Here is a 57,671-nt window from a genome sequence, read left to right on the forward strand (position 1 = left end):
CGGGGCGAATTATAGACCTCTGGAATCTGCCGTCAACCCCTAATTCCAACTTTATTCAGATTTCAGCGTGATACGCGCAAAAGCCTTCTTACCAGCCTGGCAAACATGATTCGCACCCACTACATATATAAAGGAGCGATCAACCACCTCACCATCAACACGCACCCCGCCCGCCGCCAGCAGATCGCGCGCAGCAGCCGAGTTCTTCACCAAGCCAGCCTTATTAAGCACAGCTGCGATCGGCATGTCCTCAGCCGAAGCCAGTTCGATCTCAGGCAAATCGTCCGGAAGCTCGCCATCCTTCATGCGGTTGCCAGCGCCACGATGAGCATTTGCCGCCGCCTCTTCACCATGGAAACGCGCAACGATCTCTTCAGCCAGTTTGATCTTGATGTCACGCGGGTTCGCGCCTGCTTCAACATCAGCCCGGAATGCGTTGATCTCGTCCATCGAGCGGAAACTGAGCAGTTCGAAGTAACGCCACATCAGCACATCCGGAATAGAAACCAGCTTGCTGTACATGACACCTGGTGCTTCCTGGATACCGACGTAGTTGCCCAGCGACTTGGACATCTTCTTCACGCCATCCAGACCTTCCAGCAATGGCATGGTCAGAATGCACTGAGCCTCCTGGCCATACCCACGCTGCAGCTCACGCCCCATCAGCAAATTGAATTTCTGATCGGTACCACCCAGTTCGACATCCGCGCGCAGTGCGACCGAGTCGTAGCCCTGCACCAGCGGATAGAGAAATTCGTGAATAGCGATTGGCTGATTGGTGGTGTAGCGCTTGTCGAAGTCATCGCGCTCGAGCATGCGGGCGACGGTGTATTGCGACGTCAGACGAATGAAATCCGCCGGACCCATCTTGTCCATCCAGGTGGAGTTGAACGCAACTTCGGTTTTCGCCGGATCAAGAATCTTGAAAACCTGAGTCTTGTAGGTCTCGGCATTCTCCAGCACCTGCTCACGCGTCAGCGGTGGACGCGTAGCGCTCTTGCCGCTCGGGTCACCGATCATCCCGGTGAAGTCACCTATAAGGAAGATCACCTGATGCCCCAGTTCCTGGAACTGGCGCAGCTTATTAATAAGCACGGTATGACCCAGATGCAGATCCGGAGCGGTCGGATCGAAACCAGCCTTGATACGCAGCGGTTGGCCGCGTTTGAGCTTCTCGACCAGCTCGGACTCGACCAATAGTTCTTCCGCACCACGTTTAATCAGCGCTAGCTGCTCTTCAACCGACTTCATAACAGACCCGCAAGGCTCAGATTCAAAGGGAACCAACCATACAAGAACGCGCACCAATTACAAGTTTTGCCCGGCGCACGGACACCAATCCACGGACCTTGGGTCCGTAGACTTGCTTAAGAGATGATTTGGTTATATTTTATACAGTTATTTCATCTTCATCATGTCATTCATCTTTTCCAATTCATCTATTTCAAAGTCAAAATTACCTATGACCACAGAACCGTCTAAAGCGCCCCCGCTTTACCCGAAGACCCACCTGCTCGCCGCAAGTGGAATCGCCGCCCTTCTCAGTCTGGCGCTGCTGGTATTTCCCTCCAGCGATGTCGAAGCCAAAAAGACGACTCTGAGTCTTGAACTGGAAAGTCCCGCTGAACAACTGACACAAGATCAAGACGCTGTCGACGCGGCTCAAGCCACAAACGAACCGACAGCTTCCCCGTTCGCGCAAATCGAAAACAGCGACGAAAACGCCGCGCAAACCGCTGAAACCGCGCCGGCGCCTGTTGCGCCTGCCGAGAAACCAAAAGAGCCTGGCCACCGTGAAGTCGTGGTTTCCAAAGGCGATACGCTGTCTACCCTGTTTGAAAAGGTCGGCCTGCCAGCAACCTCTGTGCACGAAGTACTGGCAAGCGACAAACAGGCCAAACAGTTCAGCCAGCTCAAGCGCGGCCAGAAACTCGAATTCGAACTGAATCCGGAAGGCCAGTTGACCAGCCTGCACAGCAAGGTCAGCGACGTTGAAACCATCACCCTGACCAGGAACGACAAGGGTTACTCGTTCAACCGGGTCACCGCCAAGCCAACCGTTCGCACTGCCTACGTCCACGGCGTCATCAACAGTTCGCTGTCGCAGTCCGCTGCGCGCGCCGGGCTTTCTCACAGCCTGACGATGGATATGGCCAGCGTCTTCGGCTACGACGTCGATTTCGCGCAGGATATTCGTCAGGGCGACGAATTCGATGTGATCTACGAGCAGAAAGTCATCAACGGCAAGGCTGTCGGCACCGGCCCGATCCTGTCCGCGCGCTTCACCAACCGCGGCAAGACCTACACCGCCGTGCGCTACACCAACAAACAAGGCAACAGCAGCTATTACACCGCCGATGGCAATAGCATGCGCAAGGCCTTCATCCGCACACCGGTTGACTTCGCCCGTATCAGCTCGAAGTTCTCCATGGGCCGCAAGCACCCGATTCTCAACAAGATCCGCGCCCATAAAGGCGTCGACTACGCAGCACCACGGGGTACGCCGATCAAGGCCGCCGGTGACGGCAAGGTATTGTTGGCCGGGCGTCGTGGTGGTTACGGCAATACCGTGATCATTCAGCATGGCAACACCTACCGCACGCTGTACGGCCACATGCAGGGTTTCGCCAAAGGCGTGAAAACCGGCGGCACCGTCAAGCAGGGTCAAGTGATTGGCTACATCGGCACCACAGGGCTCTCGACCGGTCCGCATTTGCATTACGAATTCCAGGTCAACGGCGTTCACGTCGATCCGCTGGGCCAGAAGTTGCCGATGGCCGATCCGATCGCCAAGTCCGAACGTGCGCGCTTCCTCGCGCAGAGCCAACCACTGATGGCGCGCATGGATCAAGAGAAGGCCACCATGCTGGCTTCGAGCAAGCGTTAAGCCATGGCCCTGTATATCGGTGTGATGTCCGGAACCAGTCTCGACGGGCTGGACATCGCCCTGATCGAGCAGACCTCGGCGATCAAACTGATCGCCACCCACTACCTGCCAATGCCTGATTCCCTGCGCGCCGAGCTGCTTGGCCTGTGCGCCAGCGGCCCCGACGAGATCGCCCGTTCGGCGATTGCCCAGCACCACTGGGTCGAGCTCGCAGCCTCAGGTATTCATGCCCTCCTCGCTCAACAACAGCTCAAATCCGATGCCATCCGCGCCATCGGCAGCCACGGCCAGACCATTCGCCATGAGCCGGCACGCGGCTTCACCGTGCAGATCGGTAACCCAGCCCTGCTGACTGAGTTGACCGGCATTACCGTCGTCAGTGATTTCCGCAGCCGCGATGTCGCTGCCGGCGGCCAGGGTGCGCCTCTGGTGCCAGCCTTTCACGAAGCTTTGTTTGAAGAGCGTAGCGGCAATGAGGCGGTCTTGAATGTAGGCGGATTCAGCAATCTCAGCCTGATTGAGCCGAACAAACCTGTAGCCGGTTTCGACTGCGGTCCGGGAAATGTTCTGATGGACGCCTGGATTCACCGGCAACGCGGCGAAAACTACGACCGGAACGGTCAATGGGCCGCGACCGGCAAGGTTGAGCCAACCCTGCTCAAAGCGCTGCTCAGTGACCCGTTTTTCGTCACCAGAGGCCCGAAAAGTACGGGACGTGAAGTCTTCAATCTGCCTTGGCTGGAACAGCATCTTTCACGCCTGCCGAGCTTCGCAGCCGAAGACGTTCAGGCCACGCTACTCGAACTGACGGCGCTGACCATCGTCGAGTCGCTACAAAGCGCTCAATCGGACACTCAGGAACTGCTGGTCTGTGGCGGCGGCGCGCACAACGCCACGCTGATGAAACGTCTGGCGGATCTGCTGCCAGACACCAGGGTGGCCAGTACTGCGTCTCACGGCGTTGATCCGGATTGGGTGGAAGCGATGGCCTTCGCCTGGCTTGCTCATTGCTGCCTCGAAGGCATCGCCGCCAACCGGCCAAGCGTCACTGGTGCTCGCGGCCTGCGCGTACTCGGCGCTATCTACCCGGCATAAGCTTCAGACACAAAAACGCCGCAGAACCGAAAGGCTCTGCGGCGTTTTGTTGTGTGCGGTGAAGTGCGATCAGATCGAGAACGAAGACCCGCAACCACAAGTAGTCGTGGCATTCGGGTTCTTGATCACGAAGCGCGAACCTTCCAGACCTTCCTGATAATCCACCTCGGCACCGGCCAGGTACTGGAAGCTCATCGGATCGACCACCAGACTCACGCCTTCGCGCTCGACGATGGTGTCGTCATCGGCCACGTCTTCATCGAAGGTGAAACCGTATTGAAACCCTGAACAACCGCCGCCCGTAACGAATACGCGCAGCTTCAAGCGATCATTCCCCTCTTCATCGACCAGGCTCTTCACCTTGTGCGCAGCACCTTGAGTGAATTGCAAAGCCGTGGGGGTGAAGGATTCGACGCTCATGCTGACTATCTCCCGGCGTTACGCCGCCATAATGCGTGATGACGCGCATTATCCGCTTGTCCTAGAAAATTGGTCAACTATTAGAAAGGCAGCTGCAAGCCTCAAGCGGTGAGCTTCAAGCTTGCGGCTTACAGGTTGTGGCTGACTTTAAGGCAGCATGCCGGCGTGTGACAGACCGAAGCGCTCGTCCAGTCCGAACAGGATGTTCATGTTCTGCACCGCCTGGCCCGAGGCGCCCTTGACCAGATTGTCGATCACCGAAAGTACCACCACAAGATCGCCATCCTGCGGACGATGCACAGCAATGCGGCAGACGTTGGCGCCGCGCACGCTGCGAGTTTCCGGGTGGCTACCGGCTGGCATTACATCGACGAACGGTTCGTTGGCGTAACGCTTTTCAAACAGCGCCTGCAGGTCCACCGAACGATCGACCACGGTCGCGTAGAGCGTGGAGTGAATACCGCGAATCATCGGCGTCAGGTGCGGTACGAAGGTCAGGCCGACATCTTTGCCCGCTGCCCGACGCAGGCCCTGGCGAATTTCCGGCAAATGGCGATGACCTTTTACCGCATAGGCCTTCATGCTTTCCGACGTCTCGGAGTACAAAGAACCTACCGCCGCGCCCCGCCCGGCGCCGCTGACGCCGGATTTGCAGTCGGCGATCAGGCGCGAAGCGTCGGCCAGACCCGCTTCAAGCAAGGGCAGGAAACCCAACTGCGTGGCGGTTGGATAGCAACCCGGCACAGCGATCAGGCGCGCATTCCTGATCTGCTCGCGATTGACTTCCGGCAGTCCATAAACAGCTTCGTCCAGCAGTTCTGGCGCGCCGTGCGGCTGGCCGTACCACTTGGCCCATTCATCAGCGTCTTGCAGACGGAAGTCAGCCGACAGATCAATGACCTTGGTCCCCGCTGCCAGCAGTTCGCCTGCGAGTGCGTGAGCCACACCGTGCGGCGTGGCGAAGAACACCACATCGCAAGCGCCGAGGGTTTTGGTGTCCGGCACGCTGAACGCCAGGCCGTCATAGTGGCCGCGCAGGTTCGGGTACATGTCAGCCACGGCCAGACCGGCCTCGGATCGGGAAGTGATGACGACCACTTCTGCCTGCGGATGCTGTGCCAACAGACGCAGCAGTTCGACACCGGTGTAACCCGTGCCGCCGACGATACCGACCTTGACCATAAACCTGCCCTCAACGAACCACTGGAAAGCCGTCGATAATAGGGGCCGCGCGCGCCTGCGACAACCGCCAAGGTGACGTGCGGACGCTCAAGCCTCTACTATCTGGCTACCGTGAATGAGGGAATAACCAAAAATGCTCTATCTATGGCTCAAAGCGTTTCACATTGTCAGCGTCGTCTGCTGGTTTGCCGGGCTGTTCTACTTGCCGCGCCTGTTCGTTTACCACGCGCAAAGCGCAGACACGATCAGTAAAGAACGCTTCAGCGTCATGGAGCGCAAGCTGTATCGCGGCATCATGGGCCCGGCGATGATCGCCACGCTGATCTTCGGTGGCTGGCTGATCTACCTTAATCCGTCAATCTTCAGCCAGGGCGGCTGGATTCACGCAAAACTGACTCTGGTCGTATTGCTGATCGGCTACCACCACATGTGCGGCGCGCAGGTAAAACGCTTTGCCCGTGGCGAAAACACCCGCAGCCATGTCTTTTATCGCTGGTTCAATGAAGTGCCGGTTCTGATATTGCTGGCTATCGTAATTCTGGTCGTGGTCAAGCCGTTCTAACTTCAATCAATACAGATCTTCGGGGTGTTCTCAATGTCGCTGCCCGCTCTGCTCGAACAACGCCTGCGTCTGCCCGTCGTGGCGGCGCCGATGTTTCTGATTTCCAATCCGGAGCTGGTACTCGCCTGCTGCCGCAATGGCGTGGTTGGCAGCTTTCCGGCGCTGAACCAGCGTGAGAGCAGCGGATTCAAAGCCTGGCTGGAACAGATCGAGGCGGGCCTGGCGACGCTGGATAATCCGGCCCCTTACGCAGTGAACCTGATTGTCCACCACAGCAACCCGCGCCTGCAGGCAGATCTGGACATCTGCGTCGAGCACAAGGTGCCGATCGTTATCACCAGCCTCGGCGCGGTGAAGGAACTGGTCGATGCTGTGCACAGCTATGGCGGTCTGGTATTCCACGACGTGACCACGCGGCGCCATGCCGAGAAAGCCGCCGAAGCCGGTGTCGACGGCCTGATTGCTGTCGCGGCCGGCGCTGGCGGGCATGCCGGCACCTGGAGTCCGTTTGCGCTGATCGCCGAGATTCGTCAGTTCTTCAATAAAACGCTGTTGCTTGCAGGATGTTTGAACCACGGCCATGAGATTCTCGCTGCACAGTTGCTCGGTGCGGATTTGGCCTACTTCGGTACGCGATTTATCGGCACCACCGAAAGTCATGCGCCTGACGCCTACAAAGACATGCTGCTGACAGCCAAGGCTGCGGACATCATTCATACTCCAGCGGTGTCGGGAGTGCCGGCCAGTTTCATGCGTCAGAGTCTGGAGGCGGCCGGTTTCGACATGGCTGCACTGCAAGGCAAGGGCGAAGTGAACTTCGGCGACAAACTCAAGCCGATCAACGACGAGGCCAAAGCCTGGAAGACCGTGTGGTCGGCGGGCCAGGGTGTTGGCCAGATTGACGATCTGCCAGGCGTGGACCAGTTGATTGCGCGGCTGGACGCGGAATATCGTCAAGCCCAAACGCGCGCTGCACAGCTGCCACAACGCTGGCCGCGCTGAACAATATATCTGGCCAGTCCCGATGAGACTGGCTGCCAAACGAATCGCGACAAGGATGCCTCGGCCATGAGCGACCCCCGTTACAAGATCGTCTTCGACGGCGCGCTGCAGCCCGGCGTCGACCTCACCACCGCCAAACTGAATCTGGCGGATCTGTTCAAAAGCGATGTGGCTGCCATCGAGCGTCTGTTCAGTGGCCGCGCCGTCGCACTCAAGCGTGACTTGTCCCACAGCGATGCCCAGACGTACCTGCAAGCGCTGAGCAAAACCGGGATCGATGCGCGGATCGAAGCGGAAACCGCCATCGAGCTGAATCTGGCGGACGTCCACGAAAACCCCGCAGCGGTGGCCGAACCGGACTCACCCTATGCCCCTCCGCGGGCGAACGTCGGCGAGAGCCTGCCAGCATTTGCCACGCTCAAGCCGTTCAGCGTCGAAGGCCGGATCGGCCGTCTGCGCTTTCTGGCGTGGACCATGGTCTTGAGTCTGGTGACCCTGCCCATCGTCGGCGTATTCGCCTTGATTGCACTGGGCCTGGTCAGCGGCGACTCGACCACCGGCCTGATCCTCGGCGGCATTCTGGCGGTCTTCCTGTTCATCGGCTTCATGATCGTCAGCATCCTGTTCAGCGTTCAGCGCCTGCACGATATCGGCTGGTCAGGCTGGCTGTGGTTGCTGAATCTGGTGCCGTTCGTGGGCAGCTTCTTCCCACTGGTGATCATGGTCGTCCCCGGCAATACCGGCGCCAACCGCTACGGCCCGCCGCCACCGCCCAACAGCACAGCAGTCAAAGTGCTGTGCTCATTGTGGATTGTGTTCTTCGCGCTGATTTTTGCCGGCGGTCTGCTCGGCGGGTTCTCGGCTGTGCAGGAGGAGTACGAAAGCAATCTGGAGAGCAGCTATGACAGTGGTTCGGTGACCACCGATGAGGTCGAGGTCGTCGAACCGCCAGCGATTTCCGCCGACGAGGCAGCCGAACCGGCGCAGGCCCCTGTAGACTCTGCGCAAGAATGAACAGCGCTCCTCGCCGTGACAACCGCGTCGCCGGCGCGGAGCTGTTGCGATGGAGAACTGCATGACCCGTTACGCTCTGATCACTGGCGCCTCGAGCGGCATCGGCCTAGCCATGGCCGAAGCGCTGGCCAGGCGCGGCCGCAGCCTGATTCTGGTGGCACGACAGCGTGATCAGCTGGAAAGCATTGCCATCGAGCTGACCCAGCGCTTCGATGTCGAAGTATTGTTTCGCGCCTGCGACCTCGGTGAACCGTTGCGTCTGTCCGGCTTTTTGCTGGAGCTTGAAGAAGGCGACCGGCAGATCGATTTGCTGGTCAATTGCGCCGGCATCGGCACGTGCGGGCCGTTTCTCGCGCAGGACTGGATGACCGAGCAGGACCTCATCGAGGTCAACATACTGGCCCTCACCCGCCTGTGTCATGCGGTGGGCAACAGCATGGCGCTACTGGGTGGCGGGCAGATTCTGAATGTCGCCTCGGTGGCCGCTTACAGCCCCGGCCCGTGGATGAGCACCTATTACGCCAGCAAAGCCTATGTGCTGCATTTTTCCGAAGCCTTGCGCGTTGAACTCAAACAGAGCGGCGTGAAAGTCTCGGTGCTGTGCCCTGGCCCGACACGCACACCGTTCTTCCGTACCGCACAGATGAGCAGCGAAAAGATCGAAAGCAACCATTCGCTGATGAGCCCGGAGGAAGTGGCGCTGCACGCCGTGCGAGCGCTGGATAAAAACCGCGCGATCATCATTCCGGGACGACGCAACCGCTGGCTGGCGTTCCTGCCGCGACTGGGTTCGCGCTGGCTTAACCGGACGATTGTCGGCATGGTCAACAAAGCTTACTGCCCCCGCTAGGAAGACGACTTCAAAGCGGTACACTCGATTCAGCCCAACTCAACGGAGAAACAGCAGTGGATACTCTGTTCACCAAGATCATCAACCGGGAAATCCCGGCAAAGATCATTTACGAGGACGACCAGGTTCTGGCCTTCCACGACATCGCCCCACAGGCTCCGGTGCACTTTCTGGTAATCCCGAAGAAACCGGTGCGCACGCTCAATGACCTGACCGAAGACGACAAGGCGCTGGCCGGGCACATCCTGATCACCGCACAGCGTCTGGCGCTGGAGCTGGGTTGCGAAGAAGGCTTTCGCGTGGTGATGAACTGCAATGAACTTGGCGGGCAGACTGTCTATCACATTCATATGCACGTGCTGGGTCAGCGCCAGATGAACTGGCCGCCGGGCTGATTGGCGGCATCCGACCGTGGGAGCGAGCCTGCTCGCGAAGGCGTCGATACATTCAACAGTTCAGTATCCGATAATCCGCTTTCGCGAGCAGGCTCGCTCCCACAAAAAAGCCTGACCGCCCCGCAAGTGACCCAGCGCAAACCCTCGCCGGCCGATTCGGTTAAACTGGCCGCCGAGATTCTTCCCGGAGGTCAGCATGACTACCCAACGTCACTACTCGCCCATAGACCGCCTGCTGCTGCAGGCCGATGCCGCGATGCGCACGCTGTTGCCCTTCAGTGGCCAGCCGTACCGTCCATCGCCAGCGATTCTGCAGCCGGATACGCAAATGAGCGATGAAGACACCCGCCACGTCGCCGGTCTGATGCGCATCAACCATACCGGCGAAGTCTGTGCTCAGGCGCTGTATCAGGGTCAGGCGCTGACCGCCAGGTTGCCGCAGGTGCGCGAGGCCATGGAGCACGCAGCTGAAGAAGAAATCGATCATCTGGTCTGGTGCGAGCAACGTATCCATCAACTGGGCAGCCACACCAGCGTGTTGAATCCACTCTTTTATGGTATGTCCTTCGGCATCGGCGCGGTCGCCGGCCTGATCAGCGACAAGGTCAGTCTGGGTTTCGTAGCAGCAACCGAGCATCAGGTGTGCAAACACCTGAATGAGCATCTGGAGCAATTGCCGGCCGAGGACGAGAAATCCCGGGCGATTCTTGAGCAGATGCGCATCGACGAAGAACATCACGCGGAAAGTGCGCTGGATGCGGGCGGGTTTCGTTTTCCGGCGCCGGTGAAGTTCGGCATGAGTTTGTTGGCGAAGGTGATGACCAAGAGTACTTATCGGATCTGAGATCTGGGTCGATGCTGATGACCTATTCGCGAGCAGGCTCGCTCCCACAGGGGGTTTGTGTGAGGCATGAAAAAGGCGACCACGAGGTCGCCTTTTTTTGTCCGGCAATCTTAGGTCGGCATGTTGCGCGCGTAGAAGATTTCCAGCATTTCGTGTTTCACACGGTCGGTCACCTGGGCACGTTGCTCAGGCGAGAGGTTGCTGGTGGCGTCGCCGAACAGGTAGTTGTCCAGTTCGAAGTTCTTCAGCAGCATTTTGGTGTGGAACAGGTTTTCCTGATACACGTTCACGTCGGTCATCTGGTACGCGTCGCGGGTGTCTTCGGACAGGTAGTTCTGGATCGAGTTGATCTCGTGGTCGATGAAGTGCTTGTTGCCTTCAACGTCACGGGTGAAGCCACGCACACGATAATCCACGGTCACGATGTCCGAATCGAACTGGTGAATGAGGAAGTTGAGCGCTTTGAGCGGTGAAATGACACCACAGGTCGACACGTCGATATCCACACGGAACGTTGCAATACCGTCGTCCGGATGGATTTCCGGATAGGTGTGCACCGTGATGTGGCTCTTGTCGAGGTGGGCCAGAATGATTTCGGGCAACGGGCCCGGCGATTCTTCGATCTGGCTGTCAGTCGGGGTCACCGGCTCTTCCGAAATCAGAATCGTGACGCTGGCGCCCTGGGGTTCATAGTCCTGACTGGCGATGTTCAGGATGTTGGCACCAATGATCTCGACAACTTCTGTGAGAATCTGCGTCAGGCGTTTCGCGTTGTACTCTTGATTGATGTACTCGACGTAAGCCTGCTGGTCTTGCGGGGTTTCCGCGTAGCAGATGTCATAGATGTTGAAGCTCAAGGTCTTTGTCAGGTTATTGAACCCGTGGAGCTTGAGTTTGCTTTTCACCGTTAAAAACTCTCTATGTATGCGGCGCGGCCGCGTGATCAAGCATGCCCGTCAAGTGCGAACGACGCACCTGCGTAGGACGGTTAACACCTCTTCGCGATGGCGATTTTGGTTATCTGTTCAGGCGGATGAGCTGTCGGCTGACCGATCACTGCCCTGAAAAAAGTGGCGCATTATGCAGACGTCAGCGGGGGATCGCCAGAGTCTGCACTGCTTTTATGATAGTTGAATGTCGGTTCAGCCGAGTTCAACGATTTCATAGTCGTGGGTAATCGCCACGCCAGCCGCGCCGAGCATGATCGACGCCGAGCAATACTTCTCGGCTGACAGCTCGATGGCGCGCTTGACCTGGGCTTCCTTCAGGCCCCGGCCCTTGACCACGAAATGCATGTGGATCCTGGTGAAAACCTTGGGATCTTCAGTCGCACGCTCGGCGTCGAGGAAGGCTTCGCAGCTTTCCACGGCCTGTCGCGACTTCTTCAGGATGCTGACCACGTCGAAGTTGCTGCAGCCGCCGACGCCCAGCAAAAGCATTTCCATCGGGCGAACCCCGAGGTTACGGCCGCCGGCGTCCGGCGGGCCGTCCATCACCACGACATGACCGCTACCGGATTCGCCGAGGAACATGGCTTCGCCAGCCCATTGGATGCGTGCCTTCATCGCCCAGACTCCACTGTAAAAAAAGGGTCGCCAGCTTAGCACAGCGCTTTGCCCCGACAGGAACGACGTCCTAGGACGGATGCTTTCTGGCTGTAGGTAATTTCTCGAATTTTCGACGAAGTGTCTGGTAAGCTGGCGCCAATTCGCTGGCGCCAATTCGTCAGCCCTGTAGCGACCGCCTTCAGCGCCTCATAAAAACTCAAACATCACCGTGCAGTCTTTTCGGGATACAACCATGGTTGCTATTACCCCCACACCCAAAATCAAGAACATCGACAAACTACTGATGCATTGCCAGCGCCGTCGTCATGCGGCCAAGAGCAATATCATCTGCGCCGGCGATCGCTCGGACACGCTGTACTTCATCATCAAGGGCTCGGTCACCATCCTCATCGAAGACGACGATGGTCGCGAGATGATCATCGCCTATCTGAACGCCGGGGATTTTTTCGGCGAACTGGGTCTGTTCGAACAAGCGGGCCACGAACAGGAGCGCAGCGCCTGGGTGCGGGCCAAGGTCGAATGCGAAACCGCGGAAATCAGTTACGCCAAGTTCCGCGAACTGTCGCAGCAGGACCCAGACATTCTCTACGCGCTCAGCGGACAAATCGCACAACGCCTGCGCAACACCACGCGCAAAGTCGGCGACCTGGCGTTTTTCGACGTCACCGGTCGAGTCGCTCGGTGCCTGCTGGAACTGTGCAAACAGCCGGACGCCATGACGCACCCGGATGGCATGCAGATCAAAGTCACCCGTCAGGAGATCGGCCGGATTGTCGGTTGTTCGCGAGAGATGGTCGGCCGCGTGCTCAAGGATCTGGAAGAACGCAATCTGGTCGATGTAAAGGGCAAGACCATGGTGGTTTTCGGCACACGCTAAGCCTGTCAATCAGGCGCTGTAGATCTGCGCCAGCATCAAACGAAACAGCTCATCGAGACGCGCCAACGCTTGTGGCGCGTTGAATTTCTCATGCAAGGCGATGTGGCTTTGCGCCCTCACCCGCTGCTCCAGGCCGCAGGCTTCATTGAAGCGATTGACCGCAGCGACCATTGACTCGCGTTCGTCATCCATCAGCATCGCCCCGTGCACCAGACCCACCGGACGTTGTCCGCCCTGACTCTGCCGCCAGCGCTGGGCGGTGCCGACCATCTTGCGACCATCGAGATTGACGTTGAAGCGGCCATCGCAGAATGCACCGTCGATTTCCCCCACAGACGATGTGCCACCCAATTCATCCAGCAACTGACAGATCGGATCGCACAGGCGGCGGTAGCCGGTTTCAATGCGGTTCAAGTCGCCCTCGCTGCGAGGCGGCGCATAGACCAGAGCAATGTTGATGGTTGCAGCAGATTGCGGCACCGGCTCGCCGCCGGTTTCTCGCAGCAGCACCGGCCAGCCGGCGGCAGCGGAGACTGCGCAGGCGTGGTCGAATTGCGGGAGACGGTTGAGGCGGCGCGGCATGACCAGCGCGCGGTCGGTGGGTTGCCAGAACAGCAGGCCGAATTCGGCGTCGCCGGCGCAGACCGAGGCCAACAAGTCCTGTTCGGCTTGCAGGCCGGATTCGATGGTCAAGGGAGTTGGCAGCGACATGGGGGCTCCGGCAGATTGAATCTCTTTAGCGGAATTCAGGGCCTCTTCGCGAGCAGGCTCGCTCCCACACTGGAATGCATTTACCTGTGGGAGCGAGCCTGCTCGCGAATGAGGTCGACTCGGTCAGTCGAGGGTCGAACCGCTTACTACTGGACCGCCGCGCTCCGGGAAGAACAAGCGCTGCAATTCAATGCCGGGATTTTCCGCACGCATGAACGCTTCGCCGACCAGGAACGAGTACACGTCGCTGATTTCCATCAGCTCGACGTCGGCCCGATTGAGGATGCCGCTTTCGGTGATCACCAGGCGATCGCGCGGGATGCGCGGCAACAGGTCGAGGGTGGTTTCCAGGCTGACATCAAAAGTATGCAGGTTGCGGTTGTTGACCCCGACCAACGGCGTGTCGAGGGATTTCAACGCGCGCTCCAGTTCGTCACCGTCGTGCACTTCCACCAATACGTCGAGACCGACGCCTTTGGCTACGGCGGCCAGCTCGGCCATTTTCACGTCATCGAGTGCGGAAACGATCAACAACACGCAATCGGCGCCAAGCGCGCGGGCTTCAACGATCTGGTACGGATCGATCATGAAGTCCTTGCGGATCACCGGCAGCTTGCACGCAGCGCGCGCCTGTTGCAGGTACGCATCGGCGCCCTGGAAGTAGTCGATATCGGTCAGCACCGACAGACAGGTCGCCCCGCCCTTCTCGTAGCTCTTGGCGATGTCCGCCGGTACGAAGTCTTCGCGGATCACGCCTTTGCTTGGCGAAGCCTTCTTGATTTCGGCAATCACGGCCGGTTGTTTCTTCTTCGCTTGCGCCAGCAATGCCTGGGCGAAACCACGGGGTGCATCGGCCGCCTTGGCCAGACCTTCCAGCTCGCTCAGGCTGACCCGAGCGCGGCGCTCGGCGACTTCCTCAACCTTGCGCGCCAGAATGTTTTCCAGAACCGTCGGTACACTCATCCCTCATTCTCCACTTTGAATACCGCGGTAAAGGCACCCAGCTCCTCGAGTTTTTCCCGAGCGAGGCCGGTGTGCAGCGCGTCATGCGCCAGCTCCACACCTTGTTTCAGACTGCTTGCCAGGTCGGCGGCGTACAGCGCCGCACCGGCATTGAGCACAATCATCTCGGCCGCTTTCTGGCCGTTTTCGGTTTTTCGCTTGCCGAGGGCATCGCGGATCAGCGCCAGCGACGCTTCCGGGCCTTCGACCGACAGGCCGTGCAGGCTCTGGCTCTTCATGCCGAGGTCTTCCGGTTCGACCCAATATTCAGTGATTTCGTTGTTCTTAAGTTCGGCGACGAAGGTCGGCGCGGCGAGGCTGAATTCATCCAGACCGTCCTTCGAATGCACCACCAGCACGTGTTTGCTGCCGAGGCGCTGCAAGACTTCGGCCAATGGCCGGCACAGCGCTTGGGTGAATACGCCAACTACCTGATGTTTCACACCGGCCGGATTCGTAAGCGGGCCGAGCATGTTGAACAGCGTGCGCAGGCCGAGTTCGCGGCGCGGGCCGGCGGCGTACTTCATCGCTTTGTGATGGGTCTGGGCGAACATGAAACCGATGCCGACGTTGTCGATGCAGCGCGCAACTTGCACTGGAGTCAGGTTCAGGTAGATGCCGGCCGCTTCCAGCAGGTCGGCGCTGCCGCTCTTGCCGGAGACTGCGCGGTTGCCGTGCTTGGCCACGGTGCAACCGGCTGCGGCGACAACAAAGGAAGAGGCGGTCGAGACGTTGAAGATGTTCGCACCGTCACCGCCGGTGCCGACCACATCGACCACGCCGTCGAGGGTTTTCAGCTCGACCTGATCGGCCAGCTCACGCATCACCGACACGGCGCCGACAATTTCGTCGATGCTCTCGCTCTTCATGCGCATGGCCATCATGAACGCGCCGATCTGCGCTTCGCTGCACTGGCCGGTCATGATTTCGCGCATCACATCGCGCATTTCATCGGTGCTGAGGTCGAGGTGATCGACGATACGGCTCAGGGCTGTCTTGATATTCATGGGAAGTCCTTAGCGCGTGCCGCCGGTTTGTTTGAGGAAATTGGCAAACAGTTCATGACCCTGCTCGGTGAGGATCGACTCGGGGTGGAACTGTACACCCTCGATGTTCAGGGTCTTGTGACGCAGGCCCATGATCTCGTCGACCGAGCCGTCGTCGTGCTGGGTCCACGCGGTCAGCTCCAGGCAATCGGGCAGGCTCTCGTGCTTGACGATCAGCGAGTGATAGCGGGTAACGGTCAGCGGGTGATTGAGGCCGGCAAACACGCCCTTGTCCTCGTGGAATACCGGGCTAGTCTTACCGTGCATGACCTGGCGGGCACGCACCACATCACCGCCGAAGGCCTGGCCGATGGACTGGTGGCCTAGGCAGACGCCAAGGATCGGCAGTTTGCCGGCGAAGTGCTTGATCGCGTCGATGGAAACGCCCGCTTCAGTGGGCGTGCACGGCCCGGGGGAAACCACGATGCGCTCGGGATTCAGCGCTTCGATTTCGGCGATGGTCAGTTCGTCGTTGCGCACCACTTTGACCTCGGCACCGAGCTCGCCGAGGTATTGCACAACGTTGTAGGTAAAGGAGTCGTAGTTGTCGATCATCAGCAACATGGCGTTTCGAACCTCTTGAATTCTGACTTGATGACAGCCTTCAGATGACTTGCCCGCAGGGCGCTGCGCGATGTCGGACGCGCAGAGGGCGCCAGCACAGCGGCATTTCAAACAGACAAGGAAGGCAAAGCGATACAGATCCGGCGGAGCCGGCAGAGAAGATTCAGGCGCGCCAACGCCAGCGGGCGTGTGCCTTGATGACTTGATCCAGAAGTTTGCTGGTGATCAACACGGGGAAGGTCTCGTTCATACGTTCCGGCACAGTAACTTAGCTGGGCGGAGCGTGCAATATGGCGGGGCCTGCGGCTTATAAAACGGCAGAAGGATTCGCGACCGATGGCAAAACGCCGAACGTTTTTGGTACTGTCGTTTCGTTCACCTACAACAATAAATAAACGGACTTGCCCATGATCAGACAGACGTTGTTTGTACCGCTGGCCAGCTGCTTGCTCGCAATGGCCTGCGCTCAGGCCAATGCAGCGCCCAATCCTTATTCGAGTTTCATCGTCTTCGGCGACAGCCTCAACGACGCCGGCACCTTCGCCGACTCGGGCGGCCCGGCGGGCTCCACCGAGCGTTATACCAACCGTACCGGGCCGGTATATCGGGATGGCAGCGGCGAAGTTTATTCATTGAATTCCACACAGTTGCTTGGCGGTCGCCTGGGCTTTTCCCCCGACCAGACTGCCTCGTCCAGCTCCGCGGTGCGCGCGGAAAACGGCCAGCCCGACGGCAACAACTGGGCGGTCGGCGGCTATCGCACTGACCAGATTCTCGATTCGATCACCACCCAATCGGCCACCGGCGAACGCACCCGCGCCGGTTACCTGCCGTCGAACGGCTTTCGCGCCGACCCGAATGCGCTGTATTACATTTCCGGTGGCGGCAACGATTTCCTCCAGGGCCGCATTCTCAGTCTGCCCCAGGCCAACGCCGCAGCCGATCGACTGGCCGACAGCGTGCAGACCCTGCAGACCGCCGGCGCCAAATACGTGATGGTCTGGCTGCTGCCCGACGTGGGCCTGACCCCGGCGCTCAATGGCACGCCGCTGCAAGCGTTCAGCAGCACCCTCGCCAATCAGTTCAACAGTCAGTTGGTGACGCGCCTGCAGGGCATCAACGCCGAAGTCATTCCGCTGAACATTCCGGTGCTGCTCTCGGAAGTCTTCGCCGACCCGGGACGCTTCGGTCTGGCCACCGATCAGAACCTCACCGCGACCTGCTTCAGTGGCAGCGGCTGCCCGGAAAACGCCCGCTATGGCATCAACAGCGCCACGCCGGACCCGACCAAACTGATCTACAACGATGGCGTACACCCGACCGAATCCGGGCAGAAACTGATCGCCGATTACGCTTACTCCCTCCTGGCAGCACCGTGGGAATTGAGCCTGCTGCCGGAAATGGCCCACGGCACCGTCCGTGCTCATCAGGATGAATTGCGTAACCAGTGGCAGGCGGATTGGGAAAACTGGCAAGCGGTCGGCCAATGGCGCGCCATCGTCTCGGCCGGCGGACAGCATCTGGATGTCGACAGCCAAAGCAGCGCCGCCAGCGCCGATGGCAGCGGTTACAACCTCAACCTCGGCGGCAGCTATCGCTTGAACGAAGCCTGGCGCGTGGGGGTGGCGGCCGGTTTGTATCGGCAGAATCTCGAGGCCGGGCACAACGATTCCGACTACAAACTCAACAGCTACATGGCCACCGCGTTCGCCCAGTTCCAGCAGAACCGCTGGTGGGCCGACGCCGCGCTGACCGGTGGCAAACTCGACTACGACAACCTCAAGCGCAAGTTCGACCTCGGCGCCAGCGAGGGTGCGGAGAAAGGCGATACCGATGGCAGCCTGTGGGCGTTCAGCACCCGCCTTGGCTATGACATTGCCCAACCGGGCAGCCAATGGCATCTGTCGCCGTTTGTCAGCGCCGATTACGCCAGTGTCGATGTCGATGGTTACTCGGAGAAGAGCAACCGCGCCACGGCGCTGACCTTCGATGACCAGAGTCGCGATTCGAAACGCCTGGGCCTGGGCATTCAGGGCAAGTACAACTTCACCGCGCAAACCCAGGTGTACGGCGAATACGCCCACGAGCGTGAGTACGAAGATGACGTGCAGAAGGTCAACATCGCCCTTAACACCCTGCCGGCGAATGACTTCACCCTTGAAGGCTATACACCGGCAAGTCACCTGAACCGCTTGAGCCTGGGGGTCAGTCACAAGCTGACGGCGGATCTGGCGCTGCGTGGCGGTTATACCTTCCGCAAGGATGATGACTTCAAACAGCAGGGACTGAATGTCGGGGTTGTGCTGGATTTCTGAGTGACGGATGCAAAAAAAGCGGCGCCCTGACAGGCGCCGCTTTTTTATGCCTCAACACAAAACCCAATGTGGGAGCGAGCCTGCTCGCGAAAGCGCTGGGTCAGTCAATATCAACGGTGACTGACACACCTCTTCGCGAGCAGGCTCGCTCCCACATGGGAAATTGCGTGGCTCAAATTTCCGGGGTCTGCTCGGCCAGGGCCACGGCGCGGAACATCGCGCGGCGTTTGTTCAGGGTTTCTTCCCATTCCAGCGCCGGTACCGAGTCGGCGACGATGCCGCCGCCGGCCTGCACGTGCAGTTCGCCGTTCTTGATCACCGCCGTACGGATGGCAATGGCGGTGTCCATGTTGCCGTTCCAGGCAAAGTAACCGACCGCGCCGCCATATACGCCACGCTTGACCGGCTCGAGTTCGTCGATGATTTCCATCGCGCGAATCTTCGGCGCGCCGGACAAAGTCCCCGCCGGCAGAATCGCCCGCAGCGCGTCCATCGCGGTCAGGCCCGACTTCAACTGGCCGGTGACGTTGGAGACGATGTGCATGACGTTGGAATAACGCTCGATGACCATTTTCTCGGTGAGCTTCACCGAACCGATTTCCGAGACGCGCCCGGTATCGTTGCGGCCCAGATCGATCAGCATGAGATGCTCGGCGATCTCCTTGTCATCCGAGAGCAGATCCTGCTCCAGCGCCACATCGGCCTCTTCGGTCGCGCCGCGTGGGCGCGTGCCGGCGATCGGGCGCACGGTGATCAGGTTGTCTTCAACGCGCACCAACACTTCCGGTGAACTGCCGACGACGTGGAAATCGCCGAAGTTGAAGAAGTACATATACGGCGTCGGGTTGAAGCAACGCAGCGCGCGGTACAGATCGATCGGCGCAGCCTTGAAGTCGATCGACATGCGCTGCGACGGCACCACCTGCATGCAGTCGCCGGCAAGGATGTATTCCTTGATGGTGTCGACGGCTTTTTCGTAATCGTCCTGAGTGAAGCTCGAACGGAACACCGGATCAGCGGATTGCTGTTTGCTGAAATCCAGGCCACGACGCGGGGTGATCGGCTGGCGCAGTTGCTCGAGCAGTTCCTGCAACCGCGCTTGGCCTTGCTCGAAGGCATCAGCCTGGGCCGGGTCGGCAAGGACAATCGCGTGCATTTTGCCGGCCAGGTTGTCGAACACCACGACGGCGTCGGAAACCATCAGCAGAATGTCCGGCACGCCCAGCGGATCAGGGTTCGAGCACTTGCCCAGACGCTTCTCCACATAGCGCACGCAGTCGTAACCGAAGTAACCGACCAGGCCACCGTTGAAACGTGGCAGACCGGCGATGGTCGGCACGTTGTAGCGCGCCTTGAAGGTTTCGACGAAGGCCAGCGGATCTTCGACGTCGTGGCTTTCAGTCTCGACGCCATCAACGCTGATGCTGACGTGATGGTCGTGCACCCGCAGCACGGTGCGGCACGGCAGGCCGATGATCGAATAACGGCCCCACTTCTCGCCGCCCTGCACCGATTCGAGCAGGTAGGAGTTGGGCTGGTCGGCCAGTTTCAGGTAGATCGACAGCGGCGTGTCGAAGTCGGCCAGGGTTTCGCAGGCCAGCGGGATGCGGTTATAGCCGTCAGCGGCCAGACGCAGGAATTCTTCGCGATTCATAAGGTGCCTCGTGGTGTGAGGTGCAATCAGTCAGGTATGCAAACGCGCCGGCAGGGCCGGCCAGAATCAGTCAGGCGCGCCAACGCCAACGGGCCAGGGCCTTGATGACTTTCATCCAGAGTTTGCGGGTGACCACCACGATGGCGTTTCCAGAAGGGGGTTGGACAGCGTCGGGCAACGTTATCCCACCGGCCAGATCCAGGCAACCGGGAATTAGTTTGCGCAAATCGTCGATCACCAGAGCCGGGGATTCCTCGGCAATCGGCCGGCCATGGTTGTAGCCGTAGCTCAGCGCCACGCACTTGACCCCAGCCGCTTTCGCCGCCTGCACATCGCTGCGCGAGTCGCCGACGAACAACGATTGCGAGGCCGGAATGTTGGCCATTTTCATCACGAAAAACAGCGCCGCCGGGTCAGGTTTCTTCTGCGGCAGGGTATCGCCGCCGATGATCCACTTGAAGTAGCGGCCGATCTTCATCTGATCGAGCAGCGGCGCGACGAAGCGCTCGGGCTTGTTGGTGATCAGCGCCATGGCCACGCCTTGCTTGTGCAGCCACTTGAGCGTGTCGCGCACACCGGGATAGACCACGGTCAGCTCATGGCTGGCGCCGTACGCCTCCATGAAAATCTCCAGTGCGCGATCGGCTTCAGCGTCGTCCACTGCCGAGTGATCGATGCCACCCGCCAAGGCCCGACGCACCAGCACTGGCGCGCCATTGCCGACCCATTCGCGTACCGCTTCGATACCCGCCGGCGGACGGCCGAGGGAGAGCAGCATGGTGTCCACCGCCGCTGCCAGATCGGGAACCGAATCGATCAGCGTGCCATCCAGATCGAACATCACCAACCGTGGCAGTTGCCCCGGGAACAACTGCTCAAAACCGCTCATGGGCGCGCCAGTGCCAGTTCGGAACGCATCTTGTCGATGACTTCCTGATAGTTCGGCGCGTTGAAAATGGCCGAGCCGGCGACAAAGGTGTCAGCGCCAGCGGCGGCGATTTCGCGGATGTTGTTGACGTTGACGCCGCCGTCGATCTCCAGGCGGATATCGCGCCCCGAAGCGTCGATGATCGCCCGCGCCTCTCGCAGTTTGTCGAGGGTGCCGGGAATGAACTTCTGCCCGCCGAAGCCCGGGTTGACGCTCATCAGCAGGACCATGTCGACCTTGTCGATCACGTACTTGAGCACGTCCAGCGGAGTCGCGGGGTTGAACACCAGGCCGGATTTGCAACCGCCTTCACGGATCAGCTGCAGCGAGCGATCGACGTGCAAAGTGGCTTCCGGATGGAAGGTGATGTAGGTCGCGCCGGCTTCGATGAAGTCGCCGACGATGCGGTCCACCGGGCTGACCATCAGGTGCGCGTCGATCGGCGCGGTGACGCCGTACTTGCGCAGCGCCGCGCAGACCATCGGGCCGATCGTCAGGTTCGGCACGTAGTGGTTGTCCATGACGTCGAAATGGACGAAGTCGGCGCCGGCGGCGAGGACGTTGTCCACTTCCTCGCCGAGGCGGGCGAAGTCGGCGGAGAGGATCGACGGAGCAATTACGAAGGGCTGCATGACGCACCTGTGCTGAGCTAAATCACGATGGCGCGCATTGTATACCTCAAGTTTCCACGCGCGCACCGGGACCGCGATGATTGGGTTGTGCCATGAGCCCTCGGCATCTCCGCCTCAGTAGGCCGCGCGGTAGATTTTCTCGATGTCGGCGGCGCTGAGTTTGCGTGGGTTGTTGCGCATCAGGCGCTCGATGCCGGCGGCCTCCACGGCCATGGCCGGGATCGCTTCTTCCGGCACACCGAAACTGCGCAGCCCGGCTGGAATTTCCACCGCCGCGCACAAGTCGCTCATGGCCTGCACGGCTTTGTCCGCCGCTTCGCTGGCACTCAGATGAGCGGTCTTCACGCCCATGGCTTCGGCAATATCCTGCATGCGTTCGATGCAGGCCATCTTGTTCCAGGTCATCACATAGGGCAGCAGCAAGGCGTTGCTGACACCGTGGGCAATGTTGAAACGCCCGCCCAGCGGATACGCCAGCGCATGCACCGCGCCGACCCCGGCGTTACCGAACGCCATGCCGGCCATCAGGCTGGCGGTGGCCATGTCTTCGCGCGCTTGCAGGTTGGCGCCGTTGGCGTAGGCCTTGGGCAGAGCCTTGGCGATCAGCTTGATTGCGCCGATGGCGAGGGAGTCGGTGATCGGCGAGGCGTTCACTGACAGGTAGGATTCGATGGCGTGCACCAGCGCATCGACACCACTGGCGGCGGTGACGCTGCGCGGACAGGTCAGGGTCATTTGCGGACTGACCAGCGCCACGTCCGGCAACAGATAGTCGCTGACGATGCCTTTCTTCAACTGCGCAACCTTGTCCGAAAGGATCGCCACGTTGGTGACTTCCGAGCCGGTGCCGGCGGTGGTCGGGATGGCGATCAGCGGCGGGCCCTTGCGCGGCACCTGATCGACGCCGAACAGGTCTTCCAGCGCGCCGTGATAACCGGCGTAGGCGGCGACGCTCTTGGCGATGTCGATGGCGCTGCCACCGCCGAGGCCGATCAAACCGTCATGCCCGCCCTCACGGTAGGCGCGCATGCAGTCTTCGACGATGGCGATTTCCGGGTCGGGCAGCACCCGATCGAAAATCTCGTATTCGCGCCCGCCCAGTTGCACCAGTGCCAGCTCGACAGTGCCGGATTTGACCAGCGCCGCGTCAGTGACGATCAGCGGGTTGTCGACATCAAGACGCGTGAGCTCCGCCGCCAGTTGCTCGATGGCTGCGGCGCCAGTGATCAGTTTGTGAGCGATTTTGAACTGGGACAGACTCATGGTGCGCAGCCTCTTATAGATGTGGGAGCTGGGCACAAGATTAGCTTGAGATTTGGGGTTGTCTGCTATTCAGGTGGTGAATGACGCATTGAGGGTAAGAGCAAGAGCCCCTCACCCTAGCCCTCTCCCAGAGGGAGAGGGGACTGACCGAGGTGTACTCTCGCAATACACCGACCTGAATTACCGAGTCGAACTCAGGCCTTGAAAACCACAACGATCTGCTCCCTTTCCCCCTCGCCCCCCTGGGGGAGAGGGCTGGGGTGAGGGGGTAAGCTTTTGATCTGGCCTTTAAACGTGAGCCGTACGCAGTTTCTCGCTACGCCCCCGCAGCCATTCCAGCGTCAGCAACAGAACGACGGAGAAGGCAATCAGCAACGTCGCCGCCGCCGCAATCGTCGGGCTGAGGTTCTCGCGAATCCCGCTGAACATCTGCCGAGGCAATGTCGCCTGCTCGGGCCCAGCGAGAAACAGCGTCACCACCACCTCGTCAAACGACGTCGCAAAGGCAAACAGCGCTCCGGAAATCACTCCGGGCGCGATCAGCGGCAAGGTCACCCGGCGGAACGCCGTCAGCGGTGAAGCGCCCAGGCTGGCCGCTGCGCGTACCAGATTGTGATTGAAGCCCTGCAACGTCGCCGACACGGTGATGATCACAAACGGCACACCCAGCACCGCATGCACCACGATCAGTGAGAAGAAGCTGTTGCCCAGCCCCAGCGGTGCGAAGAACAGATAACTCGCCACGCCGATAATCACCACCGGCACCACCATCGGCGAAATCACCAGCGCCATCACCAGCGACTTGCCGGGGAAGTCGCCGCGGGTCAGGCCGATCGCCGCCAGGGTGCCGAAGATCATCGCCAGCACGGTCGCGGCCGGGGCGACGATGATGCTGTTCTTCAGCGCACGCATCCATTCCGCCGAAGCAAAGAAGTCGTGGTACCACTGCAGCGAGAAACCCTGCAGCGGATAGACCAGGAAACTTCCCGAGTTGAACGACAGCGGCACGATCACCAGCACCGGCAGGATCAGGAACAACAGGATCAGGCCGCAGAGGATCCGCAGGCTGTAGAACCACACCCGTTCGATGGGCGACATGTAAGGACTCAGCATCGCAAATTCCCCTTAGCTCAGGCGCAGGCGACTGGCGCCGACCAGCCAGCTGTAGATCAGATAAAGCACCACGGTCGCCAGCAACAGCAGGCCGCCGAGCGCAGTGGCCATGCCCCAGTTGATGCTGGTGTTGGTGTAGAAAGCGACGAAGTAGCTGACCATTTGGTCGTTCGGGCTGCCGAGCAGCGCCGGGGTGATGTAGTAGCCGATGGCGAGGATGAACACCAACAGGCAGCCGGCGCCGACACCGGCATAGGTCTGCGGGAAGTACACGCGCCAGAAACTGGCGAACGGATGACAGCCGAGGGAAATCGCCGCACGCATGTAGGTTGGCGAGATGCCTTTCATCACGCTGTAGATCGGCAGAATCATGAACGGCAGGAGGATGTGCACCATCGAGATGTACACGCCGGTGCGGTTGAACACCAGTTCCAGCGGTTTATCGATGATGCCCATGGCCAGCAGCGCGCTGTTGATCAGGCCGCCGGATTGCAGCAGCACGATCCACGCCGCGACCCGCACCAGAATCGAGGTCCAGAACGGCAGCAGCACCAGAATCATCAGCAGGTTGCTCTGCCGCGAAGGCAGGTTCGCCAGCAGGTAGGCCAGTGGGTAGGCGAGCAACAGGCAGATCACGGTGATGACCAGGCCCATCCAGAAGGTACGGGCGAAGATGTCGAGGTAGATCGCCTGATCCGGGGTGGCCGGGGCCAGTTCGCCGAGGTCGTCGATGCGGTGATCGACTGCCGCCAGCAGGTAATAAGGAGTGATACTGCTGGTGTTGCGTTTCACCGCTTGCCAGTAGGCCGGGTCGCCCCAACGCTCGTCGAGCGCTTCCAGGGCTTCTTTATAGGAGGCCGGTTCGCTGGCAAACGGCAGCGCCCGGGCGGTTTTGGTCAGCAGGCTGCGATAGCCGGCCAACTCCATGTTCAAGCGCTTGGACAGATCGCCCAGCGTCTGGTTTTTGCGGGCTTCGGCGAGGTCTTCGCTGGCCGCCTTGTACACCGGCTCGGCGGGCAGACCACGGCCGTCCCAACCCGCGATGGCAGTGACAGTGCGCGGCATGCCGCCAACCACTTCCGGGTTGCCGACGCTTTTATAGAGCAGCGCCACGATCGGCACCAGAAACACCAGCAGCAGAAACAGCACCAGCGGCGCAATCAGCGCCTGGGCCTTCCAGCGGTTGACCCGCTCGGCGTGCTTGAGCTTCTGCTTCAAGGTGGGGCTGGCGCCCTCGTTCAGGGGAACGGCGATGGCCATGACGTACTCCGCAAATCTTTGATCGTTACAGAGGTGGCGAACCACCGCTGTTGTGTTGAACCACAGCAACCTGTGGGAGCGAGCCTGCTCGCGAAGAGGCCAGCACATTCAACATTTATGCTGGCTGATCTACCGCTTTCGCGAGCAGGCTCGCTCCCACAGGAGGGCGAGCCCTCGGTTATTTCGCCGCCCAGGAATTGAAGCGCTGCTCCAGTTGTTCGCCGTTGTCAGCCCAGAAGCTGACGTCGATCTGCACCTGGTTGGCGATGTTTTCCGGGGTGGTCGGCATGTCTTTCAGAACATCCTTGGCCAGCAGCGGTACGGCTTGGGTATTGGCCGGGCCGTAAGCGATGTTTTCCGAGTAGGTCTTCTGCTGCTGCGGCTGCACCGAGAAAGCGATGAATTTTTTTGCCGCTTCCGCGCGCTTGGCGTCCAGACCTTTCGGGATGGCCCAGGCGTCGAAGTCGTAGATGCCGCCGTTCCACACCACTTTCAGGTTGGACTCTTTCTGCACCGCCGCGATGCGACCGTTGTAGGCCGAGCTCATGACCACGTCACCGGAAGCGAGGTACTGCGGCGGTTGTGCGCCGGCTTCCCACCACTGAATGCTTGGTTTCAGCTCATCAAGCTTTTTGAAGGCGCGATCCTGACCGCCCTTGCTCGCCAGTTCCTTGTAGACGTCTTTCGGCGCCACACCATCGGCCATCAGGGCGAATTCGAGGGTGTACTTGGCACCTTTGCGCAGGCCACGCTTGCCGGGGAATTTCTTCGTGTCCCAGAAATCCGCCCAGCTGGTCGGTGCAGTTTTCAGCTTGTCAGCGTTGTAAGCCAATACGGTCGACCAAACGAAAAAGCCCACGCCACACGGCTGAATGGCGCCCTTGACGTAGTCTTCGCTCTTGCCGAACAGCGCCGGGTCGAGTTGCTCGAACATGTCTTCGTCGCAACCACGGGACAGCTCTGGCGATTCAACCTCAACCAGGTCCCACGACACGCTCTTGGTGTCGACCATGGCTTTGACCTTGGCCATTTCGCCGTTGTATTCGCCGGCAACGATCTTGCCGTTGCCCGCCGCTTCCCACGGTGCATAGAAGGCTTTGACTTGCGCCGCCTTGTTCGCCCCGCCAAACGACACCACGGTCAAGTCCGGGCCGGCAGCCATCGCGCCGGTCGCACCCATCAGGCCCAGAGTCAGGGCGGTGAACTTCAGGGATCTCAACATTTATTGTTCTCTCCACGTGCAGGGTTGGTGTTGGTATTGCCGGGGCGCTTAGTGCGCCTCTGAAAGCGGATCGAGCGCACGAACGTGCTCGACCTGCCAGCCAAGCGGTACCACGTCACCGACAGCGAGCGCGGGATCAAGCTCGGCAATCGGCTGTTTCACGAAGAAGTCGGTCTTGCCGCAGACTTCCAGGCGCACCCGGACGTGGTCGCCCAGATAGATGAATTCCGCCACCCTCCCTGAGAAGCGGTTGACACATTGATCGCTCGAACCATTGAGGCTGACGCGCTCCGGACGGATCGACAGGGTCACCGGCTCGCCGGTCTGGCCGACGTTGACTGCCAGCGCCTCGACCTTTTCGCCACGGCCCAACTCGACCACACAACGCTCGCCGCTGTGGCTGAGCAGGCGTCCGTTGAGGCGGTTGTTCTCGCCGATGAAGTTGGCGACAAAAGTGTTCTTCGGCTCTTCATAGAGCGTGCGTGGCGGCGCGATCTGCTGGATCTCGCCTTGATGGAACACGGCAACGCGGTCGGACATGGTCAGCGCTTCGCCCTGATCGTGGGTCACGTAGACCACGGTCACGCCGAGCCGCTGGTGCAGGTGCTTGATCTCCATTTGCATATGTTCACGCAACTGCTTGTCGAGGGCGCCCAGCGGTTCGTCCATCAACACCAGTTGCGGTTCGAACACCAAGGCGCGGGCCAACGCCACACGCTGCTGCTGACCACCGGACAACTGTGCCGGGTAGCGCGAAGCGAAGGCATCGAGCTGGACCATGCTGAGGACTTTCTTCACCCGCTCGCTGACGTCGCTTTTGTTCAGGCCACGCACGGTCAACGGGAAGGCGAGGTTTTCGGCGACGGTCATGTGCGGGAACAGCGCGTAGTTCTGAAACACCATGCCGATGTCACGCTTGTGCGGCGGTACGTTGTTGATCGAACGCCCGGCCAGCAGAATCTCGCCGGCGGTCGGCGTTTCGAATCCGGCGAGCATCATCAGGCTGGTGGTCTTGCCGGAACCGGACGGCCCGAGCAGGGTGAGAAATTCGCCTTTGCGAATGTCCAGATTGAGGTCTTTGACGATCAGGTTCTCGCCGTCGTAGCTCTTCTGCACACCACGAAAGCTGACCAGCACATCACTGGCCCCTGCGCTTGTATCGACCTGGCTCATACCCGCACCTTTGTTGTTGATGACTGCTTGTTCATCAAGCCTAGTGGCTGGCGCCAGCCACGCAAATCGGGGCGCAGGAGAGAATCGCTTAAGCGCAATGGAAGGTTGGGGGTAGGGATTGCCCTACAAGGATGGCGCTATTGGATAAAGCAGTGGCGAGCGGTGAGCTGCAAGCCGCAAGCAAAGGCAAAAGCGCTTGTCGCTAATGGATATGCCAACTCGGAACTTGTGGGAGCGAGCCTGCTCGCGAATGCGGTGGGTCATCAAACTGAATGGCTGACTGTTACGCCGCTTTCGCGAGCAGGCTCGCTCCCACATGAGGGCGGTGACGGTCAGAGGAGTTTGTGTTCCATAGCGTATTTCACCAGTTCAGCCAGCGAGGTGATGTTGAGCTTTTGCATCAGCCGCGCCTTGTGGGTGCTGATGGTCTTGCTGCTCAAGGCCAGTTGCTGGGCGATGTCGTTGACATTGGCGCCCTGGGCCAGGCGCTCGAACACCGAGAATTCGCGTTCGGACAGCAGCGAATGCAGCGGCCGGGTATCGGTCAGGCCGACTTCGAAGACCATGCGGTCGGCCAGTTCCGGATCAATGTAGCGCCCACCCGCCGCGACCTTGCGGATCGCCGTGAGCAGCAGCGCCGGATCGCTGTCCTTGGTCGCATACCCGGCCGCGCCGACCTTCAATGCGCGAGCGGCCATTTGCGCCTCGTCGTGCATCGACAGCACCAGGATCGCCGGCGGATTGTTCAGCGCACGGATGCGCGGGATCGCTTCCAGACCGTTGACACCGGGCATGGAGATGTCCAGCAACACCACTTCGCAAGGCACGTTGCGCAGGGTTTCGAGCAGTTGCTCACCATTGCTCGCCTCCCCCACCACTTGCAGATCCTTGGCCAGGCCGATCAATTGCTTGATGCCCTCGCGGACGATGGTGTGGTCTTCGGCTACCAGTACACGGATCACATTCTTCTCCTTAGCCAAAATATTTCGCGAGCGGGCTCGCTCCCACCCTGGAATGCATTCTCCCCGGTGGGAGCGAGCCTGCTCGCGAAGGCGTCAGCACTCACAACACAAACCTTCAGACCTCACTCACCGGCACCCATACTTGAAGACTGGTGCCCTCCCCCGGCTCACTCACCAGCTCCAGCCGGCCGCCCATGATCAGCACCCGCTCACGCATGCCGACCAGACCAAACGAAGTCGGCCGACCTTCAGCGGCGACAAATCCTACGCCGTCATCGCTGACGGTCAGACACAATTCATCGTCATCCAATGCCAGGGTCAATTCCACCGTATGCGCCTGGGCATGGCGCATCACGTTGGTCAGCGCCTCCTGCAAAATCCGGAACAGCCCTACCGCTTTGGCATCGCTGAGCGCCGGCAGGTTGTCCGGCACCTGCACCAGACACGGAATCTGCGTGCGCGCCTCGAAGCGTCGCGCCTGCCACTCGATCGCCGAGGCAATCCCGGCATCGAGGATCGGCGGGCGCAACGCCGTCGCCACATCGCGCACCAGCTGAAATAGTTGTGCGATCAGGCGCTTCATGCTGTTGAGCCGCTCGTTCAGACCCGGATCAAGTTGCGCGTAGGCCAGTTCGCACATCGATGTCTCCAGTTTCAGTACGGTGAGCATCTGCCCCAGCTCATCATGAACTTCCCGGGCGATGCGCGCCTTCTCTTCTTCGCGCACGCTCTCCAGGTGCGCCGACAGTTCACGCAACTGCTCGCGGGAGGCCGCCAGTTCCAGCTCGATACGTTTGCTTTCGCTGATGTCCCAGACGATGCCGTCCCAGACGTAGGCGCCGTCCTCCAGTTGCCGGGTGATCGCCTTGATCTCGGCCCAGCGCTGCTCGCCCTGGCGTGTGACGATGCGGCCCTGCCACGACCAGTCGCTGTCGGTGTCCAGCGCCTGATCCTGAGTGCGGTGATAACTGGCCTTGTCGTCGGGGTGCACCAGACTGCGCAGGCCCATGTCGCGATGCGCGATGGCCGCCGGCGCATAACCCACCAGCGTTTCGCTGCCCTCGCTGATGTAGGCAAAGTCGATCTGCCCGGTGACCGGCGCCCGTTCCAGACGAAACACCAGACCCGGCACGTTCGCGGCGATGCCTTGCAGGCGCGCTTCACTCTCCTGCAAAGCGGCCAGTGCGCGGCGGCGGTCGGTGACATCGGTGAGGTAGACCACCAGATATTCACTGTCGCGAAAACGCACGAAGCTCAGGGAGACGTCCGCCGGCAGGACAGTGCCGTCGGCGCGCAGACAACTGGTCTCGAAGCTCAGCGGCCCTTCTTCACTGGCCCGCGCGCGCTTCCACAGATTGAGCCAGCGATCCATGTGCAGGCCGGGCTCGAAGTCGATCAGCGGCCGCTCGATCAGCCCGCCCGAGGGATAACCGAGCATGTTTTCCGCCGCGCGATTGGCGTAGCGCACATGGCTGTCCCAATTGACCCAGAGAATGCCGACGGTGCTTTGGTCGATGGAAAACTGCGTCAGCCGCAGTGCTTCTTCACTGGCCGCGCGCAGGGCGATATCCTCGCGCGCGCTGAGCAGGCGCTGTTCGAGACTGTGCTGCTGGCGCCGCTGCCAGACCACGATCGCCACGCAACTGAGCAGCAGCACCGCGAACAACAGGCTGAGGTTCTGCCAGAACCCCGGCGATTCAGCCAGCCGTGGATATTTCGGTTGCAGCCATTGGTTGTGCAGTTGTTCCAGATCCTTGGCCGGAATCGCACGCAAGGCGCTCTGGACGATGCCGGCCAGCTCCGGCCAATCGCGCCGCGAGGCCACACGCAGCAACTGCGGCAGGCCGATATCGCCGACCACCACCAATTCGGCGAACTCCGGTTCCACCGACAGCCGCCCCAACTGCGCTTCGTCGACCACCGCGTAGGAGGCTTGCTGACTCAACAGCAACTGCAACGCCTGACGTTCCAGCGGCACGCCTTGCAGATTCAGGTGCGGATAGTTGCTGCGCAGGTAATCAGCGGTGCTGCTCGGCATGCGTACGGCGACCCGAGTCTGGCTGTCGAGTTTTTCCAGATCGACTGCGCTGCTGCTTTTCCGGTCGCTGACCACCAGTTGCGGCACACGCATGTACGGGTCGGAAAACTGCCAGAGGCGCAGCGCGCCTGGTGTCTGGCTCAGGCCCGGGGCGATGTCGATTTCACCCTCGCGCAGAGCGCTTTCCAATGCCCCGAGATCCTGGAAGTTGCGCCAGCTCAATTCCACTCCGAGGGTTTTGCCGAGCAGTTTCATCAACTCGACATTGGCCCCGGACAATCGCTGCAAGCGCCGATCGTAAGTCGCGTAGGGCGCCTGCAGGACCAGGCCGACGCGCAATTCAGTGTGCTGCGCCAGCCAGTGCTGCTGGCTCGACGTCAGTTGTGCGGCATGGGCCGATGGCGCAGGCGCCGCCCAGCCCATCAAGGGAAACCACAACCAGCCGATAACCCACAGGCAGCAAAATCGCTTCATTGAAGTCTCATACACTGACAAATTCTGACCAACCCATTAGGCTGCCGGGATACTTTCTGGCCTGGAATAACCGATGCCCTTTGTCTACCGCCTGGCACTGCCAGCATTGTGCCTGTCGCTGATCCTGCCTTGTGCGTTTTCCGTCGAAGCCGCCGACCCGGCGCCCGCCGCCACGGACAAGCCCGCCGAAGAAAAACCGGCCGAGCGCCAGCCACTGCTTGAGCGTAGCCAGGAAGAGGCCGCCGCACTGCAACGTAAACTGCCGGCGCAAGAGCAGCAACAACTGCAGGCCGGCAGCGACACTTTCCTCGCCTTGTGGAAACCGGCCAACAACCCCGAACCCAAAGGTGCAGTGATCATTGTTCCGGGTGCCGGCGAAACCGCTGACTGGCCGCAGGCAGTCGGCCCGTTGCGGCGCAAGTTGCCTGACGCCGAGTGGAGCAGCCTGAGTATCACCCTGCCCGATCTGCAAGGCGACGCTATCGCCCCACGCGTGATCGAACCGGCCGCCGCGCCGAAAGCCCCGGAAACCGCGAGCAAGGACGCCACCACCGCGCAGCCGATCGAACAAGCCGCTGGCGGTGAAGCGGAAGTCGCTGAACAGGTGGTGGCCGAGACCAGCGAAGAACAAGCCAAGGCCGACGCTGATCGCATCTTCGGACGGATCGACGCGGCGATTGCCTACGCCGAACAACAGAGCGCACGCAGCATTGTCGTGCTCGGCCACGGCACCGGCGCCTATTGGGCGGCACGCTTTCTCAGCGAGCGGCAGACACCGCAGGTGGAAAAACTGGTGATGGTTGATGCGCAGGCACCGGTCAAGGCCCTGCCTCCACTCGCCGAACTGACCCCGACGCTGAAGCTGCCGACGGTGGACATTTTCTACATGGACAGAGCGCTGGATCGCAACGCGGCGCTGGAGCGCATGCAGGCGAGCAAACGCCTGAAGACCTCGGCGTTCAGCCAGGTGGCGCTGAAGGTGTTGCCGGACAAAAAGGCCGAGCAGGAACAATTGTTTCGGCGGGTGCGGGGTTGGTTGAATCCTCAGGCTGTTGACTGACTGTCACATCGAGTCGCCCCTCTTCGCGAGCAGGCTCGCTCCCACATTGGATCTATGCAAAATTCATTGTGGGAGCGAGCCTGCTCGCGAAGAGGCCCGCGCAAACAACACCTCTCTAACGCCTAGCGAAAATCCCGCCGCTCGCGAATCAACGTATAGGCGTTATGCAGTTCCCGCGTACGCTCGGTTGCTTCGCGCACCTGTGCCGGGGTCGCGCCACTGCCGGCGATCTTGTCCGGGTGATGGCGACTGAGCAAACGTCGGTAAGCGCGCTTGATCTGCGCCGGCTCGCTGCTCGCCGACACCCCGAGCAACTTCATCGCCTCCTGATAACTCACCGCCGCGCTGACGATCGGCCGCTTGCCCGGCTCGTAATCGCCGGCCAGCGCCTGGACCTGCTGCGACGTCCAGCCCAGCCACTTGCCCCACTGCGCCAGCAACTCGCGTTCGCTGACCCCGGCCCGACCGTCAGCCCAGACCATTCGCCAACAGGCGCGCAACACGCCTTCGGCTGCATGCGGTTGCGTACTCAAACGGCGCAGATAGCCGCGCAGATTGTCGCCGCCGGACTTGCCGCGATTGAACGCGGCAATGGCCCGTCGTGTCGCCGGCTCGCTCATTTCCAGCGCGCGCATTTCATTGCGCGCCTGCTGGATATGCCCGTCAGTGACGCGCCCGTCGCTCTTGGCCAGACGCCCGAGCAAGACGAACAGCAGTTCGTCGTTGCGTAGCATCGGCCGGCCGCCGAGCTTCTCGCGTAAGTGTCCCCAGCTCTGCAAGTGCAAGCGCCGATCCAGCGCCTGCCCCAACAACGCCCCAAGCATGGCCCCCGGAATGCTGGCAATCGCGTACCCCACTCCGGCTCCAATCAGAGTCCCTGGCCACAGCATCTCAGCGACTCGCTTCTATCAAGGCTTCGGCTTCGGCCAGACGCTCGTGGGTACCGACATCCACCCAATGCCCCTTCAAGCGTTCGCCCGTCACTTCGCCGGCGGCCATGGCCTGGCGCAGCAGCGGCGCGAGCTTGAACGCGCCATCGCTGCAACCGTCGAACAGCTGCGGATGCAGCACGGCGATACCGCTGTAGGTCAGCGTCTGCGCACCAGGTTCGCCGTCCCTGACTTTGCCATCGACCAGACTGAAATCGCCGTTCGGGTGATGCGCCGGATTGTCCGCCAGCACCAGATGCGCCAGGCCATTGATCGGCTGGTGCAGCACACTGAAGTCATAATCGGTCCAGATGTCGCCATTGACCACCACAAACGCATCGTCACCGAGCAACGGCAGCGCACGGAAAATCCCGCCGCCGGTTTCCAGCGGCTCGCCCTCCGGCGAGTACTGAATGCTCAGACCGAAACGCGAACCGTCGCCCAGATGATCTTCGATCTGCTGACCGAGCCAGGCGTGGTTGATGACGATTTCATCGAAGCCTGCGGCCGCGAGGGCGTGCAGGTGATACTCGATCAACGGTACACCGCCGGCACGCACCAGCGGTTTCGGCGTGGTCAGGGTCAGCGGACGCATGCGCTCGCCTTTGCCCGCGGCCAGAATCATTGCCTTCATGCCGTCGCTCCAGCACGCAAGCTGCTGAACAGCGCTTGCAGTTCCGCCAGTTCAGGACGGCGGGCGATTACCGCGTCTATATAAGAGAAGAAGCGCGGCACATCGGCCAGATAACGTGGCTTGCCGTCGCGATGGCAGATACGCGCGAAGATGCCGATGACTTTCAGGTGACGCTGCACGCCCATCAGGTCGCTGGCGCGCAGGAAGTCTTCGAAATCCGCCTGCACCGGAATGTCCAGCGCCGAGGCCTGCTGCCAATAACTTTCCAGCCAGCCGCGCACGCGTTCTTCCGGCCAGCTGAGGAAGGCGTCCTTGAACAGGCAGGTGACGTCGTAGGTCACCGGGCCGTACACCGCGTCCTGGAAATCCAGCACGCCGGGGTTGGGCTCGCTGAGCATCAGGTTGCGCGGCATGTAGTCGCGGTGCACCAGCACTTTCGGCTGGGCCAGGGCGCTGTCGATCAGCAGCTCACTGATGTGCTGCCACTGTTGCTGCTGGGCTGCATCGAACTCGACGCCCAGCTCGCGCTTGACGTACCACTCGGGGAAGAGTTCCAACTCACGACGCAACAGGGCGACGTCGTAACTGGGCAACGGCGCAACCATCGGCAACTGCTGAAAAGCCAACAGCGCTTGCAGGGCATCGTGGAATAACGCGTCGGCATTTTCGCCATCGATCACGTCGAGATAGGTCTTGTTGCCCAGGTCATTGAGCAGAAGAAAGCCGCGCTCGAGGTCTTCGGCGTAAATTTTCGGCACATTAATTCCGGATTTCGCCAGCAAAAAGGCGATATCCACGAACGGTTTGCAGTTTTCCTGCGGTGGCGGCGCGTCCATCACGACGAAGCTGCGACCATCACCCTCCCAGCGGAAGTAGCGGCGGAAACTCGCGTCGCTGCTGGCCGCAGTCAACGTGGCCGGGGGCACGGTGCCCCAGCCCTGCTCGGCAAACAACTTTGCCAACTGCTCATCGAGCCAAACTTTCAGGTGTTGCAAGCGTACATCTTGGTCAGGCATTGCAAGGGTCTCCGACGGCGCTAGCCGTCAAGCGGGTCATGCTTTATTATCCAGCATCTTTTTCAGACCATCGAGAGGCGTGCGGCCCACACCGCGGGCAGATGGCACGCAGGAAGCCCGGACTAATAAGATGGCATTGAAATCCCCCGCGTTTCGTAAAAAATTTCCGTTGTTGGTAACCGGCAGTCTGCTGGCTATGCAACCTCTGGCCAGTCAATTCGTTGTTGCCGCCGAGCAGTATGACTGCTCCGTCTCGGCTACGGGTGGCTGGGACTGTGCGCCCAAGTCGCCCGCCGCGGCATTGCCGCCGCGTCCGGTGCATGACGGCAGTGCCGTCAGCTCTGTTGGCGAGGCCCCGGCCGACAACGGTTCCGGCACAGAGACCGGTGCGAAAACCGCACTGGTCACCGAAGCCAAGGGCCGTGGCCTGAAATCCCGTAGCGAAGACTACAGTCACCTCGACTGGGTTCCGCGCGAGAAGCTCACTGCCGCGCAGCTGGCCGAGACCGGTCCTTACTGCTCTGGTTCCTATATCGAACCGATTCGTCCTGGCATGAATGACAAGACGAATAAAAGTGACGCGCCGACCTTCATCGGTGCCAAAGCGTCGCGTTACGAACAGGACACACAGGTCGCCAGCCTTGCCGGTGACGTGGTCATGCGTCAGGGCAGCATGCAGGTTGAGGCCGACGAGGCGAACCTGTATCAGGCCGAAAGCCGTGGCGAACTGGCCGGCAACGTGCGCATCCGCGACAACGGCGCGCTGATCGTCGGCGACCACGCCGATGTGCAGCTCGACACCGGTGAAGCCAAGGTCGACAACGCCGAATACGTGATGCACAAATCGCGCATCCGCGGTAACGCGCTGTACGCCAAGCGTGCCGAAAACGCGATCATCCGCTTGAAGGACGGCACGTACACCACGTGCGAACCGAACAGCAACGCCTGGCAGCTCAAGGGCAACAACATCACCTTGAATCCGGCCACCGGTTTCGGTACCGCGACCAACGTGACCTTGCGCGTCAAAGACATTCCGATCCTGTACACGCCGTACATCTACTTCCCGATCGACGACCGTCGCCAATCGGGCTTCCTGCCGCCGACCATCGGCTCGGGTAGCGACACCGGCTTCATGCTGGTCACGCCGTACTACTTCAACCTGGCGCCGAACTACGACGCCACGTTGTACCCGCGCTATATGAGCAAGCGCGGCATGCTGGTCGAGGGTGAGTTCCGCTACCTGACCAAGTCGAGTGAAGGTCAGTTTGGTGCCTCGTACCTCAACGACGAGAATGATGATCGCAAGCGTCAGTCCGACTACAACGAGACTCGCTACATGTACAACTGGCAGCACAAGGGCGGTCTCGACTCCCGCGTGCTGACCCAGGTTGACTACACCAAGATCAGCGACCCTTATTACTTCCAGGACCTGCAAACCGACCAGATCGGCGTCAAGAGCGACGACTTCGTCAACCAGCAGGGCTCGGTCACCTATCGTGGCGACAGCTACACCGCACGCCTCAACGCACAGCAGTATCAACTGGCAACCGTTTCGAACATCACACCGTATGGCCGTCTGCCGCAGATCACTTTCAATGGTCAGCTGCCGTACCATCCGGAAGGCCTGAATTTCGATTACGAGACCGAGCTGGTGCGTTTTGACCGCGACCTGCGCAGCGGCACGTTTGTTCAGGAAGACGGCATCACTACCGAGTCGCGCCTGGATAACAACATCACCGGCCTCGACCGCGCCAATGGCGATCGTCTGAACCTGAAACCAGGTGTCAGCCTGCCGATGAACTGGACGTATGGTTTCCTGAAGCCATCGCTCAAGTACCAATACACTCAGTACCAACTCGATCTGGACAGTACTGGCAAACAGGACATCATTGCTCAAAAAGCTGCTGCCGCAAGCGCTGGCACCAAATACATCGGTGGCAATTTCGACAGCAACCAGAACCGCGGTGTGCCAATCGCCAGCATTGATGGCGGCCTGTACTTCGACCGCAACACCTCGTATTTCGGCAAGAACTATCGTCAGACCTTGGAACCACGCCTCTTCTACCTCTACGTGCCGGAGAAGGATCAGGAAGACATTCCAGTCTTCGACACCAGTGAATACACCTTCAGCTACGCCTCGCTGTTCCGCGACAACCGCTTCTCCGGCGCCGACCGTGTCGGTGACGAGAACAAGCTGTCGCTGGGCGTGACCAGTCGCTGGATTGAAGACAACGGTTTCGAGCGTCAGCGCATCAGCGTCGGCCAGGCTCTGTACTTCAAGGATCGCAAGGTTCAACTGCCGGGTATCGCCTTCAACGATCGTGACGACGCAAAATCCGACGTTTCGCCGTACGCGCTGGAATACGAATACCGCTGGAACCGCGATTGGCGCACCACCGCCGATTACAACTGGGACCCGGACAGCCGCAGCCCACGCTCCGGCAGTGCGATGTTCCACTATCAGCCGGAAGACAACCCGAACAAGGTGGTCAACGTCGGTTATCGCTATCGTAACGACCAGGTTCGTTATGACCAGAACACCGGTAAATGGCAGGTGGGCGGCGGCGACTACGGCACCCCGGGTCAGCCTGGCTACGTGAAGGACTACTACAAGATCCAGCAGCATGACTTCTCGGTCATCTGGCCGATCGTTCCGCAGTGGAACGCCATCAGCCGCTGGCAGTACGACTACAACCGCAATCGCACGCTGGAAGCTTTCGGTGGTTTCGAATACGACAACTGCTGCTGGAAACTGCGCCTGATCAACCGTTACTGGGTTTCCTATGACGAGTTCAGCCAGGAAGCTCCGCAAAACGAAAAAGGCGACCATGGCGTCTTCCTCCAAATTGTTCTGAAGGGACTCGGCGGCCTGACTGGCGCCAAGGTAGAGAGCTTCCTCGACAAAGGCATTCAAGGTTATCGTGAACGTGAAGACCAAGCTTTCTGATTGTCTGCGCCCGCTGCTGCTGGGCGCGCTGTTCCTGGGTACGGCGGCCAACGCCGCCGTACAGTCCATCGATAAAGTGGTGGCGATCGTCGACAACGACGTAGTCATGCAGAGCCAACTGGACCAGCGCGTTCACGAAGTTCAGCAGACCATCGCCAAGCGCGGCGGTGGCCTGCCGCCTCCGGGCGTGCTGGACCAACAGGTGCTTGAGCGCCTGATCGTCGAAAACCTGCAACTGCAGATCGGCGAACGTTCCGGTATCCGCATCACTGACGAAGAACTCAACCAGGCTGTTGGCACCATCGCCCAGCGCAACAACATGACGGTCGATCAGTTTCGTGCTGCGCTGGCTCGTGATGGCCTGAACTATGACGATGCCCGTGATCAGATCAAGCGCGAGATGATCATCAGTCGAGTGCGTCAGCGTCGCGTGGCCGAGCGTATTCAGGTGTCCGAACAGGAAGTGAAGAACTTCCTCGCCTCGGACCTCGGCAAAATGCAGCTGTCTGAAGAATTGCACTTGGCCAACATCCTGATTCCGACCCCGGAAAGCGCCAACTCTGAAGCCATTCAGAGCGCCGCGCGTCAGGCCATGGAGGTTTACCAGCAGCTCAAGCAAGGCGCTGACTTCGGTCAGATGGCCGTGGCCAAATCCGGCAGCGACAACGCCCTGGAAGGCGGCGATATGGGCTGGCGTAAAGCCGCACAACTGCCACCTCCGTTCGATCGCGAACTGAGCAGCATGGCCGTCGGCGACATTACTCAGCCTGCACGTACGCCGGGCGGCTTCATCATTCTGAAGCTGCTGGGCAAACGTGGCGGCGAAACGCAGATGCGCGACGAAGTTCATGTGCGCCACATCCTGGTCAAGCCAAGCCCGATCCGCGACGAGGCCAAGACCAAGGCACTGGTGCAATCGTTGTATGACCGCATCACTGCCGGCGAAGACTTTGCCGAGTTAGCGAAGAATTATTCGGAAGACCCGGGTTCCGCCCTCAACGGCGGCGACCTGAACTGGATCGACCCGAACGCACTGGTTCCGGAATTCCGCGAAGTGATGGCCAAGACCCCACAAGGTCAGCTGTCCAAGCCATTCCAGACCCAATACGGCTGGCACGTGCTGGAAGTCCTTGGCCGCCGCGCCACTGACAGCACCGAACAGGCCCGTGAGCAGCAAGCCATGACCGTACTGCGTAACCGCAAATACGACGAAGAGCTGCAAACCTGGCTGCGTCAGATCCGTGACGAAGCATACGTAGAGATCAAACTCCCTGGTGCAGACCAGGCAGCGCAGTGAAACCCAAGCGTTTCGCGCTGACACCCGGCGAACCGGCCGGCATCGGTCCTGACCTGTGCCTGCTGCTCGCCTCGCAAGCCCAGCCACACCCCCTAATTGCCATCACCAGCCGCGACCTGCTCCTTGAGCGGGCCGCGCAGCTGGGGCTGGCTGTCACGTTGCTGGATGTCGCGCCTGATCACTGGCCGGACGCTCCGGCGCCGGCCGGCAGCCTGTATGTCTGGGATACGCCGCTCAGCGCCCCCGTGGTTGCCGGGCAACTGGACAAGGCCAACGCCGCGTTTGTCCTCGAAACCCTGACCCGTGCCGGCAACGGCTGCCTCAACGGCGACTTCGCCGGGATGATCACTGCACCGGTGCATAAAGGCGTGATCAACGAATCGGGCATCGCCTTCTCCGGACACACTGAATTTCTCGCCGACCTGACGCACACCGCGCAAGTGGTAATGATGCTTGCGACTCGCGGATTGCGCGTGGCTCTGGTCACTACGCATCTGCCTCTGCGCGAGATTGCCGACGCAATCACCCCGGAACGGCTGGAGCGAGTGACGCGGATTCTGCATAGCGACCTGCAAGAAAAATTCGGCATCGCCCAGCCACGCATCCTGGTCTGCGGGCTCAACCCGCACGCCGGTGAAGGCGGACATCTGGGCCATGAAGAAATCGACATCATCGAACCAACATTAGAGCGCCTGCGCGGCGAGGGCATGGACCTTCGTGGCCCGCTGCCCGCCGACACTCTGTTTACCCCAAAATATCTGGAGCACTGCGACGCAGTGCTGGCGATGTACCACGACCAGGGCCTGCCCGTGCTCAAGTACAAAGGCTTCGGCGCTGCGGTCAACGTGACGCTGGGCCTGCCGATCATTCGCACCTCGGTCGACCATGGCACCGCCCTGGATCTGGCCGGCAGCGGCAGGATCGACACCGGTAGCCTGCAAGTCGCCCTGGAAACCGCCTACCAGATGGCCGAGACCCGTTTATGAACGAGCAATACCAACACAAGGCGCGCAAGCGCTTTGGCCAGAACTTCCTGCACGATGCCGGCGTTATCGACCGCATCCTGCGCTCTATCCACGCCAGACCCGACGATCGCCTGCTGGAAATCGGCCCGGGCCAGGGTGCCCTGACCCAAGGCCTGCTTGGCTCTGGCGCGCAACTCGACGTGGTGGAACTGGACAAGGATCTGATCCCGATCCTCAACCAGCAGTTTGCCGGCATGAGCAATTTCAACCTGCATCAGGGTGATGCGCTGAAATTCGACTTCAACACGCTGAATGCCGCGCCGAACAGCCTGCGGGTAGTCGGCAACCTGCCGTACAACATCTCCACGCCACTGATTTTTCACTTGCTGAACAACGCCGGCATCATTCGTGACATGCACTTCATGCTGCAGAAGGAAGTGGTCGAGCGTCTGGCGGCGGGTCCGGGTGGTGGTGACTGGGGCCGTTTGTCGATCATGGTTCAATACCATTGCCGCGTGGAACATCTGTTCAACGTCGGCCCGGGCGCATTCAATCCGCCGCCGAAAGTCGACTCGGCGATCGTTCGTCTGGTGCCGCACGCGGTACTGCCGCACCCGGCCAAGGATCACAAGTTGCTGGAGCGCGTTGTCCGCGAAGCTTTCAATCAGCGCCGCAAAACCCTGCGCAATACCCTCAAGCAATTGCTCAGCAACGCTGAAATCGAAGCCGCTGGCGTCGATGGCAGCCTGCGTCCCGAGCAACTGGATCTGGCCGCGTTCGTGCGCCTGGCTGACCAGCTCGCGATACAGGTCCCGGCAGCTCCCGCCGCCGACTGACTGGCGATGAACGCTATCGGGCAGCACACCACTCTGGTTTACTGCCCGATACTTGCCTAGACTGATTCCCCATCAGCTACGCCCCGCGTTCCGCTTCATAAGGCCTTCTTGCATGTCCGATTCCCGTTATCAGGTCGATGTCAGCGTCGTCACCCACTATCTGGCAGACCAATCGCAACCCGAGCACGACCGTTTCGCCTTCGCCTACACCATTACCGTGAACAACAACGGCGATCTTCCGGCCAAGCTTCTGTCCCGGCACTGGGTTATTACCGATGGCAACGGCCATGTCGAAGAAGTACGCGGCGAAGGTGTTGTCGGGCAAAAGCCGTTGATCGCCCCTGGTGATAGCCACACATACACCAGCGGCACCGTGATGACGACCAAGGTCGGCACCATGCAGGGCACTTATCAAATGCTCGCCGACGACGGCGAACGTTTCGATGCGATCATCAAACCGTTTCGCCTCGCCGTGCCCGGAGCCCTGCACTGATGACGACGTACGCCGTCGGTGACCTGCAAGGCTGCCTCGAACCGCTCAAGTGCCTGCTCAAACAAGTTGCCTTCGACCCGGCGCTTGACCGACTGTGGCTGGTCGGCGATCTGGTCAACCGTGGTCCGCAGTCGCTGGAAACCCTGCGCTTTCTCTACGAGATGCGGGAATCACTGGTCTGTGTGCTCGGCAATCACGATCTGCATCTGCTGGCCGCCGCGAAGAAGATCGAGCGCTTGAAGAAAAGCGACACACTGCGCGAAATCATCGAGGCGCCGGATGGCCCGCAACTGATGGAATGGCTGCGCCAGCAGAAGCTGATGCATTACGACGAAATGCGCGATGTTGCCATGGTCCACGCTGGCATCCCGCCGCAATGGTCGCTGCGCCGCGCCTTGAAGTGCGCCGCCGAGGTCGAGACCGCACTGCGCGACGACAACGTGTTCCCCGCCTACCTCGACGGCATGTACGGCAACGAGCCGGCGAAATGGGACAGCGACCTCAAAGGCATCGATCGCCTGCGGGTGATCACCAATTACTTCACGCGCATGCGCTTTTGCACCGCCGAAGGCAAGCTTGACCTCAAGAGCAAGGAAGGCCTCGACAGCGCCCCGCCCGGCTACAAGCCGTGGTTTCAGCACAAGGAGCGCAAAACCAAAGGCCTGCGTATCATTTTTGGCCACTGGGCGGCGCTCGAAGGCAATATCCACGAGCCGGGGATTTCGGCGCTGGATACCGGATGTGTATGGGGCGGCAGCCTGACGCTGATGAACGTCGACAGCGGCGAACGCCTGTCATGCAAATGCGATGAACACGGCGGGCTTGCGTCCTCGGTCGTGCCGCTTATCCCCGAACCTTCGCCAGTCGGCGCACCGCGTTAGACTGCATTTTCAGTTGAGCTACAGGAACCCGCCATGAGCGAATTCAAACGAATCCCCCCGGAACAGGCCCAGGCCCTGCGTGAACAAGGCGCCATTGTGGTCGACGTGCGCGATCCGGCGACCTTCGCCGCGCTGCACATCAGCGGTTCGAAGCATCTCGATAACCATTCACTGCACGCTTTCATTCAAGGCGCCGACCTTGATGCACCGACCGTCGTGGTCTGCTACCACGGCAATTCCAGTCAGGGCGCAGCCGCCTATCTGGTCAGTCAGGGCTTCTCCGACGTTTACAGCATGGACGGCGGCTTCGAGTTGTGGCGTACGACTTATCCGTCGGAAACCGCGCAAGGCAGCGCCGAATAATTTTTTTGCACGGCGCAGGCCCCGGCAGCCGTGGGCCTGCGCACGGCAGACGAACGGTCTGCCACAACTAATTACGTATCTCGCCTTTACCTCTCGAATTCCCAACTATCCTTAAGCGCAGGCCATCCAAATCAGGGGAGAGCCGGTACACCGGCGCGCGGGTCATCGGGAGTAGCTTTCGCGGTTTGTCGACCGTGGAAGAATTCTGGGGGGTAAACAGCAGCTGCCACAGCGACTGCTGCCAGCATCGACTGAGTGATCCGGCGTCGGCTCCACGTATCGAGCGAGGTGACGTCATGAGTATCTTTAGCCACTTCCAACAACGCTTCGAGTCCACACGCCAGGAAGAACTCTCGCTGCAAGAGTACCTGGAGCTGTGCAAGAAAGACCGTAGCGCCTACGTTTCCGCCGCCGAGCGTCTATTGATGGCCATCGGCGAACCGGAACTGCTCGACACTTCGACCAATTCGAGGCTGTCGCGCATCTTCTCCAACAAGGTGATCCGCCGCTATCCGGCCTTTGAAGACTTTCACGGGATGGAAGAATGCATCGACCAGATCGTCTCGTATTTCCGCCACGCCGCCCAAGGCCTGGAAGAGAAGAAACAGATCCTCTATCTGCTCGGCCCCGTTGGCGGCGGTAAATCGTCCCTGGCCGAGAAGCTCAAACAACTGATGGAAAAAGTGCCCTTCTACGCCATCAAGGGCTCGCCGGTTTTCGAATCGCCTCTGGGTCTGTTCAACGCCACCGAAGATGGCGCGATCCTCGAGGAAGATTTCGGTATTCCACGGCGCTACCTGAACACCATCATGTCGCCTTGGGCGACCAAGCGCCTGGCCGAATTCGGCGGCGACATCAGTCAGTTCCGCGTGGTCAAGCTGTACCCCTCGATCCTCAATCAGATCGCCGTAGCCAAGACCGAACCCGGTGACGAGAACAACCAGGACATCTCGGCGCTGGTCGGCAAGGTCGATATCCGCAAGCTCGAAGAATTCCCGCAGAACGACGCCGACGCCTACAGCTATTCCGGTGCGCTGTGCCGCGCCAACCAGGGCCTGATGGAATTCGTCGAAATGTTCAAGGCACCGATCAAGGTGCTGCACCCGCTGCTGACCGCTACGCAGGAGGGTAACTACAACAGTACCGAAGGCCTCGGCGCGATTCCGTTCACCGGGATCCTGCTGGCTCACTCCAACGAATCGGAGTGGCACACCTTCCGCAACAACAAGAACAACGAGGCGTTCATCGACCGGATCTACATCGTCAAGGTGCCGTACTGCCTGCGCGTCAGCGATGAAGTGAAGATCTACGACAAACTGTTGTTCAACAGCTCCCTGTCCAAGGCGCACTGCGCACCGGACACCTTGAAGATGCTTGCGCAGTTCACCGTGCTGTCGCGCCTCAAGGAGCCGGAGAACTCCAACATCTACTCGAAGATGCGTGTTTACGATGGCGAAAACCTCAAGGACACCGATCCAAAGGCCAAGTCGATTCAGGAGTACCGCGATTCGGCCGGTGTCGACGAAGGCATGAACGGTCTGTCGACCCGCTTCGCCTTCAAGATCCTCTCCAAGGTGTTCAACTTCGACCCGCATGAAATCGCCGCCAACCCGGTGCACCTGCTCTATGTACTGGAGCAGCAGATCGAACAGGAGCAGTTCCAGGCCGAAACCCGCGAGCGCTATCTGCGTTATCTGAAGGAATACCTGGCTCCGCGGTACATTGAGTTCATCGGCAAGGAAATCCAGACTGCCTATCTGGAGTCCTACAGCGAGTACGGCCAGAACATCTTCGATCGCTACGTGCTGTACGCGGATTTCTGGATTCAGGACCAGGAGTATCGCGACCCGGAAACCGGCGAAATCCTCAACCGCGTGGCCTTGAACGAAGAACTGGAGAAAATCGAGAAACCCGCCGGCATCAGCAATCCGAAGGATTTCCGCAACGAGATCGTCAACTTCGTCCTGCGCGCCCGGGCCAACAACAACGGCAAGAACCCGACCTGGCTCAGCTACGAAAAACTGCGGGTGGTCATCGAGAAGAAAATGTTCTCCAACACCGAAGACCTGCTGCCCGTCATCAGCTTCAACGCCAAGGCCAGCAAGGAGGATCAGCAGAAGCACAACGACTTCGTTACGCGAATGGTTGAACGTGGCTATACCGATAAACAGGTACGCCTGCTGTCCGAATGGTACCTGCGGGTCCGCAAGTCGCAGTGAGGCAGCTGCAAGCTATAAGCCACAAGCTGCAAGAACGAAGCGCGTGAGCCGGAAAACACCGGCATTCGCTTCTACTTGCAGCTTGCAGCTCGAAACTTGAAGCTCCCCGGAGGGGCCTTATGAGCTATGTGATCGACCGACGCCTCAATGGCAAGAACAAGAGCACGGTAAACCGTCAGCGGTTTCTGCGGCGTTACCGTGACCACATCAAGAAGGCTGTCGAAGAGGCAGTCAGCCGCCGCTCCATTACCGATATGGAGCACGGGGAACAGATCAGTATTCCCGGTCGCGATATCGACGAGCCGGTGCTTCACCATGGTCGCGGCGGCAAACAGACCGTGGTGCATCCCGGCAACAAGGAATTTACTGCCGGCGAACACATCGCCCGCCCACCGGGAGGCGGTGGTGGACGCGGTCCGGGCAAGGCGGGCAACTCCGGCGAAGGCATGGACGAGTTCGTCTTCCAGATCACTCAGGAAGAATTCCTCGAGTTCATGTTCGAAGACCTCGAACTGCCGAACCTGGTCAAACGCAACCTGACCGGCACCGACACTTTCAAAACCGTACGCGCCGGGATCAGCAACGAAGGCAATCCGTCGCGGATCAACATCATCCGCACATTGCGTTCCGCTCATGCGCGGCGCATTGCCCTGTCTGGCAGCAGCCGCGCGAAACTGCGCGAGGCCAAGGAAGAGCTGGCGCGGCTCAAGCGCGAAGAACCGGACAATTTCGGTGATATCCAGGAACTCGAAGCCGAAATCGAGAAACTCAGCGCGCGTATCCATCGGGTACCGTTCCTCGATACCTTCGACTTGAAATACAACCTGCTGGTCAAACAACCCAACCCCAGCTCGAAAGCGGTGATGTTCTGCCTCATGGACGTTTCCGGCTCGATGACGCAGGCGACCAAGGACATCGCCAAGCGCTTTTTCATCCTGCTGTACCTGTTCCTCAAGCGTAACTACGACAAGATCGACGTGGTGTTCATCCGTCACCACACCAGCGCCCGGGAAGTCGACGAAGAGGAGTTTTTCTATTCTCGTGAGACCGGCGGCACCATTGTTTCCAGCGCTTTGAAACTGATGCAGGAAATCATGGCCGAGCGCTATCCGAGCAACGAGTGGAATATCTATGCCGCACAGGCATCCGACGGCGACAACTGGAACGACGATTCGCCGATCTGCCGCGACATCCTGATCAATCAGATCATGCCGTTTGTGCAGTACTACACTTACGTGGAGATCACCCCGCGCGAACATCAGGCCCTGTGGTACGAGTACGAACGCATCGCCGAAGCCTTTTCTGACACTTTTGCCCAGCAGCAACTGGTCTCGGCCGGAGATATCTATCCGGTCTTCCGTGAACTCTTCCAGCGCAGGTTAGTGACATGACCGCCAAAGAGCAGAAGCGCCAACCTATTTCCACCGGCTCCGAATGGACATTTGAGCTGATCCAGACCTACGACCGCGAGATTGCCCGGATCGCGGCCCGCTACGCACTGGATACTTATCCCAACCAGATCGAAGTGATCACCGCCGAGCAGATGATGGACGCCTATGCCTCAGTGGGCATGCCGCTGGGTTACCACCATTGGTCCTATGGCAAACACTTCCTCAGTACCGAGAAGTCCTACAGTCGCGGGCAGATGGGCCTGGCCTACGAGATCGTGATCAACTCCGATCCGTGTATTGCTTACCTGATGGAAGAAAACACCATCTGCATGCAGGCGCTGGTGGTGGCCCACGCCTGCTACGGGCACAACAGCTTCTTCAAGGGTAACTACCTGTTCCGCACCTGGACGGATGCCAGCTCGATCATCGACTATCTGGTGTTCGCCAAGCAGTACATCATGCAGTGCGAAGAACGCCACGGCATCGACGCCGTGGAAGATCTGCTCGATTCCTGCCACGCCCTGATGAATTACGGCGTCGACCGCTACAAGCGCCCCTATCCGATTTCTGCCGAAGAAGAACGCCGGCGGCAGAAGGACCGTGAAGAGCACATGCAGAAGCAGATCAATGATCTGTGGCGCACCATTCCCAAGGGCGCGGACAAATACAGCGACAAGGACAACGCCCGTTTCCCGGCCGAGCCGCAGGAAAACATCCTCTATTTCATCGAGAAGCATGCGCCGCTGCTGGAACCATGGCAGCGCGAGATCGTGCGCATCGTGCGCAAGATCGCCCAGTATTTCTATCCGCAGCGCCAGACTCAGGTCATGAACGAAGGCTGGGCGACGTTCTGGCATTACACGCTGATGAATGACCTGTATGACGAAGGCCTGGTCACCGACGGCTTCATGATGGAGTTCCTTACCTCGCACACCAGCGTGGTGTTCCAGCCGGGCTTCGACAGCCCGTACTACAGCGGCATCAACCCCTACGCTCTGGGTTTCGCCATGTACCGCGACATCCGCCGCATGTGCGAAGAGCCTACCGAAGAAGACCGCCGCTGGTTCCCGGACATCGCAGGGTCCGATTGGCTGTCGACCATCAAGTTCGCCATGAGCAGCTTCAAGGACGAGAGCTTCATTCTGCAGTACCTCTCGCCGAAGGTGATCCGCGATCTGAAGCTGTTCAGCATTCTTGATGACGACCAGAAAGATGATCTGCTGGTGCCCGCCATTCATGACGAGGGCGGCTACCGCATCATCCGCGAAACCCTGGCAGCGCAGTACAACCTCGGCAATCGTGAACCGAACGTGCAGATCTACAGCATCGACCGACGCGGTGATCGCTCGCTGACGCTGCGTCATCAGCAGCACGACCGCAAACCGTTGGGGGATTCTACCGAAGAAGTGCTCAAGCACTTGCACCGGTTATGGGGCTTCGACATTCATCTGGAAACCCTGCAAGGCGACCAGATCATGAAAACCCATCATGTGCCGCCGCGCAGCGAGCACAGCGAAGGTGATTACGGCCGGCTCGATTTGGCCGTGATTCATCTTTGATCCGGTTCTGGCCTCCGCAAGTCTGACGCAAGGGTTATCCTGTCGGACTGACGGAGGTTTTTTATGCAGGTTTACAAGGTTGGCGGCGCGGTACGCGATCGCTTGTTGGGATTACCGGTCACTGATGTCGACCGGGTCGTGGTGGGCGCCACCACTGAAGAAATGCTAGCCAAGGGATTTCGCCCGGTGGGCGCGGATTTCCCGGTGTTTCTGCACCCGAAAACCGGCGAGGAATACGCCCTCGCCCGCACGGAACGCAAGAGCGGCCGCGGTTATGGCGGCTTCACTTTCCATGCAAGTCCCGAAGTCACGCTGGAAGAAGACCTGATCCGCCGGGACCTGACCATCAATGCCATGGCCGAGGATGATGAGCTCAACCTGACCGATCCGTATCATGGCCAGCGCGACCTCGAAGCGCGCATTCTGCGCCATGTTTCCCCGGCATTCGCCGAAGATCCCCTGAGGGTACTCCGCGTTGCCCGTTTTGCTGCGCGCTATGCCGGCCTCGGCTTTACGGTCGCGGAGGAGACCATGGAGCTGATGCGTCAGCTCAGCGAGTCCGGAGAATTGCAGGCACTGACTGCCGAACGCAGCTGGAAGGAAATTTCCCGGGCCCTGATGGAAAACCACCCTAAGATATTCATTCAAGTGTTGCGCGACTGTGGCGCACTCAAAGTGCTGATGCCGGAAGTTGACGCGTTGTTCGGCGTACCGCAGCCGCTGGCCCATCACCCGGAAATCGACACAGGCTTGCACACCTTGAGCGTGCTGGAGCAATCAGCCCTGCACAAGCAACCGCTGACAGTGCGCTGGGCGTGCCTGCTGCACGACTTGGGCAAGAGCCTGACGCCGGAAGAAGAATGGCCTCGGCATATCGCTCATGAGCACACCGGATTGAAGCTGATCAAAGCGGTCAACGAGCGCTTTAAGGCACCCAAGGACTGTCAGGAACTGGCACTGCTGGTCGGGCAGTATCACACCCATGGGCACCGGGCTCTGGAGCTGAAAGCCTCGACTTTGCTGGAGTTGCTGCAGAGTTTCGATGTCTATCGGCGGCCGCAGCGCTTCGAGGAATTCATCGCCGCGTGCGAGATGGATGCCCGTGGCCGTAAAGGTCTGGAGCAGCGCAGTTATCCACAGGCGGATTATTTGCGCGGAGCGGCGAAGGCTGCGCAAGCGGTGGCGGTGCAGCCATTGCTGGAAAAGGGCTTCAAGGGGCCGGAACTGGGTGAAGCGCTAAAGCAGGAACGACTGAAGGCGTTGAAAGCCTATAAAGACGCGGCGACAGCCTAGAAAGCTTCGCGAGCAGGCTCGCTCCCACAGGAGACCTCGATCCAATGTGGGAGCGAGCCTGCTCGCGAAAGCGCAATTTGATATCACCGCAAATCCGAAGGTGTGAGCTGCTCGCCGCGCCACTCAAATCCCACCGGCGCCAACACCTGATCAATCTGCGCCTCCGCCCACAACGTCGCAAAGCTTTTGCCCACACCCGGATGCACCCGCTGCGGCGCAATCAACGACAGCGGCCATAACACGAAAGCGTTTTTCAGTATTTCCGCCCGCGGCAGGATCAAGCCGTCGAAATTACCCACCAGATCGCCATACAGCAGCACGTCGATATCCAGCGGCAGCCCCTTGCGATCCGGCGCATAACGACCGTTATCCGCCTCGATGAATTTCAAACGGCGGTCCAGCTCCATCAACGGCAGGTCGGTGTAGGCCGAGATCACGAAATTGAAGAACGGCCCGCTCTTGATGCCCACCGGCTGGCTCTCGAACACCGCTGAACAACGGATATCCACCAGAAATTTGGCCAGTGCATCGAGACCGGCGCGCAAATGGGTTTCGCGCTCGATATTGCTACCGAGCCCGAGATAGACCTGAGTCAGCGACATCCGCGCTCAATCTCCACACCCACACCGCCCTTGGCCGCCGGCACGGCGCCCGGCTTGGTCAGTTTCAGTCGCACCCAAGTGATGTTGAATTCGGCCATGAGCACCTCGACCAGACGCTCGGCAAAGGTCTCGACCAACTGGAACTGCGCCTGCTCGGCAAAAGCCTGGATGCGCGTGGAAACGCTGGCGTAATCGAGCGCCAGGGTCAGGTCGTCACCGGCGGCGGCCGGGCGATTGTCCCAGGCGAAGCTCAGATCAAGCCGCAGACACTGACGGATGCCGCGCTCCCAGTCGTAGGCACCAATCACGGTGTCGACTTCCAGGCCCTCGATAAACACTCTGTCCAAGCACTTCTCTCCGCTGCACGACAAGGGCGCGATGCGCCGTTAGAATCAGGGCGTCCTCGCCCGGAATAGTTAGCATGTTTTGGTTACTGGCGATTCTCGCCTACCTGCTCGGCTCGCTGTCCTTCGCCATCTTGCTCAGCCGCCTGACCGGAAATCCGGATCCGCGAATGAGTGGCTCGGGTAATGCCGGCGCCACCAACATGCTGCGCCTGGCCGGTCGCAAACTGGCGATCCTGACCCTGCTCGGTGATCTGTGCAAAGGCCTGCTGCCGGTGCTGATCGCCTCCAGCGCGGGCCTTTCTTTGCAGGATCAGGCCTGGATTGGCGTGTGCGCCGTGATCGGTCACCTGTTCCCGCTGTACTTCCGTTTTCGTGGCGGCAAAGGCGTTGCCACTGCTGCCGGCATGCTGCTCGGCCTGTATCCGCCCGCCGCGCTGCTGGCGGTATGCGCCTGGCTGCTGACGTTCTACTTGACCCGCACCAGCTCGCTAGCGGCGCTGATTGCCACGCCATTGACCCTGCCGTTGCTGGCCTGGCAGGAGCCAGAAGCCTTGCTGCCAATGAGCGCACTGACCTTGCTGATTGTCTGGCGTCATCGCGGCAATCTACGCGACCTGTTTGCCGGGCGCGAACGGCATTTCTAACTGCCGTCCGTGGCAACGCTCATCACAACGCCGACAACTGCTCCATCGGCCAGCGTGCCTGCACAGTGATTGCCAGACTTTCCTGCTGACCGGCCTTCAGGCGCTGGCAACCGGCGAACGCGATCATCGCGCCATTGTCGGTGCAGAACTCCGGGCGCGCATAGAACACATCGCCCTTCATATCGCCGAGCATCTTTTCCAGGGAAATCCGCAACGCCTTGTTGGCGCTGACGCCGCCGGCGATCACCAGCCGCTTCATGCCCGCCTGCTTCAGGGCGCGCTTGCACTTGATGGTCAAAGTCTCCACCACGGCCTGCTGGAACGCCAGCGCGATGTCGCAACGGGCTTGCTCGCCGTCGTCCCCGGCGCTGACGCATTGCTGCCAGGTGTTGAGGGCGAAGGTTTTCAGGCCGCTGAAGCTGAAATCCAGACCCGGGCGATCGCACATCGGCCGTGGAAAGGTGAAACGTCCTGCGACGCCCTTCTCGGCCAGTTTGGCGATTTCCGGCCCGCCGGGGTAATTGAGGCCCATCATCTTCGCGGTTTTGTCGAAAGCTTCGCCGGCCGCATCGTCGAGCGTCTCGCCGAGCAGGCTGTATTGGCCAATGCCATCAACCTGAACCAGCTGCGTATGCCCACCGGAAACCAACAAAGCGACGAACGGGAATTGCGGCGGTTTCGGCTCCAGCATCGGTGCCAGCAGGTGGCCTTCCATGTGGTGCACACCAAGAGCCGGAATGCCCCAGGCAAACGCCAGTGCCTGCGCGCAAGACGCACCGACCAGCAGCGCACCGACCAGGCCAGGACCCGCGGTGTAGGCGATCGCATCGATCTCGGTCGGCACGCAGTCGGCCTCGGCCAACACCTGACGGATCAAGGGCAGCATGCGTTTGACGTGGTCACGCGAAGCCAGCTCCGGCACCACACCGCCATAGACGCGGTGCAGGTCGATCTGACTGAACAGCGCATCGGCCAGCAGGCCGCGCTCGCTGTCATACAATGCGACGCCGGTTTCGTCGCAGGAGGTTTCTAATCCCAGTACTAGCATGGGTTTGCGCCTTGTTTAGGCTGAATTCGAAGGCGCGCATAATAGTCGCCATGTGATGCCCCGACTAGCGGTTTTCGATCAGAGGCTTTGCATTCCGAGCGATGAGGGGTTAACATCCGCAACCCTTAAAAACCGACGTCTTCAAGTGCTCTTTTGCCGCGAGGATGTTGACCCCGGTAATGAATGAAGGTAGCTCTGGATGCCAGCCGTCAAAGTAAAAGAGAACGAACCCTTCGACGTAGCTCTGCGTCGTTTCAAGCGCTCCTGCGAAAAAGCCGGTGTACTGGCTGAAGTTCGTAGCCGCGAATTTTACGAGAAGCCAACTTCTGAGCGTAAGCGCAAGGCAGCAGCCGCTGTTAAGCGTCACGCCAAGAAAGTTCAGCGCGAACAGCGCCGCGCCGTTCGTCTGTACTAATACACAGACGTTCGTAGCAAGCTTCTTGCCTAAGCCCGGCCCTCAGCCGGGCTAATGGCATTTGCGTAAAACGCTTGATGCTTCACCGTCGACGCCGCCGATGCGACCGAGACAAATCTGCTTCACCGCGTCAGGCCTGGCTTTTTTGCCAGCGGTGCACGTCTTTTCTGACGAGCCTTTCAAGGCTACTGACGAGCACACCCACTGATTCCTCTTACGACGATCAGCCCAAGGCACCTGCATGCGTGCCCGCTTTATTGAGCTATCCGAGGCCGACAACCGGCCGTCAGCGGATTCAGCGCAACACTTTCACATAGTCGAAGACTGATAGGTACTAACGTCAGTGGATTTTCGGCAGATACACTTCCCGACAGCGATCACGCAGACGACACCGGTCGAACCGTACTTTTTGTGCGTTTCCAGCAATGGCCCGCGTCCGACAGCCCGTCGCAACGGATTTATTGCAGCGCAGACGACGAGAACGCCATGGCCGGGCTGATTCCCCAGAGCTTCATTGACGACCTGCTGAACCGCACCGACATCGTCGACGTGGTCAGCTCGCGCGTGCAATTGAAGAAGGCCGGCAAGAACTACACCGCCTGTTGCCCGTTCCACAAAGAGAAAACTCCGTCGTTCAGCGTCAGCCCCGACAAGCAGTTCTATTACTGCTTCGGCTGCGGCGCTGGTGGCAACGCCCTCGGCTTTCTCATGGATCACGACAACCTGGATTTCCCCCAGGCCGTCGAAGATCTGGCCAAAGCCGCCGGCATGGAAATCCCCCGCGAAGAGAGCGGCCGTGAGCGCAAGCCGCGCCAGCCGACCGATTCGCCGCTGTACCCGCTGCTCACTGCCGCCGCCGACTTCTATCGGCAAGCGCTCAAGAGTCATCCATCGCGCAAGGCTGCGGTGGATTACCTCAAGGGTCGCGGCCTGACCGGCGAGATTGCCCGGGATTTCGGCCTCGGTTTTGCGCCACCGGGCTGGGACAATCTGCTCAAGCATCTGAGCAGCGACACCCTGCAACAGAAGGCCATGATCGAAGCCGGTCTGCTGATCGAGAACGCCGAAACCGGCAAACGCTATGACCGCTTCCGTGATCGCGTAATGTTCCCGATCCGCGACACCCGTGGACGGATCATCGCCTTCGGCGGTCGCGTACTGGGCGACGACAAGCCCAAGTACCTGAACTCACCGGAAACCCCGGTATTCCATAAAGGCCAGGAACTCTACGGCCTCTATGAAGCGCGCAAGAACAACCGCAACCTCGACGAAATCATCGTCGTTGAAGGCTATATGGACGTCATTGCCCTCGCCCAGCAAGGCTTGCGCAATGCCGTCGCCACGCTGGGTACCGCGACCAGCGAAGAACACCTCAAGCGCCTGTTCCGCGTCGTGCCGAACGTATTGTTCTGCTTCGACGGCGACCAGGCCGGTCGCAACGCCGCATGGCGCGCTCTGGAAGCGACATTGCCGTGCCTGCAGGACGGTCGCCGCGCACGATTTCTGTTTCTGCCCGAAGGCGAAGACCCGGACACCTTGGTTCGCGCCGAAGGCACCGACGCTTTCAAGGCGCGCATCAATCAGCACGCGCAGCCGCTGGCCGATTATTTTTTCCAGCAGTTGACCGAAGAGGCCGACCCGCGCTCGCTCGAGGGCAAGGCGCACATGGCCACCCTCGCTGCGCCGCTGATCGACAAGGTGCCGGGCGCAAACCTGCGCATTCTCATGCGTCAGCGCCTGACCGAAATCACTGGCCTGAGCAGCGAAACCGTCAGCCAACTGGTCCAGAGTGCGCCGCAGGAAGCGCCGCCCGCCTACGATCCTGGCATCGATTACGACGCCATGCCGGACTACAGCGACTACCATCAGCCGCAGGCACAGGACATGTACGCGCCGCAGCAGGAATGGACGCCGAAGAAACCCGGCGCCGGCGGCAAGAAGTGGGACAAGAAGCCCTGGGACAAGAACGGCAAGCGTGGTGGCGATCGCGAACAGCAGCGCCCGCGTACGCCGATTGGCGTTGAATCGCCCACCCTGACGGCCCTCAGAACATTGCTCCATCATCCGCAACTGGCCAAGCGGGTTGAAGACGCCGGGCACATTGCCGATGAAAATCAGACCAACGCCCAGTTGCTTGTGGCGCTGCTTGAAGCCGTACAGAAGAATCCCAAGCTAAACTCATTTCAGTTGATCGCGCGATGGCACGGTACTGAACAGGGTCGCTTGCTCAAGGCGCTGGCAGAAAAGGAATGGCTGATTGACGGAGATAACCTTGAACAACAGTTTTTCGACACCATTACTAGCTTGTCAGCCCGCCAACGCGAGCGAAATCTCGAACAGTTACTCAGGAAAGCGCGGCAAAGCGAACTGAGCGTCGAAGAGAAAAATCAACTGCGCGACCTTTTGAGTCGCAATGTTTCCGCATCAAACCCGACCTCAACTGGCGCGTGAGGTCATAGCTCAGGTATAATCCTCGGCTTGTTTTTTGCCCGCCAAGACCTTCAGTGGATAGGGTGTTATGTCCGGAAAAGCGCAACAGCAGTCTCGTATTATTGAGTTGATCAAACTGGGTCGTGAGCAGAAGTATCTGACTTACGCCGAGGTCAACGACCACCTGCCCGAGGATATTTCAGATCCGGAGCAGGTGGAAGACATCATCCGCATGATTAACGACATGGGGATCCCCGTACACGAGAGTGCTCCGGATGCGGACGCCCTTATGTTGGCCGACGCCGATACCGACGAGGCCGCTGCGGAAGAAGCAGCCGCTGCGTTGGCGGCGGTGGAGACCGATATCGGTCGCACCACTGACCCGGTGCGCATGTACATGCGTGAAATGGGTACGGTCGAGCTTCTGACCCGTGAAGGCGAAATCGAAATCGCCAAGCGGATCGAAGAAGGCATTCGTGAAGTGATGAGCGCAATCGCGCACTTCCCAGGCACGGTTGACCACATTCTCTCCGAGTACACCCGCGTCACCACCGAAGGTGGTCGCCTGTCCGACGTTCTGAGCGGTTATATCGACCCGGACGACGGCATCGCGCCGCCTGCGGCAGAAGTTCCGCCGCCGGTCGATCCGAAAGCCGTCAAGGCCGACGACGACACCGACGACGATGAAGCCGAATCTTCCGATGACGAAGAAGAAGCCGAAAGCGGTCCGGACCCGGTCATTGCTGCGCAGCGCTTCGGCGCCGTGGCCGACCAGATGGAAATCACCCGCAAGGCCCTGAAAAAGCACGGTCGTCACAACAAGGCAGCGGTTGCCGAGTTGCTGGCCCTGGCCGAGCTGTTCATGCCGATCAAACTGGTTCCGAAGCAATTCGAAGCCCTGGTCGAGCGTGTGCGCAGTGCCCTGGATCGTCTGCGTCAGCAAGAGCGCGCGATCATGCAGCTGTGCGTACGTGATGCACGTATGCCACGCGCCGATTTCCTGCGTCAGTTCCCGGGTAACGAAGTCGACGAAAGCTGGTCCGACGCCCTGGCCAAAGGCAAGAGTAAGTACGCCGAAGCCATCGGTCGCGTGCAGCCGGACATCATCCGTTGCCAGCAGAAGCTGATCGCGCTGGAAACCGAGACCGGTCTGACCATCGCCGAAATCAAGGACATCAACCGTCGCATGTCGATCGGTGAGGCCAAGGCCCGCCGCGCGAAGAAAGAGATGGTTGAAGCCAACCTGCGTCTGGTGATCTCGATCGCCAAGAAGTACACCAACCGCGGCCTGCAATTCCTCGATCTGATCCAGGAAGGCAACATCGGTCTGATGAAAGCGGTGGACAAGTTCGAATACCGTCGTGGTTACAAGTTCTCGACTTATGCCACCTGGTGGATCCGTCAGGCGATCACTCGCTCGATCGCCGACCAGGCCCGCACCATCCGTATTCCGGTGCACATGATCGAGACGATCAACAAGCTCAACCGTATTTCCCGGCAGATGCTGCAGGAAATGGGTCGCGAACCGACCCCGGAAGAGCTGGGCGAACGCATGGAAATGCCTGAGGACAAGATCCGCAAGGTACTGAAGATCGCCAAAGAGCCGATCTCCATGGAAACCCCGATCGGTGATGACGAAGACTCCCATCTGGGCGACTTCATCGAAGACTCGACCATGCAGTCGCCAATCGATGTCGCCACGGTGGAAAGTCTGAAGGAAGCGACTCGCGAAGTGCTGTCCGGCCTCACTGCCCGTGAAGCAAAGGTCCTGCGCATGCGTTTCGGTATCGACATGAACACCGACCATACGCTCGAAGAAGTGGGCAAACAGTTTGACGTAACGCGTGAGCGGATCCGTCAGATCGAAGCCAAGGCGCTGCGCAAGCTGCGCCACCCGACACGAAGCGAGCATCTGCGCTCCTTCCTCGACGAGTGATACCAGAACCCCCGGCCCAGGCCGGGGGTTTTGTTTTATGGCAGATTAAATTCCCCGCCCCACCCTCCCCGCCGCATACCCCGTCTACACTCGAAACAATCACCCCCAAGCCCTGACGAGAGCGTTATGCCCAGACTGGCGCCCGTGCTTTTTCTGCTGTCATTGATGATCTGCACCGCCACGGCTGACGCGCTGACTCTCACCGATGAAGAACGCAGCTGGCTGGCGGCTCACCCTGACTTGCGCCTGGGTGTCGACGCGTCGTGGCCGCCCTTTGAATTTCGCGACGACCAGAACCGTTATCAGGGTCTGGCTGCCGACTATATCGACGTGATCCGTCAACGCTTGGCAATCAAACTTACGCCTATCGAACCATTGAGCTGGACGGTGGTGCTGGAGCAGGTGAAGAAGGGCAAGATCGATTTGCTACCGGGGATCATGTCTACGCCGGAACGCCAGAACTATCTGTCATTCACCCGGCCGTACCTCGACTTTCCGATCGTCATCCTCGCCCATGTCGGCGGCGCCCAGCCGCGCAAACTCGATGACCTGTACGGGCTGAAAATCGCCGTGGTGGACAACTACGCCCCCCACGAACTACTACGCACTCACCACCCCGACCTGAATCTGGTCGCCATGCCCAACGTCAGTTCGACGCTGCAAGCCTTGGCGACTGATGAAGTGGACGCGGTGGTCGGTGACCTGGCTTCCAGCGTCTGGAGCCTGCGCCAGCTCAAACTCGACGGCCTCTACGTCAGTGGCGAAACCCCGTACCGCTATCAGCTGGCGATGGCCGTGCCCCGCGACAACAAGGTACTGGTGGGGATTCTCGACAAGGTCCTCGCCGACATGACGCCGGCGGAAATCAGCAGCATCCAGGAGCATTGGGTCGGCAATGTGCTCGACCATCGCTCGTTCTGGTCAGACCTGCTGGTGTATGGCCTGCCCGGTCTGCTACTGCTGATCACCGTCCTCGCCGTGGTGATTCGCATCAACCGCCGCCTGAGCTCGGAAATCACCCGGCGCATCGACCTCGAGCAGGAATTGCGCAGCAGCGAATATCACTACCGCGGTCTGGTGGAAAGTCTGTCGGCCATCGCCTGGGAAGCGCGGATGAGCGACTTCACCTACAGCTATGTTTCGCCCCATGCCGAAGACTTGCTCGGTTATCCACAGTCCCATTGGCTGATTCCCGGCTTCTGGCACAACATCATCCACCCCGCCGACCTGACCCGCACGCAGAACTATTGCAAGGACGCCCTGCGCCAGGGCCTCGATCACATTGTCGATTACCGCGTGATAACCGCTGACGG

Annotated in this window: 52 protein-coding genes (1 of these 52 running past the window's edge); 27 read left to right on the top strand and 25 right to left on the bottom strand. The window is 60.1% G+C overall.

What is annotated here, in order from left to right; all coding sequences use genetic code 11:
• Positions 1-51: 51 nt before the first annotated feature.
• Positions 52-1,251: a tyrosine--tRNA ligase gene (gene tyrS / locus GXB78_RS11705; protein WP_329515740.1), complete on the bottom strand. Its 1,200-nt coding sequence runs from the start codon at positions 1,249-1,251 to the stop codon at positions 52-54.
• A 211-nt stretch (positions 1,252-1,462) separates the two neighbouring features.
• Between tyrS and GXB78_RS11710 the strand changes: the two genes are divergently transcribed.
• Complete coding sequence (locus GXB78_RS11710; RefSeq protein ID WP_329515504.1) at positions 1,463-2,887, top strand: peptidoglycan DD-metalloendopeptidase family protein; 1,425 nt, start codon at positions 1,463-1,465, stop codon at positions 2,885-2,887.
• 3 nt (positions 2,888-2,890) lie between these two features.
• Complete coding sequence (locus tag GXB78_RS11715; protein WP_329515505.1) at positions 2,891-3,982, top strand: anhydro-N-acetylmuramic acid kinase; 1,092 nt, start codon at positions 2,891-2,893, stop codon at positions 3,980-3,982.
• Positions 3,983-4,051: 69 nt separating this feature from the next.
• Here the strand turns inward: GXB78_RS11715 and erpA are convergent, their stop codons facing one another.
• A complete protein-coding gene (erpA, locus tag GXB78_RS11720) occupies positions 4,052-4,402 on the bottom strand; it encodes an iron-sulfur cluster insertion protein ErpA (RefSeq protein WP_007918905.1) in 351 nt (116 codons plus the stop codon).
• A gap of 147 nt (positions 4,403-4,549) precedes the next feature.
• A complete protein-coding gene (gene argC, locus GXB78_RS11725) occupies positions 4,550-5,584 on the bottom strand; it encodes an N-acetyl-gamma-glutamyl-phosphate reductase (RefSeq protein ID WP_329515506.1) in 1,035 nt (344 codons plus the stop codon).
• 133 nt (positions 5,585-5,717) lie between these two features.
• On the opposite strand from argC, the gene hemJ reads away from it, so the two are divergent.
• The 6 genes from hemJ (at position 5,718) to coq7 (ending at position 10,251) form a co-directional block, all read left to right on the top strand.
• A complete protein-coding gene (hemJ, locus tag GXB78_RS11730; protein ID WP_329515507.1) occupies positions 5,718-6,146 on the top strand; it encodes a protoporphyrinogen oxidase HemJ in 429 nt (142 codons plus the stop codon).
• Between the two features lie 33 nt (positions 6,147-6,179).
• Positions 6,180-7,148 carry an NAD(P)H-dependent flavin oxidoreductase gene (locus GXB78_RS11735; protein WP_329515508.1) on the top strand — a complete coding sequence of 323 codons (969 nt, stop codon included), beginning with the start codon at positions 6,180-6,182 and terminating at the stop codon, positions 7,146-7,148.
• A 66-nt stretch (positions 7,149-7,214) separates the two neighbouring features.
• On the top strand, positions 7,215-8,162 hold the full coding sequence (locus GXB78_RS11740; RefSeq protein WP_329515509.1) for a DUF805 domain-containing protein: 948 nt from the start codon (positions 7,215-7,217) through the stop codon (positions 8,160-8,162).
• A gap of 61 nt (positions 8,163-8,223) precedes the next feature.
• On the top strand, positions 8,224-9,012 hold the full coding sequence (locus GXB78_RS11745; RefSeq protein ID WP_329515510.1) for an SDR family NAD(P)-dependent oxidoreductase: 789 nt from the start codon (positions 8,224-8,226) through the stop codon (positions 9,010-9,012).
• Positions 9,013-9,068: 56 nt separating this feature from the next.
• Entirely contained in the window at positions 9,069-9,407 is a 339-nt protein-coding gene (locus tag GXB78_RS11750) for a histidine triad nucleotide-binding protein (protein WP_329515511.1), read from the top strand.
• Between the two features lie 196 nt (positions 9,408-9,603).
• Positions 9,604-10,251 (top strand): 2-polyprenyl-3-methyl-6-methoxy-1,4-benzoquinone monooxygenase, encoded by a 648-nt coding sequence (gene coq7, locus GXB78_RS11755; protein WP_329515512.1) that lies wholly within the window; start codon positions 9,604-9,606, stop codon positions 10,249-10,251.
• A gap of 110 nt (positions 10,252-10,361) precedes the next feature.
• Here the strand turns inward: coq7 and speD are convergent, their stop codons facing one another.
• Both speD and GXB78_RS11765 read right to left on the bottom strand, forming a co-directional pair.
• Positions 10,362-11,156, bottom strand: a complete 795-nt coding sequence (speD, locus tag GXB78_RS11760; RefSeq protein WP_024014530.1) for an adenosylmethionine decarboxylase — start codon at positions 11,154-11,156, stop codon at positions 10,362-10,364.
• Between the two features lie 237 nt (positions 11,157-11,393).
• Complete coding sequence (locus GXB78_RS11765) at positions 11,394-11,816, bottom strand: OsmC family protein (protein WP_119427658.1); 423 nt, start codon at positions 11,814-11,816, stop codon at positions 11,394-11,396.
• Between the two features lie 235 nt (positions 11,817-12,051).
• On the opposite strand from GXB78_RS11765, the gene crp reads away from it, so the two are divergent.
• On the top strand, positions 12,052-12,696 hold the full coding sequence (gene crp, locus GXB78_RS11770) for a cAMP-activated global transcriptional regulator CRP (protein ID WP_042610435.1): 645 nt from the start codon (positions 12,052-12,054) through the stop codon (positions 12,694-12,696).
• Between the two features lie 9 nt (positions 12,697-12,705).
• Here crp and GXB78_RS11775 read toward each other — a convergent pair whose 3' ends face one another.
• From GXB78_RS11775 to GXB78_RS11790, 4 genes are all read right to left on the bottom strand, one after another.
• Positions 12,706-13,407: a lipoate--protein ligase family protein gene (locus GXB78_RS11775; protein WP_329515513.1), complete on the bottom strand. Its 702-nt coding sequence runs from the start codon at positions 13,405-13,407 to the stop codon at positions 12,706-12,708.
• Between the two features lie 123 nt (positions 13,408-13,530).
• Complete coding sequence (trpC, locus tag GXB78_RS11780; protein WP_329515514.1) at positions 13,531-14,370, bottom strand: indole-3-glycerol phosphate synthase TrpC; 840 nt, start codon at positions 14,368-14,370, stop codon at positions 13,531-13,533.
• Complete coding sequence (trpD, locus tag GXB78_RS11785; protein ID WP_329515515.1) at positions 14,367-15,416, bottom strand: anthranilate phosphoribosyltransferase; 1,050 nt, start codon at positions 15,414-15,416, stop codon at positions 14,367-14,369. Before trpD ends, trpC begins: the two co-directional genes overlap by 4 nt.
• Positions 15,417-15,425: 9 nt before the next feature.
• On the bottom strand, positions 15,426-16,019 hold the full coding sequence (locus GXB78_RS11790) for an aminodeoxychorismate/anthranilate synthase component II (RefSeq protein WP_042610431.1): 594 nt from the start codon (positions 16,017-16,019) through the stop codon (positions 15,426-15,428).
• A gap of 407 nt (positions 16,020-16,426) precedes the next feature.
• On the opposite strand from GXB78_RS11790, the gene estP reads away from it, so the two are divergent.
• On the top strand, positions 16,427-18,334 hold the full coding sequence (estP, locus tag GXB78_RS11795) for an esterase EstP (protein ID WP_329515516.1): 1,908 nt from the start codon (positions 16,427-16,429) through the stop codon (positions 18,332-18,334).
• 172 nt (positions 18,335-18,506) lie between these two features.
• Here the strand turns inward: estP and trpE are convergent, their stop codons facing one another.
• The 10 genes from trpE to GXB78_RS11845 all read right to left on the bottom strand — a co-directional run bounded on the left by trpE (position 18,507) and on the right by GXB78_RS11845 (position 31,053).
• A complete protein-coding gene (gene trpE / locus GXB78_RS11800; protein WP_329515517.1) occupies positions 18,507-19,988 on the bottom strand; it encodes an anthranilate synthase component I in 1,482 nt (493 codons plus the stop codon).
• A gap of 70 nt (positions 19,989-20,058) precedes the next feature.
• Positions 20,059-20,877, bottom strand: coding sequence for a phosphoglycolate phosphatase (locus GXB78_RS11805; protein WP_329515518.1), 819 nt, complete (start codon positions 20,875-20,877; stop codon positions 20,059-20,061).
• Complete coding sequence (rpe, locus tag GXB78_RS11810) at positions 20,874-21,548, bottom strand: ribulose-phosphate 3-epimerase (RefSeq protein WP_007918813.1); 675 nt, start codon at positions 21,546-21,548, stop codon at positions 20,874-20,876. Before rpe ends, GXB78_RS11805 begins: the two co-directional genes overlap by 4 nt.
• Before the next feature lie 114 nt (positions 21,549-21,662).
• A complete protein-coding gene (locus GXB78_RS11815; protein ID WP_329515519.1) occupies positions 21,663-22,811 on the bottom strand; it encodes an iron-containing alcohol dehydrogenase in 1,149 nt (382 codons plus the stop codon).
• 288 nt (positions 22,812-23,099) lie between these two features.
• The gene (locus GXB78_RS11820; RefSeq protein ID WP_329515520.1) at positions 23,100-23,924 is read right to left on the bottom strand and encodes an ABC transporter permease; all 825 of its coding nucleotides are present in this window, start codon (positions 23,922-23,924) and stop codon (positions 23,100-23,102) included.
• A gap of 12 nt (positions 23,925-23,936) precedes the next feature.
• Positions 23,937-25,184 (bottom strand): ABC transporter permease, encoded by a 1,248-nt coding sequence (locus GXB78_RS11825; protein ID WP_186620993.1) that lies wholly within the window; start codon positions 25,182-25,184, stop codon positions 23,937-23,939.
• A gap of 178 nt (positions 25,185-25,362) precedes the next feature.
• Complete coding sequence (locus tag GXB78_RS11830; RefSeq protein ID WP_042610425.1) at positions 25,363-26,406, bottom strand: ABC transporter substrate-binding protein; 1,044 nt, start codon at positions 26,404-26,406, stop codon at positions 25,363-25,365.
• A gap of 48 nt (positions 26,407-26,454) precedes the next feature.
• On the bottom strand, positions 26,455-27,579 hold the full coding sequence (locus GXB78_RS11835; RefSeq protein WP_329515521.1) for an ABC transporter ATP-binding protein: 1,125 nt from the start codon (positions 27,577-27,579) through the stop codon (positions 26,455-26,457).
• Between the two features lie 332 nt (positions 27,580-27,911).
• Positions 27,912-28,541, bottom strand: coding sequence for a response regulator (locus GXB78_RS11840; RefSeq protein ID WP_085709227.1), 630 nt, complete (start codon positions 28,539-28,541; stop codon positions 27,912-27,914).
• 115 nt (positions 28,542-28,656) lie between these two features.
• Positions 28,657-31,053: a PAS domain-containing sensor histidine kinase gene (locus GXB78_RS11845; protein ID WP_329515522.1), complete on the bottom strand. Its 2,397-nt coding sequence runs from the start codon at positions 31,051-31,053 to the stop codon at positions 28,657-28,659.
• Between the two features lie 73 nt (positions 31,054-31,126).
• Here GXB78_RS11845 and GXB78_RS11850 point away from each other — a divergent pair, with 73 nt between their 5' ends.
• Complete coding sequence (locus tag GXB78_RS11850; protein ID WP_329515523.1) at positions 31,127-32,113, top strand: alpha/beta hydrolase family protein; 987 nt, start codon at positions 31,127-31,129, stop codon at positions 32,111-32,113.
• Positions 32,114-32,235: 122 nt separating this feature from the next.
• Here GXB78_RS11850 and GXB78_RS11855 read toward each other — a convergent pair whose 3' ends face one another.
• The 3 genes from GXB78_RS11855 to GXB78_RS11865 are packed head-to-tail and all read right to left on the bottom strand — an operon-like array spanning position 32,236 to position 34,692.
• Positions 32,236-33,003 carry a TerB family tellurite resistance protein gene (locus GXB78_RS11855; protein WP_329515524.1) on the bottom strand — a complete coding sequence of 256 codons (768 nt, stop codon included), beginning with the start codon at positions 33,001-33,003 and terminating at the stop codon, positions 32,236-32,238.
• Between the two features lies 1 nt (position 33,004).
• Complete coding sequence (gene murU / locus GXB78_RS11860) at positions 33,005-33,676, bottom strand: N-acetylmuramate alpha-1-phosphate uridylyltransferase MurU (protein ID WP_329515525.1); 672 nt, start codon at positions 33,674-33,676, stop codon at positions 33,005-33,007.
• Positions 33,673-34,692: an aminoglycoside phosphotransferase family protein gene (locus GXB78_RS11865; protein WP_329515526.1), complete on the bottom strand. Its 1,020-nt coding sequence runs from the start codon at positions 34,690-34,692 to the stop codon at positions 33,673-33,675. The genes murU and GXB78_RS11865 overlap by 4 nt, the downstream gene beginning before the upstream one ends.
• Positions 34,693-34,822: 130 nt before the next feature.
• On the opposite strand from GXB78_RS11865, the gene GXB78_RS11870 reads away from it, so the two are divergent.
• The 11 genes from GXB78_RS11870 (at position 34,823) to GXB78_RS11920 (ending at position 48,936) form a co-directional block, all read left to right on the top strand.
• The gene (locus tag GXB78_RS11870; RefSeq protein WP_329515527.1) at positions 34,823-37,639 is read left to right on the top strand and encodes an LPS-assembly protein LptD; all 2,817 of its coding nucleotides are present in this window, start codon (positions 34,823-34,825) and stop codon (positions 37,637-37,639) included.
• Entirely contained in the window at positions 37,614-38,936 is a 1,323-nt protein-coding gene (gene surA / locus GXB78_RS11875; protein WP_329515528.1) for a peptidylprolyl isomerase SurA, read from the top strand. The genes GXB78_RS11870 and surA overlap by 26 nt, the downstream gene beginning before the upstream one ends.
• The gene (gene pdxA / locus GXB78_RS11880) at positions 38,933-39,922 is read left to right on the top strand and encodes a 4-hydroxythreonine-4-phosphate dehydrogenase PdxA (protein WP_329515529.1); all 990 of its coding nucleotides are present in this window, start codon (positions 38,933-38,935) and stop codon (positions 39,920-39,922) included. Before surA ends, pdxA begins: the two co-directional genes overlap by 4 nt.
• Positions 39,919-40,737: a 16S rRNA (adenine(1518)-N(6)/adenine(1519)-N(6))-dimethyltransferase RsmA gene (rsmA, locus tag GXB78_RS11885; RefSeq protein WP_329515530.1), complete on the top strand. Its 819-nt coding sequence runs from the start codon at positions 39,919-39,921 to the stop codon at positions 40,735-40,737. The genes pdxA and rsmA overlap by 4 nt, the downstream gene beginning before the upstream one ends.
• Before the next feature lie 112 nt (positions 40,738-40,849).
• On the top strand, positions 40,850-41,230 hold the full coding sequence (gene apaG, locus GXB78_RS11890; RefSeq protein WP_329515531.1) for a Co2+/Mg2+ efflux protein ApaG: 381 nt from the start codon (positions 40,850-40,852) through the stop codon (positions 41,228-41,230).
• Positions 41,230-42,111: a symmetrical bis(5'-nucleosyl)-tetraphosphatase gene (locus GXB78_RS11895; RefSeq protein ID WP_329515532.1), complete on the top strand. Its 882-nt coding sequence runs from the start codon at positions 41,230-41,232 to the stop codon at positions 42,109-42,111. Before apaG ends, GXB78_RS11895 begins: the two co-directional genes overlap by 1 nt.
• A 33-nt stretch (positions 42,112-42,144) precedes the next feature.
• Complete coding sequence (glpE, locus tag GXB78_RS11900; RefSeq protein ID WP_329515533.1) at positions 42,145-42,474, top strand: thiosulfate sulfurtransferase GlpE; 330 nt, start codon at positions 42,145-42,147, stop codon at positions 42,472-42,474.
• A 296-nt stretch (positions 42,475-42,770) separates the two neighbouring features.
• Positions 42,771-44,693, top strand: a complete 1,923-nt coding sequence (locus tag GXB78_RS11905; RefSeq protein ID WP_039757710.1) for a PrkA family serine protein kinase — start codon at positions 42,771-42,773, stop codon at positions 44,691-44,693.
• Positions 44,694-44,812: 119 nt separating this feature from the next.
• Positions 44,813-46,084, top strand: a complete 1,272-nt coding sequence (locus GXB78_RS11910) for a YeaH/YhbH family protein (protein WP_039757709.1) — start codon at positions 44,813-44,815, stop codon at positions 46,082-46,084.
• The gene (locus GXB78_RS11915) at positions 46,081-47,643 is read left to right on the top strand and encodes a SpoVR family protein (RefSeq protein ID WP_024014545.1); all 1,563 of its coding nucleotides are present in this window, start codon (positions 46,081-46,083) and stop codon (positions 47,641-47,643) included. Before GXB78_RS11910 ends, GXB78_RS11915 begins: the two co-directional genes overlap by 4 nt.
• 63 nt (positions 47,644-47,706) lie before the next feature.
• Positions 47,707-48,936 (top strand): multifunctional CCA addition/repair protein, encoded by a 1,230-nt coding sequence (locus GXB78_RS11920; protein WP_329515534.1) that lies wholly within the window; start codon positions 47,707-47,709, stop codon positions 48,934-48,936.
• A gap of 83 nt (positions 48,937-49,019) precedes the next feature.
• Here the strand turns inward: GXB78_RS11920 and folK are convergent, their stop codons facing one another.
• Both folK and folB read right to left on the bottom strand, forming a co-directional pair.
• On the bottom strand, positions 49,020-49,538 hold the full coding sequence (folK, locus tag GXB78_RS11925; protein WP_329515535.1) for a 2-amino-4-hydroxy-6-hydroxymethyldihydropteridine diphosphokinase: 519 nt from the start codon (positions 49,536-49,538) through the stop codon (positions 49,020-49,022).
• The gene (gene folB / locus GXB78_RS11930) at positions 49,529-49,885 is read right to left on the bottom strand and encodes a dihydroneopterin aldolase (protein ID WP_064365404.1); all 357 of its coding nucleotides are present in this window, start codon (positions 49,883-49,885) and stop codon (positions 49,529-49,531) included. The genes folK and folB overlap by 10 nt, the downstream gene beginning before the upstream one ends.
• A 74-nt stretch (positions 49,886-49,959) precedes the next feature.
• On the opposite strand from folB, the gene plsY reads away from it, so the two are divergent.
• A complete protein-coding gene (plsY, locus tag GXB78_RS11935) occupies positions 49,960-50,529 on the top strand; it encodes a glycerol-3-phosphate 1-O-acyltransferase PlsY (protein ID WP_024014548.1) in 570 nt (189 codons plus the stop codon).
• 22 nt (positions 50,530-50,551) lie between these two features.
• Here plsY and tsaD read toward each other — a convergent pair whose 3' ends face one another.
• Positions 50,552-51,577, bottom strand: a complete 1,026-nt coding sequence (tsaD, locus tag GXB78_RS11940; RefSeq protein WP_329515536.1) for a tRNA (adenosine(37)-N6)-threonylcarbamoyltransferase complex transferase subunit TsaD — start codon at positions 51,575-51,577, stop codon at positions 50,552-50,554.
• A gap of 199 nt (positions 51,578-51,776) precedes the next feature.
• Here tsaD and rpsU point away from each other — a divergent pair, with 199 nt between their 5' ends.
• The 4 genes from rpsU to GXB78_RS11960 form a co-directional block, all read left to right on the top strand.
• A complete protein-coding gene (gene rpsU, locus GXB78_RS11945; protein ID WP_002551877.1) occupies positions 51,777-51,992 on the top strand; it encodes a 30S ribosomal protein S21 in 216 nt (71 codons plus the stop codon).
• Between the two features lie 486 nt (positions 51,993-52,478).
• A complete protein-coding gene (gene dnaG, locus GXB78_RS11950) occupies positions 52,479-54,443 on the top strand; it encodes a DNA primase (RefSeq protein WP_329515741.1) in 1,965 nt (654 codons plus the stop codon).
• Between the two features lie 67 nt (positions 54,444-54,510).
• Complete coding sequence (rpoD, locus tag GXB78_RS11955; RefSeq protein WP_039757703.1) at positions 54,511-56,358, top strand: RNA polymerase sigma factor RpoD; 1,848 nt, start codon at positions 54,511-54,513, stop codon at positions 56,356-56,358.
• A 126-nt stretch (positions 56,359-56,484) separates the two neighbouring features.
• A protein-coding gene (locus GXB78_RS11960) for a bifunctional diguanylate cyclase/phosphodiesterase (RefSeq protein ID WP_329515537.1) crosses the window boundary here: on the top strand, positions 56,485-57,671 show its beginning. It continues 2,560 nt past the right edge of the window; only the first 1,187 of its 3,747 coding nucleotides appear in the window; the start codon lies at positions 56,485-56,487; the stop codon falls past the right edge of the window.

Source organism: Pseudomonas moraviensis subsp. stanleyae, assembly GCF_036283065.1.
Classification (GTDB): Bacteria; Pseudomonadota; Gammaproteobacteria; order Pseudomonadales; family Pseudomonadaceae; genus Aquipseudomonas; species Aquipseudomonas stanleyae.

Bases quoted from the DNA above. Each gene is read 5' to 3' on its own strand.
- GXB78_RS11830 (WP_042610425.1), bottom strand. From the start codon at position 26,406: ATGTTGAGATCCCTGAAGTTCACCGCCCTGACTCTGGGCCTGATGGGT.
- crp (WP_042610435.1), top strand. From the start codon at position 12,052: ATGGTTGCTATTACCCCCACACCCAAAATCAAGAACATCGACAAACTA.
- estP (WP_329515516.1), top strand. From the start codon at position 16,427: ATGATCAGACAGACGTTGTTTGTACCGCTGGCCAGCTGCTTGCTCGCA.
- rpe (WP_007918813.1), bottom strand. From the start codon at position 21,548: ATGCAGCCCTTCGTAATTGCTCCGTCGATCCTCTCCGCCGACTTCGCC.
- tyrS (WP_329515740.1), bottom strand. From the start codon at position 1,251: ATGAAGTCGGTTGAAGAGCAGCTAGCGCTGATTAAACGTGGTGCGGAA.
- GXB78_RS11765 (WP_119427658.1), bottom strand. From the start codon at position 11,816: ATGAAGGCACGCATCCAATGGGCTGGCGAAGCCATGTTCCTCGGCGAA.
- GXB78_RS11820 (WP_329515520.1), bottom strand. From the start codon at position 23,924: ATGCTGAGTCCTTACATGTCGCCCATCGAACGGGTGTGGTTCTACAGC.
- rpoD (WP_039757703.1), top strand. From the start codon at position 54,511: ATGTCCGGAAAAGCGCAACAGCAGTCTCGTATTATTGAGTTGATCAAA.
- GXB78_RS11815 (WP_329515519.1), bottom strand. From the start codon at position 22,811: ATGAGTCTGTCCCAGTTCAAAATCGCTCACAAACTGATCACTGGCGCC.
- trpD (WP_329515515.1), bottom strand. From the start codon at position 15,416: ATGAATATCAAGACAGCCCTGAGCCGTATCGTCGATCACCTCGACCTC.
- argC (WP_329515506.1), bottom strand. From the start codon at position 5,584: ATGGTCAAGGTCGGTATCGTCGGCGGCACGGGTTACACCGGTGTCGAA.
- tsaD (WP_329515536.1), bottom strand. From the start codon at position 51,577: ATGCTAGTACTGGGATTAGAAACCTCCTGCGACGAAACCGGCGTCGCA.
- trpE (WP_329515517.1), bottom strand. From the start codon at position 19,988: ATGAATCGCGAAGAATTCCTGCGTCTGGCCGCTGACGGCTATAACCGC.
- erpA (WP_007918905.1), bottom strand. From the start codon at position 4,402: ATGAGCGTCGAATCCTTCACCCCCACGGCTTTGCAATTCACTCAAGGT.
- GXB78_RS11825 (WP_186620993.1), bottom strand. From the start codon at position 25,184: ATGGCCATCGCCGTTCCCCTGAACGAGGGCGCCAGCCCCACCTTGAAG.
- plsY (WP_024014548.1), top strand. From the start codon at position 49,960: ATGTTTTGGTTACTGGCGATTCTCGCCTACCTGCTCGGCTCGCTGTCC.
- GXB78_RS11895 (WP_329515532.1), top strand. From the start codon at position 41,230: ATGACGACGTACGCCGTCGGTGACCTGCAAGGCTGCCTCGAACCGCTC.
- GXB78_RS11845 (WP_329515522.1), bottom strand. From the start codon at position 31,053: ATGAAGCGATTTTGCTGCCTGTGGGTTATCGGCTGGTTGTGGTTTCCC.
- GXB78_RS11865 (WP_329515526.1), bottom strand. From the start codon at position 34,692: ATGCCTGACCAAGATGTACGCTTGCAACACCTGAAAGTTTGGCTCGAT.
- trpC (WP_329515514.1), bottom strand. From the start codon at position 14,370: ATGAGTGTACCGACGGTTCTGGAAAACATTCTGGCGCGCAAGGTTGAG.
- murU (WP_329515525.1), bottom strand. From the start codon at position 33,676: ATGAAGGCAATGATTCTGGCCGCGGGCAAAGGCGAGCGCATGCGTCCG.
- rpsU (WP_002551877.1), top strand. From the start codon at position 51,777: ATGCCAGCCGTCAAAGTAAAAGAGAACGAACCCTTCGACGTAGCTCTG.
- GXB78_RS11905 (WP_039757710.1), top strand. From the start codon at position 42,771: ATGAGTATCTTTAGCCACTTCCAACAACGCTTCGAGTCCACACGCCAG.
- GXB78_RS11920 (WP_329515534.1), top strand. From the start codon at position 47,707: ATGCAGGTTTACAAGGTTGGCGGCGCGGTACGCGATCGCTTGTTGGGA.
- GXB78_RS11745 (WP_329515510.1), top strand. From the start codon at position 8,224: ATGACCCGTTACGCTCTGATCACTGGCGCCTCGAGCGGCATCGGCCTA.
- GXB78_RS11805 (WP_329515518.1), bottom strand. From the start codon at position 20,877: ATGAGCGGTTTTGAGCAGTTGTTCCCGGGGCAACTGCCACGGTTGGTG.
- GXB78_RS11870 (WP_329515527.1), top strand. From the start codon at position 34,823: ATGGCATTGAAATCCCCCGCGTTTCGTAAAAAATTTCCGTTGTTGGTA.
- GXB78_RS11855 (WP_329515524.1), bottom strand. From the start codon at position 33,003: ATGCTGTGGCCAGGGACTCTGATTGGAGCCGGAGTGGGGTACGCGATT.
- GXB78_RS11850 (WP_329515523.1), top strand. From the start codon at position 31,127: ATGCCCTTTGTCTACCGCCTGGCACTGCCAGCATTGTGCCTGTCGCTG.
- hemJ (WP_329515507.1), top strand. From the start codon at position 5,718: ATGCTCTATCTATGGCTCAAAGCGTTTCACATTGTCAGCGTCGTCTGC.
- GXB78_RS11715 (WP_329515505.1), top strand. From the start codon at position 2,891: ATGGCCCTGTATATCGGTGTGATGTCCGGAACCAGTCTCGACGGGCTG.
- GXB78_RS11710 (WP_329515504.1), top strand. From the start codon at position 1,463: ATGACCACAGAACCGTCTAAAGCGCCCCCGCTTTACCCGAAGACCCAC.
- GXB78_RS11790 (WP_042610431.1), bottom strand. From the start codon at position 16,019: ATGTTGCTGATGATCGACAACTACGACTCCTTTACCTACAACGTTGTG.
- GXB78_RS11735 (WP_329515508.1), top strand. From the start codon at position 6,180: ATGTCGCTGCCCGCTCTGCTCGAACAACGCCTGCGTCTGCCCGTCGTG.
- GXB78_RS11910 (WP_039757709.1), top strand. From the start codon at position 44,813: ATGAGCTATGTGATCGACCGACGCCTCAATGGCAAGAACAAGAGCACG.
- GXB78_RS11775 (WP_329515513.1), bottom strand. From the start codon at position 13,407: ATGTCGCTGCCAACTCCCTTGACCATCGAATCCGGCCTGCAAGCCGAA.
- GXB78_RS11835 (WP_329515521.1), bottom strand. From the start codon at position 27,579: ATGAGCCAGGTCGATACAAGCGCAGGGGCCAGTGATGTGCTGGTCAGC.
- rsmA (WP_329515530.1), top strand. From the start codon at position 39,919: ATGAACGAGCAATACCAACACAAGGCGCGCAAGCGCTTTGGCCAGAAC.
- coq7 (WP_329515512.1), top strand. From the start codon at position 9,604: ATGACTACCCAACGTCACTACTCGCCCATAGACCGCCTGCTGCTGCAG.
- glpE (WP_329515533.1), top strand. From the start codon at position 42,145: ATGAGCGAATTCAAACGAATCCCCCCGGAACAGGCCCAGGCCCTGCGT.
- GXB78_RS11740 (WP_329515509.1), top strand. From the start codon at position 7,215: ATGAGCGACCCCCGTTACAAGATCGTCTTCGACGGCGCGCTGCAGCCC.
- folK (WP_329515535.1), bottom strand. From the start codon at position 49,538: ATGTCGCTGACTCAGGTCTATCTCGGGCTCGGTAGCAATATCGAGCGC.
- apaG (WP_329515531.1), top strand. From the start codon at position 40,850: ATGTCCGATTCCCGTTATCAGGTCGATGTCAGCGTCGTCACCCACTAT.
- dnaG (WP_329515741.1), top strand. From the start codon at position 52,479: ATGGCCGGGCTGATTCCCCAGAGCTTCATTGACGACCTGCTGAACCGC.
- GXB78_RS11915 (WP_024014545.1), top strand. From the start codon at position 46,081: ATGACCGCCAAAGAGCAGAAGCGCCAACCTATTTCCACCGGCTCCGAA.